A 54366-nucleotide genomic window follows, 5' to 3' on the forward strand; every position below is an offset into this window, starting at 1 on the left:
TGGCTGATGGCGTGTTCCATCAGTTCCACGAGCAGTTCGACGACGATTTCGTGCAGGCGACGGGAGTCGAAGTCGCTTACCCACGCAAGCGAGAACCCGACCGACCCGTCCTCACTGGTGTCGGCGGCGACGACCTTTTCGGGGAACTCCTCCATCACGACACCCATCAGGTGAACGGTGGTGAACTCGTCGTAGTCGTCGTTGGTCTCGATGGTCGCGTGCAGCACCTCGGTGAGAAACTCCGGCACGAAGCGTGCCAGCGGGTGCGGGTCGAGCACGACGGCGTGTGTCTTCCCGCAGTCACACGCGAACTCCCGCATGCCCAGATGGAGGTCATGCGTGTCGACAAGTTCGCCACAGGCCAGTTCGAGTTCGGACTCGCGCCCGCCGGGCACGCGCGGTTCAGCCATTACTTGAGATTGGTCGTTCGCGTGGTTAAAGGCCGCGATACGAACTACAGTGGTTCAGAGCCCGCCGATAGACGCTGTTTCCTGTGTGTAGCTGGACTCCGTTGCTTGGAGGTACGCCACGGTCGTCACAGCGATGGAGAAGACGCTGACGACACTTGAGAAGACAGTCGAGACCGTCGTCAAGACCATCGGCGGCAACGGAACCGGGAGGAAACTGAAGCCGCCTCCAAGAACGAGTCCGAGCACCGAGAGAACAACGGCCAGGACAAACGTAGCGAGGAGGTTGTCGGTGACGACACTAACACTGTTGCTGATAGACTCGATAACGCCGCTGTCGTTCAGTGCAATCTCCTGTCGGACAAAGAAAAACAGGAGTGCAAACACCAGGCCGGGGATGATGAGCAGAATAATACCGATCCCCACTGCGATAGTGGTGAGAATGCCGGCTACGATTGCGACTGCAACGGTCTTCCCGAGCCGCCGGCCCACATTGTCGGGAATCGGTTCACGGTCACCGCTGGCAAAGGCACGGATCGCGACAATATTCAGCGCCTCGTTGACAACAAGCAGCACGAGCGCACCGACGCCAGCAACTGCAAGCGGCAGGTCGAGTGCCAGTGGTGTCCCACCAGCCATTGCCGCCTGATTTACCTGTGCATCACTCGGCAATTGCCCCAGAAACAGCTCTGTGAACGCCTGCGAAAGCGACGCCCAGACAACAGAGCTGAGTAATCCGTAGACGATGAATACGCCGGCAAACGCCGCCCCGCGTTCACTGAGTAGTTCGTCGATACCGTCTTGGAAGGCACGGCCGATTTGGAGGGCCATACACAGTACCCCTGATGGGAGAGACATAAAGCTGAATAAATGTTTTTGAGCTAAACACCGCCCGGTCGACGGCCCGAAACCAGTATCAAGAGGGCACGCGAGTCCAGCTCTCAGAACTCGTCGTCCCGGTCCGCCCGCACCTGCAGGTACGCGTCCGTAATCACTGCGAGACTGAACGCCTGCACTGGTGCGTTCAACACCATTGACGCGACCTGCAGCACCGACTGGGACGGTAAGTCAAACGAGCCGGGGAGGAACACGGAAATAACTGACGCCGTAGACGGGATGCCCGGGATGATCCCGAGAAGCAACAGGAGAAACAGAAGCACGATGATCTGTGCCGGGGCATCCATGAACCGCGCGACGCAGTGCTTGAGCGTGTCGACGTAACCGCCGTCGTACAGGGCAATCGACTGCAGCAGGTAGACGAAGGCGAGACCGACGATCAGGGAGAGGAGGCCGCTAACGAGTCCGGCCAGTCCTCCCAGCAGCAGACGCCCGCTGACATTCAGCGCGGTCGAACTCATCGAGGCTGCGAACGTGACGACTGCGACGCCGCCACCGAGGACGGCGGCCATAACGGCCCGCTCGGACGTATTCTCGTCCATGATCTCCTGTGGCTCGGTGAAGAGCCTGATCCCCCAGAATTTGACGAGCTGGCCGACAACCAGAAACAGGAGGACCATCACGACGGCAACCGGCAATGCGATATCAAGACTGAACAGCCCGGTGAAATCTGACACCGAAAACCCCGGTGCACCTGCCCCGGCGGAGCCGCCCGGCCCAGCGGGACCGCCCATGTCCATCACTTCGTCGAACAGCGCCTGTGTGAACGTGGAGGATGCGACAGTGTTCCCGAGGTTGAACAGGAGGAAAACGCCGGTAACGAGGAGTCCGTCCTCACTGAGGAGGGTATCGAGACCGCTACGCAAGGCATCGCCGATCTGGAGGGCCATATCTTCAGTCGCTCTCGGGGAAAATATAAAACTAGTCGAAGCGTAGATTCCCGCCGACAGCGGGAGTGTGTCGCCTACGGCCAGTCGTCGCGCGCCTCGTCCTCGTCGGTTGTCGCGTCCGGTGTCTCCGGGTCGCCGAGGTCCCACTCGGCCGCCTCCGCGGCCTGCGTGACCGGGAGGTACTCCCAGCCCGCCGCTTCGGCGAGGTCGGCGTCCTCGTCGTCCGCACCGACGAAGACGTGCCGGTCGGTGTCGAACTGCTCTTTGACGTTTTCGAGACTCTCCTCGCGGCCGCGCGGGCCGGAGAAGAAGTCCTGTCTGATCCGGTGTTTCCGGGTGAAGTTGGTCACGACGTAGGTGGGCTGTTCGGAGATGACGCCGACGTACTCGGACCACTGGCGCGCGTCGTTGAACACGCTGTCAGGGTAGGCCAGTTGCTTGAGGGCGTCAAGGTCGAACGCGAGTGTCATATCGCCGCTGCCGCCATCCATACGCGACTCTCCGCTTTAGGGCGAAAAAAGAGCGTCGTTCTCCCGCGGGCAGTTACTCACGATTCTTGTCCGCCTGCGCGAGCCTGTCGGCCTCCTCTCGCACCGCCGCCATCTCGCCGGTAGCCTGTGGGTTGCCTTGACCGTGCCCATGATTGACCGACGCATCGAGCAACGAGCCGGCAAAGCCGCCGCTGTCGTCGCTTGGTTCGTCTGCCTCACCTGACTGGTCGCCCCGGCGGGTGAGCCAGGCAACGGCGCGGGGAACGGCGTCACGCATGTGCGTCGCTACGTCAGCAGTGCGTAAAAATATCGGTGTCGACTGGCCTTATTCGGCCGGCGCGGGCGTCTGCGCCTTCACTTCTTCGAGGTCCACTTCCTTCTCCAGTAGCAGTTCCTTCTTGTCGGCGACCTGTCGCTCCTCGCGGATGAGCTGTTTGAACGCCGACTGCTGTGAGAGGTCGCCGATCAGCACGCCGCCGATAAGCTGTCCGTCCTCGAACGCGAGCCGCCGCCACTCGCTGTCGGAGTACTTCCGTTCGGCCTCGTCGTCGCCACGGGTCGGGTGACCGAAGGAGAGGAACGGGAAGTCGAAGTGCGTGATGGAGTACGAGGAGACCCAGCGGAACTCCTTCTCCTCGGCGTCGGCGACCATGTTCGTTCCGGCGACCGAGCCCTGCTCCTTGGCCGAACCCCACGCGCCGTTTTGCGCCTGGGAGTCAAGGATGGTGTCGTAGAACTGGGTGAGGTCGCCCGCTGCGTAGATGTCCTCGACGTTGGTCTGCATGTACTCGTCGACGACGACGCCGTCGTCGAGTTCGAGTCCGGTCCCGTTGAGGAACTCGGTGTTGAAATCGAGGCCGATAGCGACGCCGGCCCACTCGCCGTCGTAGTGGTTACCGTCAGGGTCGACCGCACCGGTAACTTTGCCATCGTCATCGACTTCGAAGTGGTCGACGCCGGATTCGAAGACGGGTTCGACACCGTTCTCTTCGAGCGCCTCGTGAATGATCTCTGCGCCGTCCTCCGAGAGCGCGTAGCGCCACCAGCGGTTGCCACGCATCAGGTACTTCGCGTCGATTTCCTGTGCGGCGCACACGGCGGCGAGGTCGATGCCGAGCAGGCCCGCGCCGACGATGATACCCTGGTCGGCCTCGTCGGCGTGCTCGCGGATGCCACGCGCATCCTGGAACGTCCAGAAGTGGTGGATTCCGTCGGCGTCGCTGTTCTCGACCGGGAGCTGTGCCGGCGTCCCGCCCGTCGCGACGAGCAGTTTGTCGTACTCGTAGGTGTCGCCCTCGTGGGTCTGGATCTCGTGGGCGTCGGGGTCGATGTCCGTGACGTGGGTGTTCAGCTGCAGGTCAATGTCGCGCTCGTCGTACCACTCCGGCTCGTGAATGGAGATGGGCGCTTCCGGCAGCTTCCCCTTGGCGAACTCCTTGATGAGGATCCGGTTATACAGTGCCTCCCCCTCGTCGGTCAGGACTGTGACCGACGCGTCCGGGTCCGCTTCCCGGATTGTCTCGGCTGCGGACGCACCCGCGATGCCGTCACCGATGATTACGTGCGACGTGCTCATGTACGGCCGATACGAAATCAGGCCTAATGTGGATTGCTATCTGTGTATCGTTTCCGATAGCGCACTGAACACACCGATAGTCGGGGATTTGAAGGCGCTTGGGCCCGTATTCGATTCTGAAATGAAAATCTACCAGAACCCGCGCCACTGGGCGAGTAAGAAGGCGCTGACCACACCCGGTGTCCGGTCGGTGGCCAACTACGGGCTGGTGAAACTCCACACCAAAATCTTCCTCGGGAAGGCTGACGAGGCACACCGAGAGGAGCGGCGCGACCACCTGGACGACTTCTTCGACGCCACGATGGACACCTACGTGGCCGCACTGGAGGCGGACTACTCCGAGGCCGAGGCCCGCGAGATAACCCACATCCAGGCCAACTTCGACTTCTACAATCACGGCTGGACGGAGATGATGGAGTTCCCGGCCGAGGAACTGGAAGCCCACTACGAGCGGTACGCGGACTTCTTCGAGACCCACGGCATCACCATCGACGACCCGCTCGGCTCCTTCCGCCCGGCCGACGGCGTCGCCGACGCGCCGTCCACGCCGGAGCGGCTGGACCAGCCGGAACACCCCCATGCCGTCGGTGGCTTCGCCGACGACGTGTATGTCGAAACAGAGGACGGCGAGATGATTGTCGGTGGCGGCCGCGAGGAACCGGACGATGTGAGCGCGACCGACGCGCCGGTCATCGACGAGGACGACGTGGAGAACGCGGCCGGGGACTGAGCGACGAACGGCGTCTCGGACCGCGGAACTTTAGCGGGCGTCTCAGCGCCGGGCTTCGGAGAGCGGCGATTCTGCATCGGTCGCCGCCGAGCCGTCCGCGATTCGGTCGGCGCATTCGAAACCCGCGACGATACCGCCGTTGAGCGACCGCTCCGGGTACTGTGCCCGCGAGGCCATGCCGGCGTAGTAGAGCCCGTCCGCGACGGCGTCGCCGAGGTCGTAGGGGATGACCATATCTAGATACCCGCGCTCGTAAACCGGTGCCGTCCGTGGGTTGCGGGCCGTCCGCACCCAGTTGACGGCGTCGCGGTCGAACTCGGGGAACAGCGACTCGATGCCCGAGAGCCACGTCTCGGCGACCTCGTCGTCGCTCTGTTGCCAGATCGCCTCAGATTCGTTCTGGATGTAGCGAGCGACGTACAGCAGATGCTCGCCGCCGTACCGTTCGGGAGAGACGAAGTTCGTGTGCTCGATGAGCGCGCCGAACGGGGAGTCGTCGGCGATGTTCAGCCAGTACGTATCTAGCAGGGACTCGTCCATGCTGATGACCGAACACACCGTCCCCTGGAAGTCGATGTCGCAGGCGTAGCCGGTCAGGTCCTCAAGCACGTTCGGCATCGCCGCGACGACGACATCATCGACCGAGTGTGTCGTCGTCCCGGTGCCGTCGGAGACGGTCAGCAACGAGACGGCCCCGCCGCCCGTATCGACCGCTGTCACGCGCGTGCCCGTCTCGATGTTCTCCCGGCCCACGGCCTCGACCAGCGCGTCGAGCAGTCGGCCGAACCCGCCGTCGAAGTAGCCCAGAATCTCGCCGTTCAGGATGTCCCGTTCGCCGCGGAACTTGACCCGGCCAAGTAGCCACGCGGCGCTCACGTCGTCTTTCCGGTCGCCGAACTTCGCGTCCAGCAGCGGCTCGAAGAAGTTCTCGTAGACGCCCCGCGTGGTGTGTTCGACGACGAACTCCTCGATGGGCACGTCCTCGAAGTCCTCCAGTCGCTCGTAGGTGTCAAACGAGGGGACGCCGCCGCGAACGTCGATGTCGAGGACGAGCATCCCAAGCCGGAACGTGTCGTACAGCGAGAGATGCGGATACGTGAGGATTTCCCAGGGCTTGTCCATAGGGTGGACGACGCCGTCGACGTAGTAGGCGTTCTGTCCGATGTGCCACTCCACGGCGTCGCCCAGCCCCAGTTCCTCGGCGAGTTCGACTATCGTCTCCTCGGACTTCGAGAGGTGGTGGTAGAACTTCTCGATGTGGTCCCCGGCCGTTTCGTAAGTCGCGGCCAGGCCGCCGAGGTCCTCGCTCGCCTCGAAGACGCGGACCTCGTGGCCGCGTTGCTGGAGCCGGTACGCTGCCGAGAGGCCGGCGATACCGCCGCCGACGACGCCAATCATACCCCGACCTATCCGCGGTTGTGGGATTTAGTTTGCGCTTCGGTCGCCGCCGTCTTGGTGTCGACAGGCTGGTCAGCATCGACCGCACCGCCTGTCACCGCCTGCTGGAATTCGAGGATCGCGACGGTCCCAGTCGGATGATTGTCCTCGAACCAGAGCGTCCCGCCGTACAGGTCCATCATGACCGAGACGAAGTAGAGCCCGAACCCGCCAGCGGTCTGATCGGGCGAGAGCCCGCGTTCGAACACCGTCGTCTTCAGTTCGTCACTCATACCGGGGCCGTTGTCAGCGATGCGGACCTGCAGCCAGTCACTGGCCTGCTGGACCGACACAGTCACCTTCGGGCTGTCGGCGTCGTTGTGCTCGACTGCGTTCCGGAGGATACTCAAGAGGACCTCTTCGAGCAGTTCGTTCGCCTGCACACTGTAGTCCTCATCGAGTTCACAGGAGACAGCTACCGAATCGTACTCGTCCCGGAGCGACTCAATTGAGCGACGGAGCGTGGCGTTGAGGTCGACGGCGTCCAGCCGCTCGGCTTCGCTCGCTGTCACCGTGTTGTTGATATCCCGTATCGTCTCGCTCATCTCAGTGAGCTTCCCACACCAGTCGCTGATGCTGTCGAGATGTCGCTGTTTCGACCGCGGTACGGTTTCTCTGATGTGTTCCGCGCGGCCACGGATGACGACCATCGCGTTGTGCAGCGAGTGTCTGAGGACGCCATTGAAGAACTCGATCTGCTCGCGGCGGCGCTGGACAGAACTGCGGCTCTGGCGGAGCTCGCGCTCGCGTTCGACTTGATTGAGGGCCACCTGCGTCGTCTGTGCGAGAATCGCAGCGTACCGCCTGTCTTCCGTGGCAAGGGTGCTGTCGTGTGACGTGATCGCCATCACGCCGTGGGAACCGAGCGGCAGCATGAGGGCGTTGTCGAGCGGGTCGAGTCCATCCTGGTCCAGTGAGACAGCCTGTATCTCACCTGTCTCGTACGTCTTCCAGAGTTTGCTTTCAGGCTCGTCCGTCGGCGAACCGTACAGCAGCTCTTCCGCGACGTTCTGTTCGATCGACTCGCTGATGACGGCCGGTTCGAGAACGCGATCGTTTTCGATGAACACGCCTGCTGCGTTCTTATCGAGGACGGCCGTCGCGAACTCGACAGCCATCTCAGCGACTCCCTCGGCGGTCTCTGCTTCGATGAACTGCTGTGTTGCGGCTTGTAGCGCTTCGAGTCGGTCCTGTCGGCGCTGCTGGCCCGTTACGTCTCTGAGAACGACGAGCCGGCCGCGTTCTGTCCCGGACTGATCAGTGAGGCTCGTCGTCTGTGGGTTGTAGTACGTGAACGAATCACCGAACGAGAACACCTCGCCACGCTCGATGTGCTCGACGATTCCTGGAGCAAGATCATCAAGTGATTCTCCGTCGGGGTCCGGATGATCCAGCGCGCTGGCCGCTGCGGCGTTGTAATCGATAATTACACAGTCGTCGGTGAGAGCGATGACCGGGTCGGGAAGGTTGTCAACGAGCGTATCTCCCGACAGCGTCGTCACAGACAGCGATTCGTCTTTGAATAGTACCCACCCGACGAGCACCGCGTTGAGCGAGAACGCCACCGGTGTAAGGTCGATAGCCGGATGCGGTGTGTAGCCGAAATCATACAGCACAGCGACGAATATCGGAAGGCTGGTTCCGATAATGATGGCCGCTGTCTGTCGCCGATAGACGTTCTGCGACCGGAACAAGAACTCAATCAGGAGTGCGTATCCGAGCAGTAACAGCCCGTAACTGACGGCGAGAAGTACCGCGAACGTGGGACCGCGCTGGATGGCGACCAGCGTCGTCCCGAGCTGAGTGACAGGGACGGCTGTCACCTCGACGAGGTCATGTGCCTGGTCCGTCAGCAGTAGTAGCACGTCCGCGTTTACCACGAGAAACAGCGGTCCGAGCGACGATGGCCGAAGCCACGACTGGCGGCCAGTGTAGACGAGCGCGAAGACGATCCAGAGCCCGATGACCTGCATAGCGGCGGTTCGCGACAGCAGATACACTGTCTTGACAGCGGCAGGGTCCGAAACGACTATCTGCCATATCGAGATCGCACACCAGCAACCCCCAGCGGCCGCGAGCCAGCCGTACTGGCGAGCGCCGGGGACATCCTGGTTCCGGGCGGCGACGACAGCGATTGCGAAGCCGATGAGCGCCCCACCCGCGTTCCCGAGGATGGCGACTGTAGCGATGTCGACATCCATATCGATACCTATTCCAACGTCAGGTTTCCCTGTATTATGCCTTTGGGCCGCGTTCTCAGTACTGCGACGCGGCCACAGTGTCGGTTCGCTACCTTTTTGCCTACACTGCTGAAATTCGCAGGCATGCTGACAGTCCGGGCGCCGGCTACCAGTGCGAACCTCGGGAGCGGCTTCGACGTGTTCGGTGTCGCACTGGAGCGTCCGGCCGACGTCGTCCGTCTGGAGAAGGCCGACCGGGTCACCATCGAAATGACTGGCGCTGGCAGCCAGTACATCCCTGAAGACCCCGAGAAGAACACCGTCGGTGCGGTCGCCGAGGCGCTCGATGCGCCGGCACGCATTCAGATAGACAAGGGCGTCCGCCCCGCCTCTGGGCTGGGCTCCTCGGCGGCCAGCGCCGCCGCAGCGGCCGTCGGGCTGAATGAGCTGTACGACCGCGGCTACTCCCGCGAAGAACTGGTCCCTATCGCCGCCAAGGGCGAGGCCGTCGTTTCTGGCGACGCCCACGACGACAACGTCGCCCCCTCGATCATGGGTGGGTTCACCATCGCGACCGACAAGGGCGTCACGCAGGTCGACGCCGACATCCCGCTCGTGGCGTGTCTCCCTGATATCGTTGTGTCCACGCGGGACGCGCGCAACGTCGTCCCCGAGAGCGCCAGGGTCGAGCAGATGGTGGAAACAGTCGGAAACGCTGCAGCGCTGACGACGGGGATGCACCGCGACGACCCCGAACTCGTCGGGCAGGGGATGCACGACACCGTCGTGACGCCGGCCCGCGCGAAGCTCATCGACGGCTACGACCAGGTCCGCGAGGCCGCCCTAGCCGCCGGTGCGACCGGCGTCACCATCTCCGGGGCCGGGCCGACTGTCATCGCCGCGTGTGCCGAGGAAGACCGCCGCCGGATTGCGAGCACGATGCTCGACGCCTTCGGCGAGCGCGGCGTCGACGCTCGCGTGTATCAGACCCGAATCGGCCGCGGTGCAGAAGTGTTCTGAGACTGTCCGCAGGCCCGCATCAGTGGGCTCTGCGAGTAGCAGATAGCTCTGTTTCGAAGGCAGTAGTCGAGGATACCGAAAATCGTCTCATTAGCGCGACAGAGAGGTACTCCGACGGGTGACGAGATGTCAGTACTGCGGTATACTGCTATGTACTGCTATTAGTAACACCAAGGCGTCTCGCCCCGCTACCTGAACTATCAATGGCATCTCAGACGGGGCACGCGCTTCCAGCAGCGTACGACGCGCTCAACATCGGTATCGCACTGTACGACCCCGATAGTGGTGCTATCCTAGACGGGAACGAACGAGTGGCAGAAATATTCGGATACTCGGTTTCGGAGTTGCGCGAGCGGTCAATCGGGGAGTACACCGCAAACACGTTCGTCCACTCCGTCGCCGATTTCAGGTCCCGGCTGGAGGACAGCGCCGCGGGCGAGTCACGCCAGTTCACGTGGCGGATCAAGCGGGCGGACGGCGAGCTCATCTGGGCTCGGATACACCTCTCGAAGCGAGTCGCGTCCGAGGAGACGTACGTCTGTGCAGAGATACGTGATATCACAGACTACTTCGAGACACACCACCGCGAGGAACTCCTCTGGCGGATACTGCGACACAACCTGCGGAACGAAGCGACAGTCATCGCCGGTAACACGGCCCGTATCACAGCCGCGGCCGGGACTGAGTCCGTGCGGGACGCCAGCAAGACGATTCGGTCCCGGGTCGAAAACCTCACCAATATCGTCGAATCCGTCAAACAGATCGAACGGGCGGTCACGCGCCCCGGCACGGACTACACTCGCTGTCACGTAACGCGCAGGGTCCGTGGTATCGTGAACACAATTGTAACCGACTACCCTGCTGCGGAGATTACCGTCACCGACCGGGCGGAGATGTGGATTGACAGCACTGACGCATTCACGTACGCGCTCACCCACGCCGTCGAGAACGCAATCATCCACAGCGAGGCTGTCACCCCGACAGTCGAGGTACGCATCGGCCCGTCACCGAACACCGGGCGGGTGGAGATATGCATTCGCGATTCGAACCCGCCGATTCCCGACACGGAGGTCAGCGCGCTCTTTGATCCGACACAGGCCACGGAGACGGCACACGGGACCGGCGTCGGCTTGTTCGTGATGAAGTGGTGTATCGAGTCTCTCGGCGGTGAACTCCGATTCGAGCGGGACGGCGACGGGAACGCCGTCTTCTTCTATTTGCCTGCGCGGGAGCCGCCGGACGATAAGCGGTAGCCGCGCCCCTCGGTCGGCGACGGGACCGACCGTACGGGAAGTCGAACCGAGAGCCCACAGACAGGGTCAGCCGCCCTGCACGTACTCGTTGCGCACGTCGTGGAGCACTTCCCCGACGTGACCGTCCGGGTCCGAAAGGCTAGGGTCGTAGACGGATTTGACTTCGCCGTCAGCCAGCACGAACGTCCAGCGGTCCGTCCGGCCGCCGCTAGTATCAAGACCGAACGCGTCGGCGACGGTCCCGTCAGGATCGGCCAGCAGGTCATACAGCAGACCTTCCGCCTCAGCGAACTCGTCGTGAGTCGCCACATCGTCCATCGAGACGCCGTAGACGGTGACGCCGCCCTCGCGGAACTGCGGGAGGTGTTCCTGGAAGTCCCGTGCTTCGATGGTACAGCCGCCGGTGAAGTCCTCAGGATAAAAATACACCACCGTCGGCTCCTCGAAGTCCGGCGAGACGGTGTCGCCAAACTGGTTCTGTGCGCTGATGTCGGGCGCGGGTGCTCCGGGTTCGAGCATCACCCACTGTTGGCCCGGGTGACCTACACACCTTTGGGTGGCGGCAGCGCGCCGGCGGGATTTGGACAACCATTTAACGGACCCCTCGGAAACCCAGACCATGTCGAATCCGCGAATCCTGATTCTCGGGCCGCCGGGAGCCGGCAAAGGAACCCAGAGCGCCAACCTCGCCGAGGAGTACGGCGTCGAGCACATCACGACCGGTGACGCGCTCCGGGCGAACAAAGACATGGACATCAGCGACATGGATACCGAGTACGACACGCCCCGCGAGTACATGGAAGCTGGCGACCTCGTACCGGACGCGGTAGTCAACGCTATTGTCGACGAAGCCCTCTCACAGGCCGACGGCTTCGTGCTCGACGGCTATCCACGCAACCTCGACCAGGCCGAGGAACTCGAAGGGATGACCGACCTCGACGTCATCCTCTCGCTAGACGTGTCCCGCGAGGAACTGGTCGACCGACTCACCGGCCGCCGCGTCTGTGACGACTGTGGCGCGAACTTCCACGTCGAGTTCAACCAACCCAAGGAGGAGGGCGTCTGTGACGAGTGTGGTGGCGACCTCATCCAGCGCGACGACGACAACGAGGAGTCCGTCCGCAACCGACTGGACGTGTTCGACGACAACACCGCGCCGGTCATCGACCACTACGAGGACCACGACGGCTTCGTCGCTGTCGATGGCGAGCAGACGCCCGACGAGGTCTGGAGCGATATTCAGGACGCTGTCGACGCACAGACGGCCTGAGACCCGGCGGAACTACCGTTCGAGGGCGATGTCGTCGAGACAGTCAGAGTAAAACGTTGATATGCCGTCGCAACTCAAGCACACACAATGGCACGTACCGCGCCGAAGGTAGAACGACTCGCCGAAGACGGCGAGGCAATGACTGACGCGCTCTCGACGGTGCTCGCTGCGGCCGAAGAGAACGGGACCGTCACCTGGAGTGACGTGAGTGACGACCTCACGAGCGGTGAGTGGGGACGGCTCATCGAGTCCGGCCTGCTCATCGACGCCGATGGCGAGGGGTTCGTCATCGACGACCCCGAGGGCGTCCGCGAGGCGCTCGAAGAGTCCGACGCGGCACCGAGCGATGATGACGAGGACAGCGGCTGGTCGAAGTGGGACAAGCTCGCCGGCCTCGGAACGCTCGGCCTGTTTGCCGGCTACTCGATGACGTCTGTCCGAGACGTCATCGCGGGCGGGGTCATCGATATCGTCCTCGGACCGCTCAACGATATGCTCCCCTTTTATGTCGTCATCCTGGTGCTTGCGATTATTACCGGGACTACCTCGACGATTCTGCAGGACAACCTTATGGACATGTCGGGGATGGGCGACCATCAGGAGAAGATGGAGGACCTGAAAGAGCGCCGCAAAGCTGCAAAGGAACGCGACGACCAGGAAGCGCTAGACCGGCTCGAAGAGGAGCAGATGGAGCTGATGACCGACCAGATGGGGATGTTCAAACAGCAGTTCCGCCCGATGGTGTGGATCATGCTGGTCAACATCCCGTTGTTCCTCTGGCTCTACTGGATCGTCTTCGGAGCCGGCGTCGAGGCGAGCCCGGTGATTACGCTCCCCATCTTCGGGGAGGTTGAGGCGTGGCGCAACGGCGTCGTCGGCCCGGTACAGGCGTGGATTGTCTGGTACTTCCTGTGCTCGCTCTCGTTCACCCAGATCATCCGGAAGGCGCTCAACGTCGAGACGACGCCGACCGGGTAGGCGCGAAGAGACAGCCCTTTCTATCGGGGCCACCCGAACACCTCTATGTTGATTACCGTCTCCGGGCCGGCCGGCAGCGGCAAGAGTACGCTTGCTAAGAGTCTGGCCGACGCACTGAATTACGAGCACGTCAGCGGCGGCGACATCTTCCGCTCGCTGGCCGAGGAACGCGGGATGACGCCGCTGGAACTGAACAAGGCCGCCGAAGAGGACGACCAGATAGACCGCGACCTCGACCGGCGACTCAGGGACATCGCCGCCGAGCGCGACGACCTCGTGCTGGAATCCCGTCTGGCCGGCTGGATGGCCGGCGAGTACGCCGACATGAAACTGTGGCTGACAGCGCCCCTGGACGTGCGCGCCGACCGCATCGCGACCCGCGAGAACAAGCCCTTCGAGCAGGCCAAGACCGAGACGAAAGAGCGCGGCGAGAGCGAAGCCCAGCGCTACAGCGACTACTACGACATCGACTTCGACGACCTCTCTATCTACGACCTGTCGGTCAACACCGCCCGCTGGGACCCGCAGGGCGTCCTGAGCGTGACGCTGCACGCCGTCGAGTCGTACAGTCCCGACGGCGACGAAGGGAAGGCACCGGTCGAGAACATCCGGTACGAGTTCTGAGCCGATGACGCTCCGTGCCCCGCCCGACGAACGGGATCTGGATTCGCTTCGGTCCTTCGGTGTCGTCAACCTCGATAAGCCCCCGGGACCCTCGGCCCACCAGGTCGCGGCCTGGATTCGGGACGCCACTGGCCAGGACCGGGTCGCTCACGGCGGGACGCTCGACCCGAAGGTGACCGGCTGTCTCCCCGTGTTGCTCGGCGACGCCGCCCGGATGGCGCAGGTGTTCGACGACGCCGTCAAGGAGTACGTGACGGTGCTGGAGCTCCACGACCAGGCCCCGGCAGACATCACGGACATCGTCGCCGAGTTCGAGACGGACATCTACCAGAAGCCACCTCGGAAAAGCGCGGTGAAGCGTCAGTTGCGCTCTCGCCGGATTCACTCGCTGGACGTGCTTGAACGCGAGGAGCGCCGCCTGCTTCTCCGGGTGCGCTGTGAGTCGGGGACATACATCCGGAAACTGTGCCACGATATCGGACTGGCGGCGGGAACCGGCGCACACATGGGCGACCTCCGGCGGACGGCGACGGGGACCTTCGACGACGCGTCGCTATCGACGATGCACGACCTCGTGGACGCGATAGCCTTCGCTGAGGACGGCGACGAAGCACAACTGCGCGAGATTATCCAGCCTGCAGAACGCGCGCTGGTCCACCTGCCGCAGGTCATAATTGCGCCCAGCGCCGCCCGCGAAGTCGCCGAGGGTGCGCCGGTGTACGCGCCGGGCGTCATCGAAGCCGGCCCGGCCGAAGTAGGTGACGCGACGGCTGAGATGGGGTCGCAGGTCGTCACCATTACTCCCGGCGGCGTTGCAGTCTGTCTCGGAACGCTCGTCGGCGACCCGGACGCAGCTGATGGCCTTGTTGTCGAAATCGACCGTGTGCTGGTATGAGCGGGCGTGCTGGTGCCGGCGGCGGTCGTGCTGAGCGGGATGCGCACGTCGCGGGAAAAACTAAGACCGTCTCCAACATAGTATTAGCATGGACCGATGGGTCGACCCCGACGAGGCCGACCCGGCGCAGTGGCGTGGAACAGGACCGTACGGCGACCTGCGCCGAGGCGCTGAGACGGTGTCGGTGCTCGAACGCGCCCTCCGGACGCCGTTACCGTATCAGCACGAGGTCGACGTTCACCACGACGACGTCGCCGAACAGTTTCAGTCCAGTGATTACGAGCACGCACGCGTCGTCTACAACAGCGGTGTAGACGCCAACCGACGAATAAAGCTCCTTACCCGCGGGGTGCTGTGGGGTGGCGGTGAGACACACCAGCGGTTCCAGGCACAGTACCGCCGCCCGCCGCCGCCGACTGAGACCGTTCCGTTCGGAGAGTACACCGTCTGGAGTCGGTACCAGTACGGGACCATCGAGCGAACCGATAACGGCCTGACGTTCACCGAGAACGACGAAAACCCGGACGAATCGCTCCGAGAACTCGACTGGGGGACTCTGTTCGACCCGGTTCAGGAACGGCTCGCGGAACTGGAGCTGGTCCGGAACCCCACCTTCGGCAAGTACCGTCTCGAGGAACTCGACGAGTGGGAGGCCTACCGCACGCGGTTCCAGTACGACCCCGGGGCGTTCGCTGTCGACCCCTGATTAGTGGCTGTATAATAAACCGGGGAGAAAGCGTTGGCTACGGTCATGACGCACCTACTGACCACGGCCCCGCTCCAAGCCGGCGGCGGGTTCCTCGAACTGGCCCTGTTGTTTCTCGTTCTCGCCGTCGTCGCCGGACTGGCTGGTCTGAGCGGTATCGCGGGGCTCAGCATGCGAATCGCCAAAATACTTGTGGTCGTTTTCCTCGTCCTGATGGTCGTTAGCTTCCTCCTGTGATACCAGTGTCGGTGGACAGTGTCACCGCCAGACCGTTTCTGAATCCTTTTATTTACGTGACGACTTCTATCGGGTATGACTGAGCAGGACGCAGCCGACGACGCGGCCGCGACCGAGGAGTCGACCGCGAGCGAGGCGCAAGCGGACGGCGACGCGGATTTCGAGGACGTGCCCGAGGGCGGCAACGCGGACGAGGTTGACCTGGGCGAGTTCGATATCGACGACGAATTGGTCGACCGGGTCGCCGAATCGGATCCTGAAGACATCGCCCGGGAACTCTCCGCGCTACGGTCGCGCGTGGACAGCCTCGAATCGCAGGTCGAACAGCAGGACGACGACATCGAGGAGCTGGAGGAAAAGCTCAAACGCAAGCAAGCGGAGTTCCAGAACTACAAAAAGCGGATGGACAAGCGCCGCGAGCAGGAACAGAAGCGTGCCACCGAAGACCTCGTAACGCGCCTGCTCGACGTTCGGGACAATCTGGAGCGCGCGCTCGAACAAGACGAGGACACTGATATCAGGGGCGGGGTCGAGTCCACGCTTCGCCAGCTTGACGACGTGCTCGATGCCGAGAACGTCGAGGTTATCGACCCCGATCCCGGCGGAGACGTCGATCCGACGCAGCATCAGGTGCTTGCCCGCGTCGACAGCGACCAGCCCGACGGAGCAATCGCCGATGTCCACCGGCCGGGCTACGAGATGGCCGACAAAGTGTTGCGCGAGGCACAGGTCACAGTCAGCGAGGGCGAGGAATAGCGGGCGATATCAACGGTATAGCGGTCGTATAGCGGTACATTAAATAATCACCGGTCAGAGGGGACTATCGAGTATAAAACCGCCCGGAGGAGGTCCCTTTGTCCGTTTTTCCAATCAGTACATCTAGCAACTTTTAACCGGCCCAATCCGCTATGAGCGGGTAAGATGGCGAGCAACAAGATTCTGGGTATCGACCTTGGGACCACGAACAGCGCGTTCGCGGTCATGGAAGGTGGCGACCCTGAAATCATTGTCAACGGCGAAGGCGAGCGGACAACACCGTCCGTCGTCGCGTTCGACGACGGCGAGCGACTCGTTGGGAAACCGGCGAAGAACCAGGCGGTAAAGAACCCCGACGAGACGATCCAGTCGATCAAGCGCCACATGGGCGACGACGACTACACGGTCGAACTGGACGGAGAAGAGTACACGCCGGAACAGGTCTCGGCGATGATTCTGCAGAAGATCAAACACGACGCCGAGGAGTACCTCGGCGACGAAATCGAGAAGGCCGTCATTACGGTCCCGGCATACTTCAACGACCGACAGCGCCAGGCGACCAAGGACGCCGGCGAGATCGCCGGCTTCGAAGTCGAACGCATCGTCAACGAGCCGACCGCGGCCGCGATGGCCTACGGGCTGGACGACGAGTCCGACCAGACCGTCCTCGTGTACGACCTCGGCGGGGGGACCTTCGACGTGTCCATCCTCGACCTAGGCGGGGGCGTCTACGAGGTCGTCGCCACGAACGGCGACAACGACCTCGGTGGCGACGACTGGGACCACGCCATCATCGACTACCTCGCCGACGAGTTCGAAGACGAACACGGCATCGACCTGCGCGACGACCGGCAGGCTCTCCAGCGGCTGACTGAGGCCGCCGAAGAGGCCAAAATCGAGCTCTCCTCGCGCAAGGAGACCCGCATCAACCTCCCGTTCATCGCGACCACCGACGACGGTCCGCTGGACCTCGAACAGAAACTCACGCGCGCGAAGTTCGAGTCACTCACCGAGGACCTCATCGAGCGCACCGTCGGCCCGACGGAGCAGGCCCTGGCCGACGCCGACTACACGAAAAGCGACATCGACGAGGTCATCCTCGTCGGCGGTTCGACGCGGATGCCCCAGGTCCAGGACAAGGTCGAGGAGATGACCGGCCAGGAGCCCAAGAAGAACGTCAACCCCGACGAGGCCGTCGCGCTGGGCGCGGCCATCCAGGCCGGCGTCCTTTCGGGCGACGTGGACGACATCGTCCTGCTCGACGTGACGCCGCTGTCGCTGGGCGTCGAGGTCAAGGGCGGCCTGTTCGAGCGCCTCATCGAGAAGAACACCACTATCCCGACCGAGGAGTCCAAAATATTCACCACCGCCCAGGACAACCAGACGCAGGTCCAGATTCGCGTCTTCCAGGGCGAGCGTGAAATCGCCGAGGAGAACGAACTGCTCGGCGCGTTCGCGCTCTCGGGCATCCCGCCGGCCCCTGCGGGCACGCCCCAGATTGAAGTGTCGTTCAACATCGACGAGAACGGTATCGTCAACGTCGAAGCCGAGGACAAGGGCTCGGGCAACAAGGAGGACATTACCATCGAAGGCGGTGCCGGCCTCTCCGACGAGCAGATCGAAGAGATGCAACAGGAGGCCGAACAGCACGCCGAGGAGGACGAACAGCGCCGCGAGCGTATCGAAGCCCGCAACGAGGCCGAGGCGTCCGTCCGCCGCGCCGAGACACTCCTCGACGAAAACGAGGAGGAGATAGACGACGACCTCCGGGCCGACATCGAGGCCAAAATCGAGGACGTCGAGGAAGTCCTCGACGACGAGGACGCCACGAAAGAAGACTACGAGGAAGTCACCGAGACCCTGAGCGAGGAACTGCAGGAGATCGGGAAGCAGATGTACCAGGAGCAGGCCCAGCAGGCCGCCGGCGGCGCTGCGGGCGCTGGTCCGGGTGGCGCGGCCGGAGCCGGTCCCGGTGGGGCTGCCGGACCGGGCGGCGCGGCCGAGCAGGGCGAGGAGTACGTCGACGCCGACTTCGAAGACGTTGACGAAGACGAATAGGGCAGATCACATCGCTTGCGTCGGGACAGCGGACCGGAAGCCGACCAACTGGCAGGCCATCCCCGAACCGTGACCGACTGAACGGTCACGCCGGTTCGATGTCGTACGGTGAGTGGCCGAAACAGAGTTTAGTGGCGGCAGTGACCGTTCGTCGTCTGTCTGCACGTCGGTTGAACTGACGAGCGAGAATCGTCTGACCGGAACGCCCCCGCAGAAGTTACTGTGCTGTGGAGCCAGTCCAGTTGCGACAGGAGCACAGTTGCGTGTAGGATATCACGGTCCGTACGGCGTTGCATCGAAGCAGCCACAGCCTCGACGAGAGGGCCGATGTTCTAGTCAAGCAAACTGAATTTTCGACCCATATATAAGTAACCTGACCTGTAAATTAAGCGTAGAATTAATACGTTTGACCAACACAGTTCTAGTAATGAGTGGGTCCGACAGCCAGCCCGACCGGCCATCTGACGACCCGGACACCCTCCATGCAGAGTTCGACTGGAACGCAGTCTCGCCGTCAGTAGCAGTCGTACAAACGGTCGCGATCGCGGCTGACCGAGAGGCAACAGAGCTGTCGCCCCTCATCGAAACGCTCGATCCGGACGCACTCGATCAACTATTTGTTCAGTCGTCAGGGCCGGACAGTACCGTCTCACTCTCGTTTCAGTTGGGCAAGTACGCAGTAACCATGACCGGAACCGGGGACGTGTATGTCCGCACTGAGTCCGTCCGTCTGTGACTGCGCGGGAGAATGAACACCACCGTCGAAGCCCAAAAACGCATCTCCGAAACGCTCTGGCGACCCTCCCTGTGAGGAAGCAGTCAGCCGGTCTCGTTCCCGAGCGTTACTGTATCGAGCGTCGTTGTCCGTTCGGCCGGCGCGCCGAGCGGGCGGCCGGTCCAGCGGACCGCGACGGTGTCGCCAGCGTCGAGGTAGAAGCCGACCGAGACGTCGCCATCAAGGTAGTTACCGTCACCGTTCGAGTCCACGCGCGGGTCGTCAACGACGACCGTATCGCTAGAGTCGACGGGCAATTGGTTCGGCCCGGCCCACGTCAACGTTATCGAGCGGTTCTGGTCGGCGTCGGTAACGACAACCTCCAGCGCGTGCGTACTGGTGTCGGTGAGCCGGTCCCCGCCGGTGTGGGTGAGTGTGACCGCTCCCGCCTCGGCGTCGAACTCACCCTCAATGGTAACCGACGGCGACGCCGTCCGCAGATCAGCGCCGGGGCCGACGACGAGGGCGACCAGCCCGACGACGGCCAGCGCCGCGAGCCCCCAGACTGCGACTCGCTCGACCGTGACGAGACCCCGGTGACCGCGCGACGACTCAGGACTCATTGCCAGAATCCTCCCTCGGCACGGAAATAAGCGCCCCGGTACGGGTCGAACACTACTAGTCGGCAACCCGTTCTTTTGAAGTAGCTCAATCGTCTAAGCCTTGTACAACGAATGAGTCAGGATTTCTACGAGATACTGGGTGTCTCTCGGGACGCCTCCGAAGACGAGATCAAGGAGGCCTATCGAGAGAAAGCCCGGGAGTACCACCCGGACGTGAGCGATGACCCCGACGCCGAGGAGAAATTCAAGCAGGCCAAGAAGGCCAAAGAGGTCCTCACCGACGAGGAGAAGCGCCAGATGTACGACCAGATGGGCCACGAGCGCTTCGAGCAGGCCGAGAAGCGCGGCGGCGCTGGCGGTGGCGGCGGCCGCGGCGGGATGGGTGGAGACCCCTTCGGTGGCGGCGCTGGCGGTTTCGATATGCAGGATATCTTCGACCAGTTCTTCGGTGGCGGCGGCCGCGGCGGGCGCGGTGGCAGTCGACGGCGACAGGGACAGGACCTCCAGACGCGGCTGGAAATCGACCTTGAGGAGGCCTACAACGGCGCGACGAAGCAACTGAACGTCACTCGGCCGGAAGCCTGTGACGACTGTGGCGGGACCGGCCATCCGCCAGGGGCCGACTCGGAGACCTGTCCGGAGTGTAACGGGCAGGGCCAGACGACGCAGGTCCAGCAGACACCGATGGGTCGGGTTCAGCAGACGACGACCTGCCGCCGGTGTGAGGGCGAGGGGACGCTATACGATGAGACGTGTTCGACCTGCCGGGGTAATGGCGTGGTCCAGAACGACGCGACGCTCGAGGTCGAGATTCCGTCCGGTATCGCCGACGGACAGACGCTCCGGATGGAGCGCGAGGGCGCGCCCGGCGAGAACGGCGGCCCGAACGGCGACCTGCTCATCGAGGTGAGCGTCCGCGACCACCCGAACTTCGAGCGCGACGGCGACGACCTGCAACACCAGCAGGCCATCTCATTCCCGCAGGCCGTCTTCGGCGACACCATCACCGTCCCGACGCTGGACGGCGATGTCGAGGTCGACGTGCCAAGCGGTACCCAGAGCGGTGAGGTGTTCCGCCTAGAGGGCAAGGGAATGCCCCGCCTCCGCCGCCGCGGCCGGGGGGACCTCTACGTGCAGGTGCAAGTCGTCACGCCCGACAGCCTCAACGCCGAGCAGAAGGAGGCCCTCGAACAGTTCGCGGAGGCCGGTGGCGAGGAGGTCGACGTCGAGGAAGGTTTCTTCGAGAAGCTGAAGAACTCGCTGTAGTCAGCCGTCGCTCGCCGATGTCCCGTTTGCTCCGGATTGGCCCTCGTATTTCGCAAGCGCCGACGAGAGCGCGGCATCGGCGTCGATGTCGAGTTGCACGCACAGCGCAAGCAGTGCAAATAGAGCGTCGCCGAGTTCCGCTTCCCGTACCGACAGTGCCGCCGAATCAGTGCCGTAGCCGGTCGTCTCGTTGACTGCGGCCGCAATGTCACCGAGTTCAGTCACGACATCGAGCAGTCGGTAGGCGGGCGGCGTGTCGATGTCGCTCCGGCTGAGTACGTCAGCGATTTGTTGCTGTCGTTTCATTTACAGGCAGTGGAGGACCCTATCCACATCCGCTTTGTGGCCGCGCTGTTTTTCATCGGTGGAGCCGAACGACAACGTATGCAGGTACTCGGTGACCTTGTCGCGCAGGCCCGCGACCGCGACGGCGTCCTCTTTCGTTCGCCGGAGCGGGCGACGCCGTACAGCTACTCCGATTTCGCCACGAACGCCTGGAAAGGCGGGAATCTGCTGCGGCATTACGGCGTCCGGCACGGGACGCGGGTCGCCGTCGTCGTGGGTCCGAAAGAGCCGACAGACGGGGACCGACCGGGCTACCTTCGAGACGCCCCGGACGCACTACTTGCCTTCCTCGCGGCGGCGCTCGACGGGGCGATCGTGGATATGGACCCGCCGAATGCGGTCGACGCGACAGCGCTCGTCGCGCCGGCAGCGTGGCTCGACCGCTACACGCAGGGACCAGGAACCAAGGGACTGGCCTACGGTGGTCCGGTCGATGACCCGACAATCGCCCAATTCGAGCGAGAACTGTGGAGCGAGAACCCGCTTCAGCCACCGGGAGAGGTCGCGCCTGACGACGCGGTGCTGGCGGCCGACAGGACCTACACGCACGGCGAGCTCATGGCCGAGAGCGGCCGTGTCGTCGCCGACTACGACATCGACGCAGAGACGACTGTCGCGCTTCGGGCACCGATGACGACTGCAGGCGCGGTCGTCGCCGGATTGCTCGCGCCGATGCGGGCCGGTGCGACAGTTGTGTTCGGCGGCGACGAGGAAGCCGATATCGCTGTTGCTGACCGGAACGTACCTGAGGAGATCGTTGTTCGACCGGGCGACGCGACGCCGTCGTAGCAACCGGGCGGACGTTCGTCATTGATATCCTCAGCGGGTACGCGGCACTCGCCGTGTTGGTGTGGACAAGAGACGGAACCGCCCGGCAGTCAGTTGGAGGCCGCTGTTGCTTTCTTAAAGAATATATTTGTCCGGCCACAAGCGGGCGTATGGATTTTGACTTCGTGTCAGCGGTTGCCCCACTCGTCGTGATTGTTGCCGTCGCGGCGGTCGCGCTCACGAGGGTAATGACTTCCTCGACAGTGTTCATGATGGTGCTGCCCTCGATGATCGTCTTCTCGGTCATCGCGTTCTTCTTCGGAATGAAACACGGCGAGTTCCGCGCCAGTCCGTAACAGCCGCTCTCAGTCCGCGTGGTCACAGAACAACGGCCTGAGTTCCTCCGATTTCAACGCCACTCGGTTACCGGCAGGGCTGCGTGTTGGCTGGTGTATAGGCCTGTCTGAATACCCTCTGTCAGACGACAAAACCACATTATTTTCGGAAAGTACTTCGTCGGACGTAACACCGGGCTGTCGCTGGAGACGGGGTCGTCTACACGGTGGCTTTGCCGTCACTCAGTCGGGCGGACGAAGTCCGCGAGCGTCACCAGTAGGCCGAGCAGCCAGCCCAGTGGGATGGAGATGCCGAGCCAGATGATGACGTAGGCGATGCCTTCCCGGTCGAAGTTTTCGATGAAGAACTCCGCGACGCCGACGGCGGCCAGCACCTCATAGAGGAACCACCGGGACAGCGAGTCGCTTGCGGGAATGACGACCGAGGCGACAGTCGTCGAGTACAGCGCGGCGACGACCGGCGGCAGGAAGATAGCGGTCATAGCGAACGGATACGCCAGCGCGACGGTCGTCCCGCGGCCACCGACCCGCCGGAACGTGACAGCCAGTGCAGCCGACAGTGTCGCAACGCCGCCGGCGACAGCGACGGCGGTGAACCCACCTGACACGAGGTTGATGCTCCCCGGTTCGAGTCGCGCGAGAGCCGCCAGACCGCCCCAGGCGAGGACCGAAAGGAGAACCACACCAACAACGCCCAGACGGGTCGCCGTGCCGTCGATGCGACGGGTCTGGTAGCGCAGGACGACGCCACACAGTACTAGCGGATACACCAGCGCGATGACTGGGACCCCGAGCGCAGACCAGAGGTGATAGAGAGCCAGCCCGATAGAGGTGTCTGGCGTCCACGTGCCGAGGACGGTGTCGTTAGCGTTTCGCTGACGCGGATACACGAGTTCCATCCACGTTTCGTGTAATCTATTGAGGTCGATACGAATCCCGCCGACGACCCCGTGGCTTCCGGTAGACATACCGGTGGTTTCGTTCTACCGGCGTTAAATGTTTCACGGCACCTGTGACTGGTGTGTGATTGCTCTGCCCCGATTCGAAACCGACATATTCACGACGGGGAGTCCCAAACGGTCAGGTATGACAGACGGTAGAGCGGACGTGTCCCGTCGGGGCTTCCTGCGGACGGCGGCAGGGGCCACGGCTGCGTCGGCCGCAGCAGGCACCGCGACCGCACAGGAAGGCACCGAAGGTGGCGACGGCGGTGGCGGCGGGGGGCCGCCGGATTTCGGCGGATTCCTCGACCAGGTTGGAAACTACGATGGCTCGGTCGTCGATGCGACCGGACAGGACACGGCGACAGTGGAAGTCGGCGTGCAGGCAAACGGCGGCGCCTTCGGCTTCGGCCCGGCCGCGATCCACGTCGACAACGGCGCGACCGTCCAGTTCGAGTGGACGGGCAACGGCGGCGGCCACAACGTCGTCTCGGACGGCGAGGGCCCGCTTGACTCCGGGAGCGCTGTCTCCAGCGCCGGCGTCAACTACGAACACACCTTCGAGGAGGACGGCATCTATCCCTACGTCTGCGTACCACACGAAGGGCTTGGGATGAAAGGAGCTATCGTCGTCGGCACCGACTACCCGACGAAGTCCTCCGGTGGCGGCGGTGGTGGTAGTGGGAGCTCCGGCCCGCCGGAAGTGCCAAACAGCGCGAAAACGCTCGGTGTCGCGACCTCGTTCGTGATGGTCGCGACGCTCGGCCTCGCGTACTTCTTCATCCGGTACGGCGGCGACTACGAGACGCCCGAGTAACGCTCCGTCACCGCGTTACACCGAATCCGGGCCGGCGTGAATCTCCAAATCGACGTCCCGTTTCTGTCCTTCGAGGTCCTCCACGACACGTTCGACGATTTTGGTCGCTTCCTTGCGGATGAGCGGCTTGACTTTCTCGATAACCCAGTCCATCGAAACCAGTCGGGGGAGGTCGATGGCACTGCTCGAGGCCGACCCGGGGTCGAACGCGACGTGAAACCGCACCCGTGACGCCGACTGTACGTTCGCCGGGACGCCGTCCGGACCCGGTTCGACTGCCCAGTGTCCTTCGGCGTCGATGTCTTTGACGATCCGCCAGTCGATGCGCGTCGGCGGCGAAACGTCAGTTACCTCCGAGCGCGCAGTGTAAGAGAGCTTCCACCACGAAAACACGAGGTCGTAGTTCGTCCCCGGCGAGCCGTCGCCGTCCTGTACCACGCGGTCGAGATACTCCGAGTATTGTGCGTAGCCCGGGAAGTCCAGCAGAAACTCGTAGACTTCTTCGGGTGGGACATACACGACTGTGCTGACCTCGACTTCGTCCACGTCTGTGACACCGGATGTACTGACCGTAAACTTTCGGGCATAGAGCCGGGTCCGTGGCAGCGATTTTTGCCGTAACATTTCCACAGAGCATAATATCGAACAGAAAATATTATCATCCTGTATTGGGTACAGTGGTAGTACCATGAGTGCATCCGATATCCAATCTGCTGATACCGACAGCGAATATGAGAGTGGCGGATGGGAAGCCGTCCGCGATCTCCCGCCGAGCGCGAAACTCGTCGCAAAAGTCTTGGAGTACAACGAGACCCTGACGCAGAGCCAGCTCGCCGAGGAGACGCTACTGCCGCCACGGACGGTTCGGTACGCCCTCTCCCGTCTCGAAGATGTCGGCGTCATCGAGTCCCGGTTTTCCTTCGCCGACGCTCGCAAACGGATCTACACGCTTCAGGTCGAGTAAGCGCACCCTGTATTCTGGGTCAAGAACCGCTTTACCCTGCCTTGTCGCCCGTTCACAGTGTGAGGACAACGTTGATTAGTCAGCCTCACAAGACATCTGGTATGAAAGTCGTCCTGATTGGTGTCGGGCAGGCTGGTGGGAAAGTGACCCAGTCGCTTGCCCAGTTCGATTACGACATGGGGTTCAATGCTGTTCGGGGAGCCCTCGCCGTTAATACGGCACGAGCAGACCTCCAGAACCTCGATATAGACACGGCCCTCATTGGACAGGACCGCGTGAAAGGTCACGGCGTCGGCGGTGACAACGAACTCGGCGCCCAGATTATGCAAGAGAACGCCACTGAAGTGCTCGACGAACTCGACGGCCGCATCACGACCGAGGCCGAGGCCATCGTCGTCGTCGCCGGCCTCGGCGGTGGCACTGGTTCAGGTGGCGCACCGATGCTCGCCCGCGAACTCAAGCGTATCTACGAGAAGCCGGTGTACGTCCTCGGCATCCTCCCCGGCCGGGACGAGGGTGGCCTCTACCAGGCCAACGCCGGTCGGTCGCTCAAGACCGCTGCCCGCGAGGCAGACTCCCTCCTGCTCGTCGACAACGACGCCTGGCGGGGCAGCGGCGACAGCGTCGCCGCCGGCTTCGAACGCGTCAACGACGCTATCTCACAGCGCGTCGGCCTGCTGTTCGCCTCCGGCGAGGCAGTCGAGGGGGTCGGCGAAAGTGTCGTCGACTCCTCGGAAATCATCAACACGCTCAGAGGCGGCGGCATCGCCTCTATCGGGTACGCCAGCGCAGAGGCCAGCGAGGACGCCGGCGAGAACGTCAATACTATCACCAGCGTGACACGGAATGCCCTCCTTACGAGCATGAGCCTGCCCAACGCGGTCAAGGCCGACTCGGCCCTCCTCGTCGTCGCGGGTGACCCCGAACGCCTCTCGCGAAAGGGTATCGAACGAGCGCGCCGCTGGGTGGAAGACGAGACCGGGAGTATGGAGGTCCGGGGCGGGGATTTCCCACTCGGTTCGGATAAAGTCGCGTCGCTCATCGTTCTTTCGGGCGTTGAACGGTCCGAACGGGTTAACGAATTTATGGACCGCGCTAAAGAAGCAGCGAACTCACAGGGCGCAACGACCGATCCGGACGAGTTCACGAACGACGAGCTGGACGGCCTGTTTTGACTGCTCCGGGCCTCAGAATCACCCGACCGCAGCAGGGGCCTCAGGCGAGGCTGCTACCGTCGAACTGGGCGCGGTCGAAGTCGTGGTCGAGGAGGTCGAGAATTGTCGGCGCGATGTCGTAGAGGTCGGCGTCGTCGATGCGGACGTCCGGGTCATCGACGAGCAACGTCGCGTTGTCGAAACTGTGCATGCCGTTTCGCGGCCCGACGCCAAACACGTCCTCGGAGCCCTTGAACCCGGCTTTCAGGTCGAAGCCGTGGTTCGGAACGACGGTAAGGTCCGGCGCGATGTCGTCGTGGTCGCCGCGGAAGGCGTCCTCTTTGGTGACCACGCGGTCAGCGACCTTCTTGCCGTCCGGGCCTTCGAGTTCTTCGAGACGCTGTTTGAGGTCGGCGCGGACGGACTCGTACATGTCCCGCGGGACGCCGCCGTTCGGTTCACGGTCCTCCAGGTTGATGTAGAAGCGGCCGGGGATGAGCGAGTAGGCCTTCGTGTCCTCGCTGATATCGCCGAGTTCAGAGTGGTCGTCGTCCGCGTAGTCGAGCCACCCCTCCTGCTGGAGCCACTCGTTGAAGTGGACCTCGTAGTCAAGCGAGGTGAACCCGTGGTCCGAGGCGACGACCATTGTCACGTCGTCGGGGAGTCGGTCGCGCAGGTCGCCGAGGTAGGCGTCGACCTGTTTGTAGAACTCAAAGAAGGCCTCCTGGTTCTCGCCGTCGCGCTCGTAGTCTTTGAACAGGAAGTGGTTGACCCGGTCCGTGGTCATGAACACGCCGAAAAACAGGTCCCAGTCGTCCTGTTCGACGTAGTGTTTGAACGTCTCGTAGCGCTTTTCGAGCGTCTTGTGCGCGTCTTCGACGAAGTCGCTCTTGTCGTCGTCGTGGCCGAGTTTGGCGTTGACATCGATGCGGTAGTCGTTTTCCTGGAGGTGGTCCCGGAGTTCGTCCGGGTAAGCGGCCTTGTCGACGCCGGGCGATAGGAAGCCTGACACCATCCGCTGGACGTTGCGCTGTGGCGGGAAGGTCACAGGGACGTTGAGCACCGTCGCGTTGCGGCCGTCGTCGGTGACGCGGTCCCAGAGCCGCGTCGCCTGCACGTCACGCCCCATCGGGACGTAGGTGTCGTATGAACCAACTTCCCGGTCCTGGAAGCCGTACACGCCGGTCTGTCCGGGGTTGACGCCGGTCGTCAACGCTGGCCAGCAGGCGCTAGACTCGGGCGGAACGATGCTGTCGATGGGGCCGGCGCTTCCGTCCGACGCCATCTCCGTAAGGTTCGGAAACACGTCAGGGTGTTCATCGATGAGGCTGAACGGTACGCCGTCAATGCCGAAGAATGCAACACGCGGTGCGTCGTCGCCCTTCAACCGGTCGAATAATCCCATACGACCCGTTAGTCAGGTCAGGAACAAGAAACTTCTTTTCGGGACCGCGTCACCGAAAGCGGCAAAATCATCGTCACAGCAGCCTGGTCAGGACGACCGGTCCGCGTTCTCCGGAACCACGGTTAGATGTGCGATTCCGGGTGTAGACCGTCGCTCGATTCGCGGAACGACAGTCGTGTGGTCCAGCGCCGTGTCGGTGTCGTCAGTAGCCATACGCGTATTCATAGTGTTCACACGGGCAAAAAATTACCCATGCTCATACATAATCGGAGGCGCCTGTCGGTATTACCTCTGGAAATACACTGCCAGTGGAGCGAAACCGCGAAAGGTAGTCCCGGGAGCGTCAGTTGAACTCTTCGTCGTACAGTTCCTGCGCGTGGACGATAGCGTCCTTTGCGGCTTCTTTGTCCTCCCAGCCCAGCGTTTCAACTTCTTTGCCTTCTTCGAGGTTCTTGTAGGTCGCGAAGAATTCGTCGATCTCGTCGAGGGTCTGCTGTGGGATGTCGTCGAGGTCCTCAATGTGGTCGTAGCGCGGATCCTCGGTCGGGACTGCGATGACCTTGTCATCTTGCTCGCCGTCGTCGTCCATCTTCATCATGGCAACGGGGCGGGCCTCGATGACACAGCCGGGGAACGTCTGGTCCTCGACAAGCACGAGCACGTCGAACGGGTCCTCGTCGTCGTAGTACGACTGCGGGATGAAGCCGTAATCAGACGGGTAGTGAACGTTCGAGTGAAGAACGCGGTCGAGGACGACACCGGGGATGTCCTTCTCGTATTCGTACTTGTTACGCTCGCCTTTCAGGCACTCAACAACAGCGTAGATTTCTTCAGGTGGGTTCGGTCCAGTTTCGAGGTCTTCCCAGAGGTTCGTCATCATCGCCGACTGCGCGACGCCGTCAAAAAATCCTTTCGTAATAGCCATAGCTATTCGGTATTATGCGCTATATAACCCAATAATATCTAACTACAGATATATTCTTAGATTACACTTACCGCCTGTAAACGACAATCTGAAAGCAAATTAATCGGAAAAGCCATTCGGTCGAGATCACATAATATAACGAAAACAACACTATCGTACCTGCTAGTTGTGTGGTGGTTAATGCCCCACAGCAGGCGTTGTGCGCCAGAGTTAACAAGTGTTAAATAGCTTGCTGACATTTACCCAACTATGTCAGAGGCACAAACAGTTACTGACAGTCCGGGCATCGCAAAAGAGCTTACCGCTTTTCAGCAGAATATCCTAGTAATACTCGCTGAAGAGCCGCGGTATGGTCTCGCTATCAAGCGCGAACTCGAAGAGTACTACGACGACGAAGTCAACCACGGTCGCCTGTACCCGAATCTCGACGACCTCGTCGAGATGGGTCTCGTCGAGAAAAGCGAACTCGACAAGCGAACGAACCAGTACTCCCTGACAGAGTCGGGCAAGGACGCAGTCCTTGACCAGCTCGGCTGGGTGTTCGGAAAGTTCATCTCCGATGACGGTCGAGCCGACGAACTCCGTGACCTGATCGCGGCACAGCAGTAGACTCGCACCTGGGCACCTGCGAACTACTGTTAATCAATTCTTAACGCAGAACAAATACTGATTACCGACAGGTGTACTGAGCAGTTACGCATCGGGAACGCGGCCACCGGCTTCTTCGACAGTGAGACGGATCGACTGCTCGAGCACCGACTGTTGTTTCGCAGTTGGCCACGCATTTCGCCGGACGTACTCGTCCCGAAACTCCTGGATTTCGTCTGGCGTCGCCTCAGAGATCGGTTTCGCGTAGTGGTTACCCATGAAGTCGGCAAGCAACTCCGCGTTCGCGCCGTGTGTCTCACCGTGTGCGTCGGTCACAGCTTCGACGACAGCCCGGTTTGCAGTGTCGATCTCCGCCCACTCGTCCGGGTCACCGGGACCTGAGAGCTGTATTTCCACGCCGCGGTCGATGTCGTCGACCCGCTCTGGACGGATGACGCCGTCATCGACCCATTCGACGGGATGGCAGACGAGCACGTCACCCGTCTCATCGTTCCTGATGCGGGCAGTGTAGTCGTACCCGGCGAGGATTTCGTCGCGTTCGGTCCTGTAGGCGTCGGCCTCGGCATCGTCGACCGCCTCGCGAGCGAGTCTGGTCAGCCGTTCGGCCTGTTCAGCCACGTCTGTCGGCAGATCAGTCATCGTCGAGTGCGTCGTTCGCTAGTTCGTCCGCCCGGTAGTTTATTTCCCGCGGAACGTGCTCTATCTGCCAGTCGTCAAAGTCGGTCAGCAGTTCACGCACACGAACGCGGTTTTCGCGCAGTTCCGGGTCGTTCGTATCCCACTCACCGCGGACCTGTTTGACAATAAGCTCAGAATCGCCTCGGATATGGACATCGTCGAATCCGTAATCACGTGCGACTTCGATCGCGCGGATGAGCGCTTTGTATTCCGCCTGGTTGTTCGTCGCTGTTCCGATCGTCTCTCCACCCTCCGTGACGATCCCACTGTCGTCGACCAGCACGTAGCCGACCGAGGCCGGGCCGGGATTGCCGCGCGATGCCCCATCAAAATACGCATGGACGCGCCCGCCGTCATTGCCGCGCAGCAGGGCCTCAAGTTGTGCGGTCCCCTCACCTTGAACAACGACTTTTCCGTCATAGGCGACCGCCGTCGCGCCGCCATATTCGACGCGCCAGCGCTCGTGATCAGTGTTTCCCTGTCGGATGTCGAGCCCCGCATCCGACAGTCGCTCGCGGGCCGTCGTCTCGTCACATTCGATAACCGGCATTGTCCGAGGGTGGCTGACCCGTCGATATAGACGTTGTGGTCGGTCTATCAGTTCCCGGCTTTGCTTCTGATGCGTTCGGCACCGGTCTGTCGGCCCTCTTCACCGCCCAAGAACCGACCCAGGACACCGACCAGCCCGCCGATGGTGACAACGGCTCCGGCGGCAAACATTATCGACAGGATGGGGTCGACAGGCTCGATGAAAATGGGTGAGAGAAACAGAACGATCCCGGACAGAATGGTTATCGCCGCTGCGGTTGGGCTTACCTGTTTCCCCGACGAAACGCGGTACGTGGAATGGGCGAGCGTGAGAGCCGCAAGTTCCCCGACAAGGAGGTTGACCAGCGCCTGCTGGTACGCGACCGGAATAAGCGCCGAGACGAATACCACGACTATGCTGACCAGCGTTGCGCCGAGCAGGAACCACTTCGTTGTATTTGCCATGATTTATATCACCTGTTGTTACTCAATCCAACCCTGTAAGAGTTGCTCTCCCACGGACCCCCGGAAAGGTTCTTATCGGGGAGGGCCGAAGGCGTGACAGATGCAACTCGACGAGTTCATCGAGGGGTTCGAAGAGGACGAAGCCGCACAGCGGCGGCGGCTCGCGGCGGAGAAGTCCTACGCCATCACGGACCACCTCGAAGACGTCGAGCGCCAGTTCGAGGCCGCGGTGCAGGGCGATTCGCTGTTCGGGTCGACGGCCCCGGAGATATTCGTCGGTCGCTCGGGATACCCCAACGTTTCCACGGGCCTGCTCTCCCCGGTCGACACCGACGTCGCCGCGGCCGGGTTCGCGACCAGCGGCGAGTGGTACCAGGAGGGGCTGGGCATCGAGGACGTGCTCCAGCGCCGGACCGGGATGGTCAACTCCACGCAGACGGCGTCGGTCGACTCGGTCAGCGCCGGTAGCGGACGTGGCGGCGGCGTCCACGACGTCTGGAACGGCTTCGTCGGCGTCCAACGAGAGGTCGCCATCGCGGACCATCCCGTCGACGTGGAGGTCGGACTCGACGGCACGCCGGAACTGGACGTGGAGTTCGACGACGTGGGTACGCCGACGGGGCCGCGAGCACACGCGACAGGGGCCGACCTGGCCGAGAACCCCCACGTCCCCCGGCCCGTCGAGAAGACGCTGTCGGACGACGACTGGCGCGCGGAGGGCGCGATGGCGTACCTGTACCGTCGGGGCTTCGACGTCTACGACATCAACACTATCCTCTCGGCGGGCGCGCTCGGCCAGGCCAGCGAACGGTCGCTGGTGCCGACGCGGTGGTCGATTACGGCGGTCGACGACACGGTCGGCCAGTACGTCCGCGGGACGCTGCGCAACGCCGACACCATCGACAAGCCGGAGCTGTGGTACAACGAGTACATGGGGAACCGCTACTGGGTCGTGCTCGCGCCCGGCCGCTGGGAGTTCGAACTCGTCGGGATGAAAGCGCCCCAGAGCGTCTGGAACCCACGGCCCGAGACGGGCTACTACATGTCGAGTGCCCACGAGGGCTACGAGGGTCGGACGGCCTACGTCGAGGAGACTGCGGGGGCGTACTACGCGGCGCGGCTCGGCGTCCTCGAACATCTGCAGGAGCGCGACAGACAGGCGAAGTGTCTGGTGCTGCGGGAGATAACCGACGACTACTGGGCACCCGTCGGCGTCTGGCAGGTGCGTGAAGGCGTCCGCAACGCCTTCGACGGCGAACCCGGGACCGCCCAGTCCTTCCGGGAGACGCTGACAGCTATCGCCGACCAACTCCCCGTCAGCCTCGGGGCGTTGCGGCGCAAGTCCGAACTCGTCGCCGGACTCCAGTCGCAACTGAGCGATTTCTAGCGGCCCGCCCGTCAGGTGTCGGTGTGTGCCGGGACTTCGACGAACGCTCGGGCGTCGACCGGTTCGGCACAGACCGGACACCCGACCGCCAGCAAGCGCTCCCGAACGCCGCCGTCGACCGTCGTACACGCACCGCAGTTGGGACACGCGAAGCGGTACTCCGGCATGTGGCAGGCAGGGACGGGGACGACCGAAGGGACTGCCCCTCAATCTGAAGGGTATATAGGTTCGCCGACGTGTCACCGACCGGACGGCTCCCACTCATTGGCTCGCAGTCCTCCCGCCTGACCGGTCCAGAGCGGGCGGTGGCCGCCGACTATATAGCCCACAATAGCGGTCTTAGGAAGGGTTATTCCGCTCGCCCGGAACGCTCAGGTATGACTACGCCACTGCGATTCGGGTTCGTCTGCGTCCAGAACGCCGGCCGGAGTCAGATGTCCGCAGCGTTCGCCGAACGAGAGCGAGCCCGCCGCGGGCTCGAAGACGAGGTCGAAATCCTGACCGGGGGCACGGACCCCGCGGACGAAGTGCATCCGGAAGTCGTCGAGGCAATGGCCGAACTCGACATCGACCTATCTGACCGGGTCCCGCAAGCTGTTTCGAACGACGAACTCAACAGTTGCACCGTTGTTGCGACGATGGGGTGTTCGACGCTCGACCTCGATGCCGACGTGGCAGTCCGCGACTGGGCGCTGGACGACCCCCACGGTCAGTCCGTCGAGCGCGTGCGGGAAATCCGAGACGAGATAGCGGAGCGCGTCGCCGACCTGTTCGACGAGTACACCGACTAGCCCGGCCAGCCTGACGCCGTCACGACGCAGTCGGCTCTCTCACGGTGTCAGGACGCTTCGAGAATAGTGGGCCAACGCGGATTTGAACCGCGAACCTCCCGGTTATCAGCCGAGCGCTCAACCTGATTGAGCTATTGGCCCAACGCATTCAGTTGTACCCGAGGGGTATTGAAAAGGGTAACGTTTCGCGGCCGGTTGGGGATGTGAAACCGCGTCAGGGCTTCAGTTTTCGTCGCTGTCGTCGAAGTCGACGTCAGTAGCTTCCTCTGGGTCGAAGGAGGTACCGGGACCAGAACCAGAGCCCGGACTGGGGCCGCTATCTGGGCCGGCCGGGCCGGGGCCAGTGGGCCCGTTCTCGTCGTTGGGGAAGCCGCCGACATACACCTGGCCGCTGGCGAAGCCGCCGGTCTTGGCGTCGACGTAGGGCTGGACGACCCAGCGGCGCGTGGCGGCCCGGACGGGGTAGCGGGTGAACGGGACCGCGAGCAGCAGGCCGACGAAGTCCGTCACCAGGCCGGGCGTGAGGAAGAACGCGCCGGCGGCGATGAGGAGGCCGCCGTCGATGAGTTCGTCGGTCGGGAGTTCGCCGACCGCGAGCCGCTGCTGTATCTGCCGGAGCGTCGCACGGCCTTCGGCACGGACCAGCAGCATGCCGACCAGCGCCGTCAGGACGACGAGCGCGACCGTCACGAGCGGGCCGAGGAACGGTATCGCGACCGTCACCAGCAACACGATGTCGAACAGCGGGATGAGCAGCAACAGCCCGATGACCCGGAGCATACGACTGCTTGCAGGCCCGCCCCCAAACGCCTTTCGAGAGCGAGACCGGACTGTCGGCCGCCCGGTCAGGCGCTCACCGCTCTCGTAATCGGACTTCGACTGGCTCTGCGGGACTCAGCGTAATCTGCATCGCCAGTGAGAGCGGCGGTTCGGTGACCGCTTCGACGGCGTACCGCTGGGCGATGGTCGCCAGCGCGAGTTTGGCCTCCATCCGGGCGAAGCGCATGCCGATGCAGTGGCGCGGGCCGCCGCCGAAGGGATAGTAGGCGTAGTCCGGGAGCGACGCTTCGAGGTCGTCGTCCCACCGTTCAGGGCGGAACGCGTCGGGCGCGTCGTACCAGCGGTCGTCGCGGTGGATGAGCCACTGCGGGAGGGTGAGCTGTGCGTCCGTCGAGAGTTCGTATCCGCCGAGGGTCACCGGCTCCGTCGGCTGACGGAACACGGTAAACGCGGGCGGATACAGCCGGAGCACCTCGTTCACCACGGCGTCGAGGTACGGCAGGTCGAACAGGTCCTCGGGCGTCGGCTGTCTGTTTCCCAGTGTTGCGTCAAGTTCCTCGTGCAGGCGTTGCTGGCGCTTCGGATTATTCGCCAGCAGGAACCAGGCGTAGGTCAGCGTCAGCGCCGTCGTGTCGTGGCCGGCGACGAGAAAGGTGAGGAGCTGGTGGCCCAGTCGCTCGCGGTCCATCGTCGCCTCGTCCAGCGAGAGCAGCAGGGAGAGCACGTCGTCGCGGGCCTCGCGGGCGCGGTCGGCCTCGCGCTGGCGGGCGGCAATGACGTCGTCGAGCGTGGACTGGAACTCGGCCAGCGAATTAGTGACGGCGCGGTTCGTTCCGGTCGGAACCCACAGCGGGAGGTACGCCGACAGCGACCGCGGGTCTAGTCGCTTGCGTAACGCATCGAGTAGCGGCTCCAGCGCGTCTGCGGTCGTCGCGATGTCCACGTCCAGCAGGGTCTTACCGAGAATGTGCAGCGTCAGCGACTGCATGTGCGGGCGCACGTCGAGGCGCTGGCCGTCGCGCCATCCCGTCGCCGTCCGGTCGGCGAACGCGGTCATCGTGTCGCCGTAGGCGGCGATGCGCTCCCGGTAGAACGCCGGCTGGAGCGCCGTCCGCTGCTGTTGCCACTCCTCGCCCTCCAGCAGGAACAGCCCCTCGCCGATGAACTGACCGAGCGTGTCCTGCAGTAGTTGCCCCTTCTCGTAGGCGTCGGCGTCGGTCACCAGCACCTGCTCAACGAGGTCGGGATGGCAGACGAAACAGCCCGTCGTCCCGGCAACGCTGTACCCCACCACGTCGGCCTCGTGGGCCCCGGCACGGTCGTAAAACCCGAGCGGGTCACGTAGCATCGCGGCGGTGTTGTCGATGAACGGGACGCGGCCGAGTCGGGGCGGCCGGTCACCCGGCGTGACCGGCTCCGGTGTTTCGGGAATCGCCTGCGGGGTATCCATCGCCGACGCTTGGGTCGCCCCGACAATCGGTCTTTCGCCGAGTGAGAGAGCCTTTGTACGCTCACCGCCCAGGGCAGGTATGGACGAGTACGCACGCGACACGAAGGTCGAGTGGCGCGAGTGGGGACCGGCCCCCTTCGAGGACGCCGCCGAGTCGGGGAAGCCGGTGCTGCTGGCGCTGACGGTCCCGTGGAGTGCTGAGTGCCGGGCCATGGACCGCGGGACGTTCGGCGAGCCCCGCATCGCGGCCAACATCAACGACGGGTTCATCCCGGTCCGTGTCGATGCCGACCGCAATCCCCGCGTCCGGGAGCGGTACACGATGGGCGGGTTCCCGTCGACGGTGTTCCTGACACCTGAAGGCGAGGTCATTACCGGCGCGACGTTCCTCGGACCGGACGGGTTCCGCGGTATTCTGGACTCTGTCCGGGAATCGTGGGACGCCCAAGGCGCGGCGGCGGGGTCGGTCCCACGGCAGCTACAGGACGAATCACCCCCTGCTGGCGAGCTCCGCCCGCGCATCGAGGAGCACATGGTCGAGCAACTGCTAGGCGCGTTCGACGACGAGTTCGGCGGCTGGGGAACCGACGTGAAGTTCCCGCTGCCACGGACCGTGGAGTTCGCCCTCGTCCGGGCGCGCGACCAGGCGACCCGGACGCTGGAGGCGATTCGGACCCACCTGCTGGATACCTACGACGGCGGCTTCTTTCGGTACGCCACGGAGCGCAACTGGGGGAACCCGCGACGGGAGAAACTACTGGACGAGAACGCTGCGCTGGTCCGGGCGTTCGCCCACGGCTACCGGTACACCGGGACCGAAGCGTACCGGGACGCCGCCCAGCGGACTGTCGACTACCTCACGACGACGCTGTGGGCCGACGACGCCTTCGCCGCGAGCCAGGCCGGCTCCGACGAGTACTACCGGCTCGAACCGAGCGAGCGGGAGGGAACGGTACCTCCGAACATCGACGACACGGTGTTCGCCGACCGCAACGGCCTCGCCATCGACGCCCTGCTGTGGGTGGCGGCCTACACCGACGACGAGCGCGCCCGGCAGTACGCGACTCGCGCACGGGACGCGGTCTGTGAGTCCCTCGTCCACGGCGGCGAGGTAGCCCACTACGACGGCACGGACAGCGACACCGGCCTGTTGCTGGACCAGGCACAGCTCCTCCAGGGGCTGACGACGAGCTGGCAGGTCCTCGGTGAGCCGGGGCCAGCCGAAGCTGTCGCGGACTGGACGATCGAAAACCGCCAGCAGGACGGAGGTGCGTTCCGTGACGGGCCTGCAAGCGGGCCAGGGCTCTGTGACCGCTCGCTTCACCCACTCGACGCGACGGTGGAACTGGCCGACGCGCTGGTCGACCTCGCGGCACTCACCGGTGAGGACCGATACCGCAACGCAGCGCTTTCAGCGGTCGAGTCCTTCGCCGGCGCGGCCGAGCGCATGGGCGTCGAAGTCGCTGGTTACGCCGGTGTTGCGGCGCGTCTCCAGCAGCCCCAGACGCTCACGGTCGGGACCGAGGCAGGGACCGATCTCCACCGCGCGGCGCTTCGACTGGCTGATCACGAAATCACCGTCGTCCCGGAGCCGGACGGCGACGGCACGGCACGACTCCTCGACGGGGATGCTATCGTCGCCGAGGGGACGACCCCGGCCGAACTCGAAGCCGCACTCACTGGCGAGCACTGACACGAACAACGGCCGCAAACGTGGACAAACGGTAAACCCCCGACAAGTTTTTGCACACGTACCTTGATGTATGGGTATGTCCAGTCTCAGAGATCTCGGACTCTCCGAATATGAAGCCAGAGCATACCGATCACTGCTGGAAACAGGGCCGACAACGGCCAAGGAGCTATCGCGGGCCAGCGACGTTCCGATGGGCCGCATCTACGACGTGCTAAACAGCCTCGAAACGTACAATCTCGTCCGCAGCCAGACCGCCAGCCGACCCAAAAAATACGTCGCCGTCGAACCGGACACGGCTCTCGACCGCCTGCTCGAGGACAAGAAGCGGGAACTCCAGGAGAAAGTCGGCCAGTACGAGGAAATCGTCGACGACCTCTCGACACAGTTGGAGTCGGCAGAGCCCGTCGAGGAGCCGTTCTGGACAGCCGCCGTTGGCCCCGACAATTCGCTTGACCTATTGCTTGAGCGGCTGGCCGCCGCCGACGACGAGATTATCATGGTCGGCTCGGCACCCGCCCGGCAGGTCGACATCCTCTCCGGGACCGAGCGAATCGTGGATGAACTCGAAGCGGCGCTGGAACGGGGCGTCGAAGTGTCTCTGCTCGTTCGGCCGGATCTGTTCGAGAGCCTTCCTGAAGAAGCCAACCGCGAGTACTACGAGCGCCTCTTCCACTACGACAACTACAGTGCCCGCGCCAGCCCCAACATCAGGACCACGTTCGAGCTACTCGATGGGGTCGAGGTCTGTATCGAGGTCCCGCACCCGCTGGGCCGCGAGGAAACCTTCGGCGTCATCGACATGAAAGACTCCGATTTCACTGCCGATATCAGCCAGGCGTTCGAAGAACACTGGGCAGAAGCAAAGCCGGTCGGCCCGCCGTAACTGGGTCATCGGTGAGTGAGAAACAGAGTCACAGACAGCGACCGCGAGATTGCGCTCGCGGCTTCACCGCTCGCAATCGAGACGCGGCGCGTCTCGTGCACCTCGCTCGACGGTTCGAGGACTGCGCTTCGTTCAACAACTAAGGTAGTCTCGCGGGTCGCTACGCTCCCCGCTCGACGTTCCGAGGACTTCGCTTCGCTCAGTCCTCGCTACTCGCCGACTTCCTGCCGCAAATCGCCCAACTGCGCGACGCGCTCGGCGTGGGCGTTGTGCTGGTGGATGGACTCGTCGTTCGACTGTTTCATCGTCACGACGGCGTCGTCTGGCAGGTCCGGGAACGTCTCGACGACGCCCTCGGCGAGGGCGCGGACGCAGTCCTCGACGAACTTGGCGTCTTTGTGGGCCTCGTAGGTCATGTGGTCCTCGTCGGGCCGCTTCGCGAGGTTGTAGATGCGGGCGCTCATCGAATCCCGGGCGACTTCGATGAGTTCGTTCAGATCGACCTCAGGCGCGCCGTCGCTCTGGACGGTGAGCGTGGCGTGGCCGCGCTGTGAGTGGCCGGCCTGTGGGTTGGTTTCGAGGAACTCTTCGATGACATCGTCTTCGACGTTGAGCTGCTGGAGTGTTTCACGGGCGCGAGAGGCTGACATCCCCTGCGAACACGGGCAGACGGTCATCCCGGTGACGCGGGCACCGATTTCCTCGCTCGTCCCGTCTTCGGTCGCTGTCGCCGAGGCGATGATATCGGCCGTCGACTGGGTGGCCATCCCCGACTCCGGCGTCTTCTCGTGTGTGACGTACTCGGCTTCCATCCGAACCTCCGCTTTCGTCGTATAGTCGTGCTTCTCAAGCAGGAGTTCGGCGGCGTCGCCACAGACGTCCTCGACCCGGTAGGCCTCCTCGGAGACGGCGGTCTCCAGCGTCTCGTCGATGACCTCCATATTGCGGGACATGTCGGCACCCTTTCGCCAAGACGGCAGGTCGACGAACACTTCGAACTCCGCCATGAGTACGATGGGGTCGCGGTCACGACGCCCCAGTTTGACGAGCTTCTCGACGCCCGTCACACCGACGCGATTGAGACCGACCGTTACGTCCGGACTCGACGCCTGCACGTCCGGGAGTTGTTGACTCATTGCCCTCTCTATGGAAGAGAATCGGTTAGTGCTTTCGAAAGGGTGGGCGGGTCGCCGTGAGTCCCGAAGCGACCACTCCGAACCGGATCAAAACTGTGTGCTGTCCGGCATTGACTCGTCCGTCTCAAAGTTTCGGAACAGCAACTCGAAGTCAGTGGCGTCGAACGAACCCGTGAGTTCGTCAAGTTCCGCACGGACTTCGGTAAGCTCGGCTCTCAGTGCAGTGAACTCCTCGCTCTCATCGAGGACCGCCTGTGGTTTTGACGACTCCAGTGCAGCGTATTTCGCCGTGAGCGAGTAGCACTCACGCAGGCGTTCCTCGTAATCGGCGTACCGAAGCAACTGTTCGATTGTCCCGAAGAGGTCCTCTTTCGACACCGGTTTGATGACGTAATCATCGAAAGGCATCTCGATGATGTCGAAATCGGGGTCAACTGCGGTCACCATTGCCACACGTGTGTCGTAGCGTTTCTCACGGATCGCCGACAGTACCTCGTCGCCGGAGCGGTCCGGCATCCGCCGGTCTAACAGGACAACGTCGACTGTGGAATCCAGCTTCGAAAGGGCTGCCTCACCGCTGTACACCGTTTCGACTGCGTACCGGTCACGTAACTGGTCCGCGTACACGTCAGCCACCGCTGGCTCGTCGTCGACGACGAGGATCGTCGCTCGCCGACTATTTGTCATTAGCTAGCATATGTGCCACAGAATTGCAAAAGGATTCCGGCCATCTTTCCCGGAGACAACCTGACTGAAAATGGTTACTGGCCGACGATGTCGTCGTATCGTGCCCCAGTCTGTTTGAGCGTCTCCGTCGAGTACAGTCGGTCGTGGTCGTACGGCAGATGTTCGGTCGCAAGTTCGTCGATCTTCTGGTCGACAATGGCCGCTTCGCGCCCGTGAATCATGGTGAAGAGATTGTACTGCCAGTCCTGCTTCGGGCGGCGTGGCCGATGATAGCAGAGCGTGACGTAGGGGAGTTCCCCGACTGCCTGCCCGCGCTCGTCAAGAGCGTCGTCCGGCACGTCCCAGACGACCATACAGTTGTTGTCGAACCCGGTAACGATGTGGTTCACGACACAGCCGATGCGCTTGATACAGCCGGTCCGCTGGAGTTGCTTGATAGCCGAGAGTACGTCCGACACGTCGGCATCGAGAGCGTCTGCCACGTTGCGGTAGGGTGTTGCGACAAGCGGGAAGCCGGTCTGGATTTCGAGCAACAACTGTCGGTCCAGCTCCGAGAGGTCCGCGGCGGCATCTTCGCTTATGCGGGTCGCAGTGGCGTCGGTCGTCTCCAGACTCTCCCGGGCGAACCGGTCCCCGTTGACAACCGGGAACTCAAGATCGATGTAGTAGTCGGTCAACATCGGCAAGACGAGTACCGAACAACCGGTTCGCTCCTCAATCTCGGCTAGGATTTCGTCGCGCCGCTGTCGAGAGCCTGCAGTGACAACGAACCACATATTCCACTCGTGGTCGCGAGCGTAGTTGTGATTCACCTGTCGGTACCCGTTGATTATCTCTGCGACCTCGTCGAACCGGTCTTCCGGGGCACTGACAGCCGCCAGCGTGGAAGAGCCGATGACTGGCGGATTGAGGACTGGGCCGAACCGACGGAAGATACCGTCGTCACGGAGTGTTCTGACCCGGTCGAGTGCTTCCCCCGCCGAGACTCCCAACGCTTCACCGACAGCCTCGAAGGGACGTTCCTGAATCGGGAAATCGCTCTGGAACTCGTCGATGAGCGCAGCGTCTACCTCGTCGATCTGCTCGCGCCACTCACCCGACTTGAGACTCATTGTACACGATTAGGAGCGTAGTCGTGTATCCCTTTCGGGAAGTCGGTCAGTTCCCACAAATTGAGAACGAAACGCAGGGGCTTTTGAACTCTGGCCCGAACACGTTTCCATGGCGCAAGCGACCCGGGAGTACGGCGAATGGCCGCTCAAACGACTCATGACGGAAGTCGTCGGCTCCGGTCACAAATCTGCCGACGATATGTCCCGCACGCAAGCCCGGGAGGCGTTCCAGCGCATCCTCGGCGGCGAACCCGACCACACGACGCTTGGTGCGTTCTGGCTCGCCAACCGCTGGAAACGCAACACCCCCGAGGAACTGGGTGCGTACGTCGACGTGATGTCCGAGGAGTCGGTCGAGACAGCCACGCCGGACGCTGACCCGGTCGACTGCGGGGCCAACTACGACGGCAAGGGCCGGTCGGCGATTCTCGGCGTCGCCGCGGGTGTTGTTGCCGCTGCCGCCGGCACACCCGTCGTCGTCCACTCCGGCGACCGCGTCCCGACGCAGAAACAGGACGCCTATAAGCACGTGCTGGACGAACTCGGCGTCCGAACCGAACTCGAGCCGAGCGAGAGCGCCGACATGGTCGACGAGGTCGGTTTTGGCTTCTACTACCAGCCGGCGTTCAACCCCGGCATCGACGCCCTGTTCGAGCGCCGCGACAACATGGGCGTCCGGACCTTCGTCAACACTGTCGAGACGCTGGCGAACCCGGCCGACGCCAGCGTCCACCTCGGCAGTTTCTACCACCTGGCCTTCGCGAAGAAGATGGTCCGCACGCTTGCTCAGTCCGAGACCAGCAGCGTCGAGCGGGCGCTGTTCTTCCAGGGAATGGAGGGCTACGACGACGTCCGCCCCGGCGAGACCATCGTCGCCGAATGGCCCGTCACCGGCGACGAATCCGACGACGAGGACATCGCGGACTTCGAGATCCGCACCGGCGAGTACGGGATGGACATCGAGAGCGAGGACCTGCAGGTCGATGACGTGGCCGAAGAGTCGGCGGCGATAACCGAAGCCGTACTGACCGGCGAACGCGAGGACGGCTTCGCCGACGCTGTCGCGCTCAACGCCGCGCTCCGGATCTACGCCCGCGAGGACGCCGACAGCATTCAGGACGGGCTTGAACAGGCCCGTGGCGCGATTGCCGACGGCAGTGCAGCGGAGACACTCGACGACCTCCGGGCCTTCTAATCCGACGACGAGCAGAGCGGAACCGATTTCTACCGAGCGGGCGAAGGCATTCTGATGGGACAACACGCTAGCGCTCGTGACAGCACTGCGTGGACGGTACCCGCATCGGAGACGACCGGAGTCCACGAGCTGGCCGACACCAACGGTATCAGGCTCCATACCGTGAGCGCTGGCCCGCAGGACGGCGACCTCGTCGTCCTGTTGCACGGGTTTCCGGAGTTCTGGTACGCCTGGAAACACCAGATACCGGCGCTCGCAGACGCCGGCTACCGTGTGGTCGCGCCGGACCTTCGGGGCTACAATCACTCTAATAAGCCCGACGGCGTCGCCGCGTACCACATAGACGAGCTGGTCGCCGACGTGGCCGGACTCGTCTCGGCGCTCGGCCGGGAGCAGGCCCACATCGTTGGTCACGACTGGGGCGGCGTCATCGCCTGGCAGACCGCCATTGACCGGCCGGACGTAGTCGACCAACTGGCGGTCCTGAATGCGCCCCACCCGTCAGCATACGAGCGCGAGATCCGCCGCTCGGTCGACCAGTTACTTCGGTCCTGGTACGTGCTGTTCTTTCAGCTCCCCGTCCTTCCCGAGGCTAGCCTCCGCTGGAACGATTTCGCCATGCTGGAGCGTATCCTGACTGACGGGCCAACCCGACCCGACGCCTTCACAGAGACCGACGTGCGGCGGTACAAGCGGGCACTCGGGCAACCGGGCGCACGCACGGCCGCAGTTAATTACTACCGGGCGCTCGCCCGGCGGAACGCAAAGCTGACGCTCACTGTGGGCGGCGTCGGCGACAACCCGGTGACAGCGCCAACGCTCCTTATTTGGGGCGTGCAAGACGACGCGCTCTCGCTGGCGCTGACGCAGGACCTCAGCGAGTGGGTCCCGAACTGTCGAGTCGAGCGGCTCCCGGCGGCAAGCCACTGGGTCCAGTTCGATGCCCCCGAGCAGGTATCGGACCTGCTGCTGTCACACCTGCCGTAGCCTGGTACGACGAACAGCCGACACTCACCGGCGCGTGGCGGCGTGTCGGACACCCGCTGGACGCCACGCGGTCAGTCGTCAGGACACGGCGGGGGTGGTCCGGTGCTGGCACAAGAACCCTCGGTCAGTGGGCAGGCTTTTCTGCCGGGCTTCCTTCCGACCGAGTATGAGCGACCTGACCGCGACCCTGCACACGACAGAGGGCGACATCGAAGTCGAACTGTACGACGAGCGCGTGCCGACCACCGTCGAGAACTTCGTCGGCCTAGCCGAAGGCGCCAACGACTACGACGGGACCGAAATCGCTCCGGGGACCGGCGCGTGGGAGGACCCTGAATCCGGCGAGAAGCGGATCGATCCGCTGTACACTGACATCGACATCCACCGCATCATCGAGGACTTCATGATCCAGATGGGGGACCCGACCGGCACCGGCCGCGGCGGCCCCGGTTACTCTTTCGACGACGAGTTCCACGACGACCTCACTCACGACGGCCCGGGCGTCCTCAGCATGGCCAACAGCGGCCCGAACACCAACGGCTCGCAGTTCTTCATCACCCTCGACGCCCAGCCCCACCTGGACGGCAAACACGCCGTCTTCGGGAAGGTCGTCGACGGGATGGACGTCGTCGAGTCCATTGGCAGCGTCGACACCGACCGCAACGACGCGCCGACCCAAGAAATGCTGCTCGAATCGGTCGACATCCACCGATAAGCGCGCCGGCTGCGAGACGACTTAGTTCCAGTCGGGGCTAGACCCCTGTTTCCGGCCCGACCGCGACAGCCGCTTTCTGAGGTACCGCGTGACCGGGAACAGCCGCTCGCTCAGCCGGCCCGAGACGCCGGTCTGGCTGGCGTAGACGAGGACCGGCACATCCCGGTCGGCGGCCAGTGCGATGACCTCGTCAGGAGTGCTGCCGAACAGGGCCTGCCTGAGCCAGCGGTCCCGCGACGCGCCGATGACCAGCACGCCGCCGTTTTCCGCCGCGGTCTCGACGAGGCCGTCGGCGACGGTGCCGGCACGGACGTTGTGGACCTGGGTCGTCTCGACGCCCTCAAGCGCGTCAAGCGTCGTCCCCGACGCCTCGTTTGCCCCCTCGTCGTCGGTGCTGACGTTAATGAGGTGGAGGTCGCTCCCCAGTTGCCCGAGCGCGTTCACCAGCGGGAGCACGGCCTGATGGTGGGGGCCGCCGCCTGCGCCGATGTTAATAACGTCGAGGGCGTCCGCAGACGCAGTCTTGTCGGCGAAGAACACGTCACAGGGTGCTTCGCGCTCGACGGTCTCGGTCACGTCCTGATGGCGTTCAGGATACCCCATGAGGATGAGGTCGGCGTCGTCGTCGCGCGCCGTCTGGAGGATATCGAAGGCCACGTCCCGGCAGGTGTGGCCCTCGATGAGGAGGTCGACGCCGTAGTCATCCCCCAGTTCTGACCGGATGCGCTCGGTCCGTGCTTTCGCGGTGTCCTGGACGGATTCCCAGGGCGTCTGGTCGGGGACCTGCGTCACGTTGAGGACGTGGATGACGGGGTCCTCGTCGGACACCTTCGCCAGCGCCGCGGCGAGTTCGACGTAGCGAGCGGCCCGGCCCGGACGTGCGATTGGGACGAGGACGCGGAAGCCGCCGGTCTCGGCGGCCGCTTCAGCCCCCGCTGCACCCGACGCCGGCGTCTCCGGGACCACCTCCCGAAGCAGGTCCTCGGTCTCCGGCGCGCCGCCCCAGGCGAGGTACACAACGACCATCGCGCCCGTCAGTACGAGCCCGGTCACGACGCCTTTCGGCGGGAGGTTGTAGATGAGCCCGAGGTTCGCCAGCACGCCGATGACCGGGACCACCGGGACGCCGGGGACGCGAAAGCCCCGCGTGATATCCGGGAACCGCCGCCGGGAGTAGATGAGCGCGACGTTGACGACGGCGAGCGGCAACAGGAGGTTCAGCGTTGCGAACCCGGTCAGGGCGTTCAGCCCGAGATGGAGGCCGAGCCCGCTGAACAGGCCGCCCTCAGCCGGGAACAGCGCGATGAAGAACACGATGAGCGCGACGATGGTCGCCGTCGCGGTCGCCACACTCCAGGACGGCGTCCCGTAGTCGGGGTGGATGCGCGAGAACCGCCGGGGGGCCTGCCCGCGGGTCCCCATCAGCGAGCCGATGCTGCTCGCGGCGAGTATCGACGCGTTTGAGGCCGACACCATCGAGAAGATGGCCCCGGCGACAATGAGGCTCTCGCCGATGCTCCCGAGGAACGAAGCGGCGACCCGCCCCATCGCCGTCTCGCCCTCCTGTGCGATGACCTCTGCTGGAATCGGGGAGTTCACCATCGCGACGATGACGAGCGCGTAGAGGACAGTGACTGTGAGGATGCTCGCGGCGATGGCCCGTGGGACGGTCCGCTTCGGCTCGATTATCTCGCCCGCGCTGGCCGCGATGGCCGAGAAGCCGAAGAACGTGATGAACGCCAGCGCAGAGATAGTCAGGATATCGACGGGGCCGCCGCCGAAGTTTCCAGCGAACTTACTGACGGCCACCGACGGCCCGCGGAAGGCGAACGCACCGCCGATGAACGCGAGCAGAACGGCGACCTTCGCGCCCGTGACGAGGAGCTGGAAGCTCCCGCTTTCCTCGGTCCCGCGGGCATTGAGAACGCCGAGCAGGACCGCAGTCGCCACGCCGGCGGTCCCGTGTGGCAGGAAATGAAGCGCCTCGGGGAGGAGAAAGCGGACGACCCACTCGTCCATCGTCGCGAGGTAGAACGCCGTCGTGCCGGTGTAGCCGAGAAACAGCGACATCCCGATGCTGTAGGTCAGCAGGTCCCGGTCCTCGAAGGTCTGCGAACAGAAGAGGTAGCCGCCGCCGTTTTCTGAGTAGACCGACGCGAACTCGGAGTACGCGGCGGCGGTGACGCCCGCGATGACGGCGGCGATGACGAACGCGATGACGGCGCTCGATCCGATTGCTGCGACGGCGGTGCCGGACAGCGAGAAGATTCCGGCCGCGATCATCGTCCCCAGCCCGATTGCGAACGCGATTTTGAAATCCAGCGTTCGAGTGTGTTCGACCATTCGTCTGGCGACTGATTACCCCAGTCGATACGTAATAGTATCGTTCAGGCGCGTCCCCGGATATCCTCGTTTTCGCCCCGGTTTCGGACAGGCGGCCGCCGCGTCGGCTTCGCCTGCGGCCGAGAACGGGACACTGCTATAGGCCCGGCCGCCGAAGCTAATGGCAGTGGCACACGTCGAGCGACTCACCGTCTACCCCGTCAAGGCGCTGGACGGCATGGACTGCGAATCGGTATCGATCCGCCCGGGCGGCACACTGGCCCACGACCGCGAGTTCGCCATGTTCGACGACGCCGGAGACGTGGTCAACGGGAAGCGGACCAGCCGCGTCCACGACATCGACACCGGCTACGACCCCGAGTCGGAGACGCTGTCGGTCACGACCGACGACGACAGCGCGTCGTTCGACCTCCGGGACGAGCGCGGCCGCTCGCGGGCGGCCGACTGGCTCGGCGTGTTCTTCGGCGTGGACCTGACCGTCGAGCGCGACGAGACGCTGGGCTACGTCGACCGCCGTGAGATGGGGCCGTCGGTCATCAGCACCGCGACGCTGGAAACCGTAGCGTCGTGGTTCGACGACGTGACCGTCGACGGCCTGCGCCGGCGGCTCCGGGCGAACGTCGAAATCGGCGGGGTCCCGGCGTTCTGGGAGGACCGATTTGTCGGCGCGGACGCCCCCGCCTTCCGGGCCGGCGGCGTCCGGTTCGAGGGAGTGACCCCCTGCGGTCGCTGTGTCGTCCCCCAGCGGGACCCCGACACCGGCGAGGCAACGCCGGGGTTCCGGGAGCAGTTCGTCAAGCGCCGGCAGGCGACGTTCCCGGAGTGGGCCGACCAGGACGCCTTCGATCACTTCTATACCGTGATGCTCATCACCCACGTCCCCGAGGCCGACCGCGGCGCGGAACTGGCCGTCGGGGACCCCGTCGAAGTCGTGCCGGCGGCCGAAACGTAGTGAACCCCCGACGGCGAGACCGACAATCGAAAGACGGTCGGCCACGAACACGGAGTAATGGCAGACGCGGACGAACACGTCGACCCGAGCGAAATCGGCGAACAGGACGGCCCCCCGGTCGAGGAGAAGCCCTACAAGATAATCTTCGAGGCCAACAAATGCTTCGGGGCGGGCAAGTGCGCCGAGAAGTCGCGCAACTGGACGCTCGACCTGGATACTGGTATCGCCAAGCCCGAGACTTACTTCATCGACGAATCGGATCTCGATCATAACATCGCGGCCGCCGAGGCCTGCCCGGCGAAGAAAGACCGCGGCATCATCCACGTCGTCGACCGGCGGACCAACGAGGAGATCGCCCCGGACCCGAACGGCGACGGGACGCTCTCCGTCGACTGGTAGCGCAGTGCCTACTAGCGGCAGTTTTACCACCTCCTATCAGTCCGCGTAGACACCGATGTGCGCTGTCAATGTCACCGAGAATTCAGTGCGAGAAGGCAAGGCTCCAGAATACAGAAAACAGCCGTCGCAGTATATATCATGTAAGATTACTATAGATAATAAACTGAATTTCTTCATGCGAGCAGTTTAATATTTCAAGCTACTGTATGACATAACTTCTATTTGTGGGGGGCAATTTGGGTATCAATATGCCACGTTCAAGTAGCATGGAACGGCGATCGTTTCTGAAAGCAACGGGCAGTGCTGCGGCCGCCGCAGCGCTGGCGGGATGTTCCAGTGATAGTGACGAGACTGAGGGCGCAGCGGAGGAGACCGGCGGCGGCACGGACTCGACAGACTCCAGTGGTGGCGATGTCGGGACCGATCTGAAACAGGACGGGGACCTCTGGCGGGTCAACACGGGGACGATGACGACGATGGACCCGATCGAGGCGACCGACACCCAGTCGGGAATCGTCATCCAGCAGATGTTCGATCCGCTGATGAACTATCCCGACAGCCAGCCCGCTGTAGAGGGGCTTATGGCTGCGGACTACGAGGTATCTGATGACTTCACGACCTACACGTTCCAGTTGAAGGACGCGACTTTCCACAACGGCGACACCGTAACCGCTAGTGACTTCGTCTACGCGTTCGAGCGGTTGACTGCATCTGACAACTCTAGTCGCGCCTACTTCGTTCTGGATTCGCTGGGCGTGACACACGAGACGACGACTGAGACGGTCGACGGCGAGGAACAGGAAGTGTACAAGCCCGGGACACTCGGCGTCACGGCCGTTGACGAAACAACGCTCGAGATCCAGCTAGACGCGCCGTTTGCCTCCACGCTGGAGATGCTCGCGTACTCATCTTTCTCACCGGTTCCTGAGGGCATGGTTGGCGACATCGAAGGGTACGAGGGCGAGATGACCCAGGCCGAGTTCTCCAGTTCGAACCCGATCGGAAACGGCCCCTTCGAGTTCGATACGTGGAACTCCGGAACAGAGGCCAGAGTCAGCGCGTACGACGACTACTATGGCGAGAGTCCGAGCGTCGACGGCGTCCACTTTGCGGTTATCGAGAACGACTCGGCCAATTACAACTATGCGATGAACCGGAACGCCGATATCTTCGAACTCCCCACGGCGCAGTACGACCCCGGGAAGGTGTCCGTTGAGGAGGAAGACGACGAGGGTCGCCAGATCGGGACCTACGGCGAGTTGCGCAACGGCGACACGGCTAATTACTCCGCCGTGTCGAACATCGGGGTGTTCTACCTTGGGTTTAACATGGCCAGCGTACCCAAGCCGGTCCGTCAGGCGGTCGCGTACGCGATGAACCAGCACACCGTTGTCGAGCAGGTGTTCAAGCAGCGCGGCGAGCCTGCGTACAATTTCACGCCGAAATCCATCTTCCCCGGTGGTGCCCAGAACTACAACGACCGCGCCGAAAACGAGTACCCGTACGGCTACGACGACAGCCAGCTCGGAAAGGCCCGATCGGTGATGGAAGAGGCTGGCTACGGCGAAAACGAGCGCGTCGCCGTCGAGCTGACGATCTACGAGTCCGGTGTCTGGAGCGAAACTGCAAGCATTCTTCGAGATCAGCTGCAGAGCGTCTACATCGACCTCGAAGTCAACCAGGCGCCGTTCAACACGCTCCTCGAGCGTGGTCGCAACGGCGAACTAGAGATGTACTCGCTTGGCTGGGTCGCTGACTGGCCCGCGCCGGATAACTTCCTCCAGCTGCTGAACCCGCCACAGACCGATACGAGTCTTGACTTCCCGATTTCGTATGTCAACTGGCAGCCGGAGAACGGCGACGCTGCCCAGCAGGCCGCGGAGGCGTACCAGTCGATTGCTGACAACCCGGCACCGACGGAGGAGGATCAGGCCGCCCGGAACGACGCGTACATCCAGATGGAGAACGCGAACTGGGAAGACGTCGCAATGCTGCCGGTGTATCACGAGCTGACTGAGCTGTTCTGGTACGACCACGTCGACTTCACGCCGCCAGCCGGAATGGGGCCGAGCCGACAGAAGATGAACACCGTGTCGCTCGGAGACAGACAGTAATCGCGTCCCTGCTGGCGTGATCGTCCCCGCCACGGTTGGTGACGGGAACGACTTCGCAGCCCTCAGAGATTATGAACTCACAAGTACCCGTACAACGGAGACAAGCTAAGCCATGAGCCGCGCTACGTATCTGCTCAAGCGCTTGGTACTGTCGATCCCTGTTATCATATTCGGGACGACAGTAACGTTCGCAATTATCCGGCTGGGGCCGCTCAGTCCTGCAGCGGCGATCCTCGGCCCCCAAGGTGACGCTCGTGCGATTCGACAGATCGAGCAACGGTTGGGACTGAACGAACCGCTCTGGGAACAGTACTTCGACTTTATGCGAGACCTGTTCCTGTTCGATCTGGGCCAGTCGTGGGTCGTCAACTCCGGGACACCGGCAATCGACCTCATCATCAGCTACGCACCACGGACGATCTGGCTCGGATTCTGGGCGGTCCTGATCGCCCTCGGGATCGGCATTCCGCTCGGCTTCTACGCCGGCCTGAATCCCAATACGTTCTCGGATTACTTCGCTTCCTTCGGTGGGATTGTCTGGCGGGCGATGCCGAACTTCTGGCTCGCGGTCATTCTGGTGACAGTGCTGTCACAGACGGAACAGCTGTTCGGGTTCAGTTGGACCAGCTTTATTGTCGAGACCAACGTCGTGACCTCGCCGAACCTCGCCGTGCTCAAGAATCCCACGAGACTGATAACCGATCCGGGACAGGCATGGACCAACCTCGCGAAAGCGACAAAACAGATACTGCCGCCCGCACTGGTGCTCGGATCCGCATCGATGGGCACAGAGATGCGGATCGGCCGAACTGCCGTTCTCGAAACGATCAACTCGAAATACGTCGAAACAGCCAAGGCCAAAGGCGTCTCACCGCGGGTACTGGTCTGGAAGCACATCTTCCGGAACGCCCTGATTCCACTCGTACCGGTGATCACTGCGGAGGCGTTCATCTTGATCGGCGGGTCAGTGCTCGTCGAGACCGTCTTCTCGATCAACGGTATCGGTCTCCTGTTCTTCCGGGCAGCGGAGCAGGGTGACCTCCCACTTGTTGGGACACTAATGTATCTGTTCATCCTTCTTATCGTCGGGCTGAATATCGTACAGGACTTCGCGTACACAATCATCGACCCACGCGTGGGGTACGACGGATGAGAGAGACAGAACCCACCGAAGACATCGATCAGCCGCTGAGGGACCGACTCAAGGCACACCCTAGACCGGCACTACTGTGGGGTGTCGTGCTCTGTGCCCTGTTACTGCTTGAGGGACCGACGTACCTCGATGGGTTGTTCGGCGCGATAAGCTACGTGCTCGCGTTATTCCCGGGGTCGCCCGGCGCTGAGGCGTTCGCCAGTGCGTCAGCCTTCTGCAGCGACCTGCCGCATCTGCTGAGCCGAGAACTGATACCCAACCGAGGGTACTACGACGGGAGTGCTTGGCAGGGCACGTTCCTCGGCCTTGAGCCGAAGTACGCATGGCTCATTCGCTTCCTGCTGGTGTATGCATACGTCGCAGTCTTGTTGGCGTGGCTGTGGTACGGGTACGTGCTCTTCCGACGGCACTATCGCGCTGCTGACTGGACGCCGACTGACGACGTCATCGACCGGCTTCGAAGTCACTACTGGGGCCTGTTCGGACTCGCTGTCGTCGTCTTCTTCGTCACAATGGCCGTGTTCGCTCCCGTTGTCGGCCCAACGACGGCCGAAGAGAATATCCAGGGGCCGTACTCCCACGAGATGCAGTACTTCAACGAGGACACGGAGACGGTCGAAACGATTACCATCGGCGAGGCGAACCTCGGGTCCGCGTCGCGCGGGAGCGGGGACAGCAACGTCGGGATATGGAGTTACGACGACTTCGGGCGGTTCCACCCTGTCGGAACGCTCGTCAGCGGTAAGGACCTGTTCACCTTCCTCGCCTTCGGCGCACGGGTGTCGCTGTTCATCGGCCTCGGATCGATGGCGATTGCGGGCGTTATTGCGACGACGCTGGCGTTAGTTACCGCCTACTACAAGGGGGTAACTGACCTCATTGTGGTCCTGACCAGTGACTCCGTGCAGGCGATGCCAGCATTGCTGCTGGTGATTCTTGCGACAGTGGTGTTCAAGAACCACTGGATAGCAGAGATTTACAACGGGGCGATGCTGTTCATCCTCCTGTTTGCGCTGATACGCTGGCCGGGGCTGTGGCGGGCGGTACGTGGTCCTGCGTTACAGGTCGGCGAACAGGAATGGGTAGACGCGGCAAAGAGCTACGGCCAGCGACCCACTGTGATTATGCGGAAACACATGGCACCGTATATCCTCGGTTATCTCCTGGTTTACGCCTCCCTGACGCTCGGTGGCGTCATTATTTCCGTCTCTGCCCTGTCGTTCCTCGGACTCGGGATTACCGCCCCGACTCCCGAGTGGGGGCGGGCGATTAACATCGGGCAACAGTACATCGCCAGTCAGTCTTGGCACATCTCGCTCATTCCGGGCATCCTGATTACGCTGGTCGTCACCGGCTTCAACGCGTTGAGCGACGGGATTCGGGACGCGATTGACCCACAGAGCGAGGGTGCTGAAGGCGGTGCAACTGGCGCGGCCGCCGGAGGTGGTGGCGGATGAGCCACATCGAAGACGGCGAGCCGCTGCTGGCCGTTGACAACCTCCGGACCGTGTTCCACAGCGACAAAGAGGAAATTCGCGCTGTCGACGGCGTTTCATTCGATATTGCACGCGGCGAGACGCTCGGTATCGTCGGCGAATCCGGTTCGGGCAAGAGTGTCACCGCGCGCTCGATTATGGGACTGGTCGATAGTCCGGGCGAAATCAGCGAGGAGTCGTCCATACGGTTAGACGGGCGAGAGCTGACGACGCTTTCGGAGAAGCAATACCGATCAGTTCGTGGCGGCGACATCGCGATGGTGTTTCAGGACCCGCTGAGCTCGCTCAATCCGGTGTACACTGTCGGGAACCAGATCATCGAGGCGCTGGAGCTCCACCGCGGTATGGAAGGGGCCGAAGCCAAGTCGGAGGCCATCGAACTGCTGCGTGCAGTCGGCATCCCTGACGCGGCGCGGCGTGTCGATGAGTTCCCACACGAGTTCTCCGGTGGAATGCGCCAGCGAGCCGTCATCGCGATGGCACTGGCCTGTGACCCAGACCTGCTCATCTGTGATGAACCGACGACAGCGCTTGATGTCACCATTCAGGCCCAGATTCTGGACCTGTTACAGGAGATTCAGACGAAGCGTGACATCGGTATCATGTTCATCACGCACGACATGGGCGTCATCGCGGAGGTCGCCGACCGCGTCGCCGTGATGTACGCCGGCGAAGTCGTCGAGCAGGCACCCGTAGAGGAACTGTTCGCGAACCCACACCACCCCTACACACAGGGACTCTTGCAGAGTATTCCCGGCCGGAACCCCAGTACAGATCGGCTACCCACTATCGAAGGGGACGTGCCGACGCCACACGAATCGGCGTCGTACTGTCGGTTCGTCAGCCGGTGCCCGAAGGCCTTTGACGAGTGTGAGCGGGTCCATCCCGCCCACGTCGAAGTCAGCGAATCAGCGGACCACACGGCCGCCTGTCTCCTGTACCCCGAAGATATGCCTACCGACGACACTGTGACACAGCACGAAGCGAACGCGGACCAGACAGGCGTCGAAGCAGACGAAGCACTGTCGGCGGACGACTGGCCAGTTGAGCGCCGAGCAGCCGGTGAAGACACCGGCCCGGCCGGGTCCGAAGACAGCGACGCACGGGCTGATGGTGGCCACGGCAGCAGTGCCGTGGACACCGGCGGCCAGCGGGAGGGAGGTGACCCAGATGAGTGAATCTGTCGTCGAGACCGCGTCCCACCAGACCGGCGAGACATTGCTCGATGTGCAGGATCTGAAGACGTACTACGAAGGCGGTGGACTGCTCGGCGGGGACCCAGTGAAAGCCGTCGACGGCGTGGACTTCGAGATCTCGCGCGGCGAGACGTTCGGGCTGGTCGGTGAATCCGGCTGTGGCAAGACAACCCTCGGTCGGACGCTCATCCAACTGGAAACGGCTACCTCCGGGACAGTCTCCTTCGATGGAACGGATATAACCGAACTCAGCGGCGACGACCTCAAGGAGTGGCGCCGCAACGCCCAGATGGTGTTTCAGGACCCCGAATCGAGCCTCAACGACCGGATGACTGTCGGTGAGATTATCCGCGAACCGCTGGACGTCCACGAGCAGGGCACGGCTCGCGAGCGTCGGGAGAAGGTGCGGACACTGCTCGATCAGGTCGGACTCATGCCGGAACACTACTACCGGTACCCCCACCAGTTCTCCGGCGGCCAGCGACAGCGTATCGGCATCGCGCGGGCGCTCGCACTCGAACCGGAGTTCGTCGTCCTCGACGAACCCGTTTCGGCGCTCGACGTGTCCGTCCAAGCCCAGATACTCAATCTGCTGGAAGACCTGCAAGAAGAGTTCGGCCTCACGTACCTCTTCATCGCACACGACCTGAGTGTGGTCCGGCACATCTGTGACCGCGTCGGAGTGATGTACCTCGGGAACCTCATGGAGGTCGGGCCGACGGAGCAGTTGTTCCAGCGCCCAGAAAACCCCTACACACGCGCGTTGCTGTCGGCGATTCCGGAACCGGACCCGACGGTTCAGGCAGACCGGATTACCCTGCCCGGCTCGCCACCGAGTCCACGGGACCCACCGGAAGGGTGTCCCTTCGCAACGCGGTGCCCCGTCCGGATACGGCCCGAAGACATAGACGCTAGCGATGCGGTGTGGGACCG

Annotated in this window: 59 protein-coding genes and 1 tRNA gene (2 of these 60 cut by a window edge); 33 read left to right on the forward strand and 27 right to left on the reverse strand. The window is 63.1% G+C overall.

Translation table 11 applies throughout. From position 1 onward, the window contains the following. From D3D01_RS02855 to D3D01_RS02880, 6 genes are all read right to left on the reverse strand, one after another. A protein-coding gene (locus D3D01_RS02855; RefSeq protein WP_101349312.1) for a DUF5815 family protein crosses the window boundary here: on the reverse strand, positions 1–410 show its 5' portion. Its footprint begins 124 nt before the window's first position; the window shows 410 of its 534 coding nt (coding positions 1–410); the start codon lies at positions 408–410; its stop codon lies beyond the left edge, outside the window. A gap of 54 nt (positions 411–464) precedes the next feature. Beyond that, on the reverse strand, positions 465–1238 hold the full coding sequence (locus D3D01_RS02860) for a hypothetical protein (RefSeq protein WP_121511167.1): 774 nt from the start codon (positions 1236–1238) through the stop codon (positions 465–467). Positions 1239–1348: 110 nt separating this feature from the next. Continuing rightward, positions 1349–2194, reverse strand: coding sequence for a hypothetical protein (locus tag D3D01_RS02865; protein WP_121511168.1), 846 nt, complete (start codon positions 2192–2194; stop codon positions 1349–1351). Between the two features lie 74 nt (positions 2195–2268). Next, complete coding sequence (locus D3D01_RS02870) at positions 2269–2685, reverse strand: hypothetical protein (protein WP_101349309.1); 417 nt, start codon at positions 2683–2685, stop codon at positions 2269–2271. A gap of 52 nt (positions 2686–2737) precedes the next feature. Then, positions 2738–2962: a hypothetical protein gene (locus D3D01_RS02875; protein WP_121511169.1), complete on the reverse strand. Its 225-nt coding sequence runs from the start codon at positions 2960–2962 to the stop codon at positions 2738–2740. 48 nt (positions 2963–3010) lie between these two features. Then, positions 3011–4261, reverse strand: a complete 1251-nt coding sequence (locus tag D3D01_RS02880) for an NAD(P)/FAD-dependent oxidoreductase (RefSeq protein WP_101349307.1) — start codon at positions 4259–4261, stop codon at positions 3011–3013. A gap of 121 nt (positions 4262–4382) precedes the next feature. On the opposite strand from D3D01_RS02880, the gene D3D01_RS02885 reads away from it, so the two are divergent. Beyond that, positions 4383–4991 carry a DUF6149 family protein gene (locus D3D01_RS02885; protein ID WP_121511170.1) on the forward strand — a complete coding sequence of 203 codons (609 nt, stop codon included), beginning with the start codon at positions 4383–4385 and terminating at the stop codon, positions 4989–4991. A gap of 42 nt (positions 4992–5033) precedes the next feature. On the opposite strand, the gene D3D01_RS02890 is transcribed toward D3D01_RS02885, so the two are convergent. Both D3D01_RS02890 and D3D01_RS02895 read right to left on the reverse strand, forming a co-directional pair. Next, positions 5034–6389, reverse strand: coding sequence for an NAD(P)/FAD-dependent oxidoreductase (locus tag D3D01_RS02890; protein WP_121511171.1), 1356 nt, complete (start codon positions 6387–6389; stop codon positions 5034–5036). An 8-nt stretch (positions 6390–6397) separates the two neighbouring features. Beyond that, the gene (locus D3D01_RS02895) at positions 6398–8629 is read right to left on the reverse strand and encodes a histidine kinase N-terminal 7TM domain-containing protein (RefSeq protein ID WP_121511172.1); all 2232 of its coding nucleotides are present in this window, start codon (positions 8627–8629) and stop codon (positions 6398–6400) included. A gap of 123 nt (positions 8630–8752) precedes the next feature. On the opposite strand from D3D01_RS02895, the gene D3D01_RS02900 reads away from it, so the two are divergent. Then, positions 8753–9628 carry a homoserine kinase gene (locus D3D01_RS02900; RefSeq protein ID WP_121511173.1) on the forward strand — a complete coding sequence of 292 codons (876 nt, stop codon included), beginning with the start codon at positions 8753–8755 and terminating at the stop codon, positions 9626–9628. Positions 9629–9831: 203 nt separating this feature from the next. After that, on the forward strand, positions 9832–10881 hold the full coding sequence (locus D3D01_RS02905; protein WP_121511174.1) for a PAS domain-containing sensor histidine kinase: 1050 nt from the start codon (positions 9832–9834) through the stop codon (positions 10879–10881). 66 nt (positions 10882–10947) lie between these two features. On the opposite strand, the gene D3D01_RS02910 is transcribed toward D3D01_RS02905, so the two are convergent. Continuing rightward, positions 10948–11400, reverse strand: coding sequence for a peroxiredoxin (locus D3D01_RS02910; protein WP_121511175.1), 453 nt, complete (start codon positions 11398–11400; stop codon positions 10948–10950). Positions 11401–11500: 100 nt separating this feature from the next. On the opposite strand from D3D01_RS02910, the gene D3D01_RS02915 reads away from it, so the two are divergent. From D3D01_RS02915 to D3D01_RS02955, 9 genes are all read left to right on the forward strand, one after another. Continuing rightward, a complete protein-coding gene (locus tag D3D01_RS02915) occupies positions 11501–12151 on the forward strand; it encodes an adenylate kinase (RefSeq protein ID WP_121511176.1) in 651 nt (216 codons plus the stop codon). 87 nt (positions 12152–12238) lie between these two features. Further along, positions 12239–13129, forward strand: a complete 891-nt coding sequence (locus D3D01_RS02920; RefSeq protein WP_101349299.1) for a DUF106 domain-containing protein — start codon at positions 12239–12241, stop codon at positions 13127–13129. Between the two features lie 45 nt (positions 13130–13174). Beyond that, a complete protein-coding gene (gene cmk / locus D3D01_RS02925; protein ID WP_053966311.1) occupies positions 13175–13753 on the forward strand; it encodes a (d)CMP kinase in 579 nt (192 codons plus the stop codon). A 4-nt stretch (positions 13754–13757) separates the two neighbouring features. Then, the gene (locus D3D01_RS02930; protein ID WP_121511177.1) at positions 13758–14648 is read left to right on the forward strand and encodes an RNA-guided pseudouridylation complex pseudouridine synthase subunit Cbf5; all 891 of its coding nucleotides are present in this window, start codon (positions 13758–13760) and stop codon (positions 14646–14648) included. A gap of 88 nt (positions 14649–14736) precedes the next feature. After that, positions 14737–15354, forward strand: a complete 618-nt coding sequence (locus D3D01_RS02935; protein ID WP_121511178.1) for a hypothetical protein — start codon at positions 14737–14739, stop codon at positions 15352–15354. Positions 15355–15399: 45 nt separating this feature from the next. Beyond that, on the forward strand, positions 15400–15591 hold the full coding sequence (locus D3D01_RS02940; protein WP_121511179.1) for a DUF1328 family protein: 192 nt from the start codon (positions 15400–15402) through the stop codon (positions 15589–15591). A gap of 75 nt (positions 15592–15666) precedes the next feature. Further along, the gene (locus D3D01_RS02945; protein WP_121511180.1) at positions 15667–16347 is read left to right on the forward strand and encodes a nucleotide exchange factor GrpE; all 681 of its coding nucleotides are present in this window, start codon (positions 15667–15669) and stop codon (positions 16345–16347) included. A 165-nt stretch (positions 16348–16512) separates the two neighbouring features. Further along, on the forward strand, positions 16513–18405 hold the full coding sequence (gene dnaK / locus D3D01_RS02950; protein WP_121511181.1) for a molecular chaperone DnaK: 1893 nt from the start codon (positions 16513–16515) through the stop codon (positions 18403–18405). Positions 18406–18832: 427 nt separating this feature from the next. Next, positions 18833–19141 (forward strand): HalOD1 output domain-containing protein, encoded by a 309-nt coding sequence (locus D3D01_RS02955; protein ID WP_101349293.1) that lies wholly within the window; start codon positions 18833–18835, stop codon positions 19139–19141. 83 nt (positions 19142–19224) lie between these two features. Here D3D01_RS02955 and D3D01_RS02960 read toward each other — a convergent pair whose 3' ends face one another. Further along, on the reverse strand, positions 19225–19743 hold the full coding sequence (locus D3D01_RS02960; RefSeq protein WP_121511182.1) for a hypothetical protein: 519 nt from the start codon (positions 19741–19743) through the stop codon (positions 19225–19227). Between the two features lie 111 nt (positions 19744–19854). On the opposite strand from D3D01_RS02960, the gene dnaJ reads away from it, so the two are divergent. Next, positions 19855–21009 (forward strand): molecular chaperone DnaJ, encoded by a 1155-nt coding sequence (gene dnaJ, locus D3D01_RS02965; protein WP_121511183.1) that lies wholly within the window; start codon positions 19855–19857, stop codon positions 21007–21009. Here dnaJ and D3D01_RS02970 read toward each other — a convergent pair whose 3' ends face one another. Beyond that, a complete protein-coding gene (locus tag D3D01_RS02970; protein ID WP_101349290.1) occupies positions 21010–21315 on the reverse strand; it encodes a MazG-like family protein in 306 nt (101 codons plus the stop codon). It abuts the gene before it with no gap. A 78-nt stretch (positions 21316–21393) separates the two neighbouring features. Here D3D01_RS02970 and D3D01_RS02975 point away from each other — a divergent pair, with 78 nt between their 5' ends. Together D3D01_RS02975 and D3D01_RS02980 are read left to right on the forward strand one after the other, a co-directional pair. After that, positions 21394–22143: a hypothetical protein gene (locus tag D3D01_RS02975; RefSeq protein WP_101351399.1), complete on the forward strand. Its 750-nt coding sequence runs from the start codon at positions 21394–21396 to the stop codon at positions 22141–22143. 149 nt (positions 22144–22292) lie between these two features. Further along, positions 22293–22478, forward strand: a complete 186-nt coding sequence (locus D3D01_RS02980) for a hypothetical protein (protein WP_101349289.1) — start codon at positions 22293–22295, stop codon at positions 22476–22478. A gap of 218 nt (positions 22479–22696) precedes the next feature. Here the strand turns inward: D3D01_RS02980 and D3D01_RS02985 are convergent, their stop codons facing one another. Continuing rightward, positions 22697–23446 carry a hypothetical protein gene (locus D3D01_RS02985; RefSeq protein ID WP_101349288.1) on the reverse strand — a complete coding sequence of 250 codons (750 nt, stop codon included), beginning with the start codon at positions 23444–23446 and terminating at the stop codon, positions 22697–22699. A 118-nt stretch (positions 23447–23564) separates the two neighbouring features. On the opposite strand from D3D01_RS02985, the gene D3D01_RS02990 reads away from it, so the two are divergent. After that, on the forward strand, positions 23565–24236 hold the full coding sequence (locus tag D3D01_RS02990) for a halocyanin domain-containing protein (RefSeq protein ID WP_101349287.1): 672 nt from the start codon (positions 23565–23567) through the stop codon (positions 24234–24236). 15 nt (positions 24237–24251) lie between these two features. On the opposite strand, the gene D3D01_RS02995 is transcribed toward D3D01_RS02990, so the two are convergent. Beyond that, positions 24252–24782 carry a type II toxin-antitoxin system RatA family toxin gene (locus D3D01_RS02995; RefSeq protein WP_101351398.1) on the reverse strand — a complete coding sequence of 177 codons (531 nt, stop codon included), beginning with the start codon at positions 24780–24782 and terminating at the stop codon, positions 24252–24254. A gap of 142 nt (positions 24783–24924) precedes the next feature. Here D3D01_RS02995 and D3D01_RS03000 point away from each other — a divergent pair, with 142 nt between their 5' ends. Then, positions 24925–25200, forward strand: a complete 276-nt coding sequence (locus D3D01_RS03000; RefSeq protein ID WP_121511184.1) for a helix-turn-helix domain-containing protein — start codon at positions 24925–24927, stop codon at positions 25198–25200. A 101-nt stretch (positions 25201–25301) separates the two neighbouring features. Next, positions 25302–26375, forward strand: coding sequence for a tubulin/FtsZ family protein (locus D3D01_RS03005; protein WP_101349285.1), 1074 nt, complete (start codon positions 25302–25304; stop codon positions 26373–26375). Between the two features lie 40 nt (positions 26376–26415). Here the strand turns inward: D3D01_RS03005 and D3D01_RS03010 are convergent, their stop codons facing one another. The 3 genes from D3D01_RS03010 to D3D01_RS03015 all read right to left on the reverse strand — a co-directional run bounded on the left by D3D01_RS03010 (position 26416) and on the right by D3D01_RS03015 (position 28636). Beyond that, positions 26416–27759, reverse strand: coding sequence for an alkaline phosphatase family protein (locus D3D01_RS03010; RefSeq protein WP_121511185.1), 1344 nt, complete (start codon positions 27757–27759; stop codon positions 26416–26418). Positions 27760–27846: 87 nt separating this feature from the next. Continuing rightward, positions 27847–27972, reverse strand: coding sequence for a hypothetical protein (locus D3D01_RS24770; protein ID WP_255410212.1), 126 nt, complete (start codon positions 27970–27972; stop codon positions 27847–27849). A 130-nt stretch (positions 27973–28102) separates the two neighbouring features. Beyond that, positions 28103–28636 (reverse strand): inorganic diphosphatase, encoded by a 534-nt coding sequence (locus D3D01_RS03015; RefSeq protein ID WP_101351397.1) that lies wholly within the window; start codon positions 28634–28636, stop codon positions 28103–28105. Between the two features lie 297 nt (positions 28637–28933). On the opposite strand from D3D01_RS03015, the gene D3D01_RS03020 reads away from it, so the two are divergent. Beyond that, a complete protein-coding gene (locus D3D01_RS03020; RefSeq protein ID WP_004518536.1) occupies positions 28934–29293 on the forward strand; it encodes a PadR family transcriptional regulator in 360 nt (119 codons plus the stop codon). Between the two features lie 84 nt (positions 29294–29377). Here the strand turns inward: D3D01_RS03020 and D3D01_RS03025 are convergent, their stop codons facing one another. From D3D01_RS03025 to D3D01_RS03035, 3 genes are read right to left on the reverse strand one after another with little or no spacing between them, the layout of a single operon-like run. Further along, positions 29378–29932, reverse strand: coding sequence for a rnhA operon protein (locus D3D01_RS03025; protein WP_121511186.1), 555 nt, complete (start codon positions 29930–29932; stop codon positions 29378–29380). After that, complete coding sequence (gene rnhA / locus D3D01_RS03030) at positions 29925–30521, reverse strand: ribonuclease HI (protein WP_121511187.1); 597 nt, start codon at positions 30519–30521, stop codon at positions 29925–29927. Before rnhA ends, D3D01_RS03025 begins: the two co-directional genes overlap by 8 nt. Positions 30522–30568: 47 nt before the next feature. Continuing rightward, positions 30569–30964: a hypothetical protein gene (locus D3D01_RS03035; RefSeq protein WP_121511188.1), complete on the reverse strand. Its 396-nt coding sequence runs from the start codon at positions 30962–30964 to the stop codon at positions 30569–30571. Positions 30965–31064: 100 nt separating this feature from the next. Between D3D01_RS03035 and nreA the strand changes: the two genes are divergently transcribed. After that, on the forward strand, positions 31065–32351 hold the full coding sequence (gene nreA, locus D3D01_RS03040) for a DNA repair protein NreA (RefSeq protein ID WP_121511189.1): 1287 nt from the start codon (positions 31065–31067) through the stop codon (positions 32349–32351). Between the two features lie 11 nt (positions 32352–32362). Here nreA and D3D01_RS03045 read toward each other — a convergent pair whose 3' ends face one another. Beyond that, positions 32363–32518 carry a zinc ribbon domain-containing protein gene (locus tag D3D01_RS03045; protein WP_121511190.1) on the reverse strand — a complete coding sequence of 52 codons (156 nt, stop codon included), beginning with the start codon at positions 32516–32518 and terminating at the stop codon, positions 32363–32365. Positions 32519–32728: 210 nt separating this feature from the next. Between D3D01_RS03045 and D3D01_RS03050 the strand changes: the two genes are divergently transcribed. Continuing rightward, complete coding sequence (locus tag D3D01_RS03050; protein ID WP_101349279.1) at positions 32729–33142, forward strand: low molecular weight phosphatase family protein; 414 nt, start codon at positions 32729–32731, stop codon at positions 33140–33142. Between the two features lie 67 nt (positions 33143–33209). On the opposite strand, the gene D3D01_RS03055 is transcribed toward D3D01_RS03050, so the two are convergent. The 3 genes from D3D01_RS03055 to D3D01_RS03065 form a co-directional block, all read right to left on the reverse strand. Further along, positions 33210–33283, reverse strand: a tRNA-Ile gene (locus D3D01_RS03055). A gap of 81 nt (positions 33284–33364) precedes the next feature. Further along, positions 33365–33922, reverse strand: a complete 558-nt coding sequence (locus tag D3D01_RS03060) for an FxsA family protein (RefSeq protein ID WP_121511191.1) — start codon at positions 33920–33922, stop codon at positions 33365–33367. A gap of 73 nt (positions 33923–33995) precedes the next feature. Next, positions 33996–35372 carry a cytochrome P450 gene (locus D3D01_RS03065; protein WP_121511192.1) on the reverse strand — a complete coding sequence of 459 codons (1377 nt, stop codon included), beginning with the start codon at positions 35370–35372 and terminating at the stop codon, positions 33996–33998. A 79-nt stretch (positions 35373–35451) separates the two neighbouring features. Between D3D01_RS03065 and D3D01_RS03070 the strand changes: the two genes are divergently transcribed. Both D3D01_RS03070 and D3D01_RS03075 read left to right on the forward strand, forming a co-directional pair. After that, positions 35452–37065, forward strand: a complete 1614-nt coding sequence (locus tag D3D01_RS03070) for a DUF255 domain-containing protein (protein WP_101349276.1) — start codon at positions 35452–35454, stop codon at positions 37063–37065. 76 nt (positions 37066–37141) lie between these two features. Beyond that, positions 37142–37948 carry a TrmB family transcriptional regulator gene (locus tag D3D01_RS03075; protein ID WP_053966348.1) on the forward strand — a complete coding sequence of 269 codons (807 nt, stop codon included), beginning with the start codon at positions 37142–37144 and terminating at the stop codon, positions 37946–37948. A gap of 209 nt (positions 37949–38157) precedes the next feature. On the opposite strand, the gene mptA is transcribed toward D3D01_RS03075, so the two are convergent. The 3 genes from mptA to D3D01_RS03090 all read right to left on the reverse strand — a co-directional run bounded on the left by mptA (position 38158) and on the right by D3D01_RS03090 (position 40883). Continuing rightward, positions 38158–39084 carry a GTP cyclohydrolase MptA gene (mptA, locus tag D3D01_RS03080; protein ID WP_101349275.1) on the reverse strand — a complete coding sequence of 309 codons (927 nt, stop codon included), beginning with the start codon at positions 39082–39084 and terminating at the stop codon, positions 38158–38160. Positions 39085–39171: 87 nt separating this feature from the next. Beyond that, positions 39172–39771 (reverse strand): response regulator, encoded by a 600-nt coding sequence (locus tag D3D01_RS03085; protein WP_121511193.1) that lies wholly within the window; start codon positions 39769–39771, stop codon positions 39172–39174. A gap of 74 nt (positions 39772–39845) precedes the next feature. Further along, a complete protein-coding gene (locus tag D3D01_RS03090; protein WP_121511194.1) occupies positions 39846–40883 on the reverse strand; it encodes an AsnC family transcriptional regulator in 1038 nt (345 codons plus the stop codon). Positions 40884–40992: 109 nt separating this feature from the next. Here D3D01_RS03090 and D3D01_RS03095 point away from each other — a divergent pair, with 109 nt between their 5' ends. The 3 genes from D3D01_RS03095 to D3D01_RS03105 all read left to right on the forward strand — a co-directional run bounded on the left by D3D01_RS03095 (position 40993) and on the right by D3D01_RS03105 (position 43780). Then, positions 40993–42078: an anthranilate phosphoribosyltransferase gene (locus D3D01_RS03095; protein ID WP_121511195.1), complete on the forward strand. Its 1086-nt coding sequence runs from the start codon at positions 40993–40995 to the stop codon at positions 42076–42078. Between the two features lie 54 nt (positions 42079–42132). Further along, entirely contained in the window at positions 42133–43065 is a 933-nt protein-coding gene (locus tag D3D01_RS03100) for an alpha/beta fold hydrolase (RefSeq protein ID WP_121511196.1), read from the forward strand. A gap of 166 nt (positions 43066–43231) precedes the next feature. Further along, on the forward strand, positions 43232–43780 hold the full coding sequence (locus tag D3D01_RS03105; protein WP_101349270.1) for a peptidylprolyl isomerase: 549 nt from the start codon (positions 43232–43234) through the stop codon (positions 43778–43780). A gap of 21 nt (positions 43781–43801) precedes the next feature. Here D3D01_RS03105 and D3D01_RS03110 read toward each other — a convergent pair whose 3' ends face one another. Continuing rightward, a complete protein-coding gene (locus D3D01_RS03110; RefSeq protein WP_121511197.1) occupies positions 43802–46123 on the reverse strand; it encodes an amino acid permease in 2322 nt (773 codons plus the stop codon). A gap of 166 nt (positions 46124–46289) precedes the next feature. Between D3D01_RS03110 and D3D01_RS03115 the strand changes: the two genes are divergently transcribed. From D3D01_RS03115 to D3D01_RS03145, 7 genes are all read left to right on the forward strand, one after another. Beyond that, entirely contained in the window at positions 46290–47075 is a 786-nt protein-coding gene (locus tag D3D01_RS03115; RefSeq protein WP_121511317.1) for an MOSC domain-containing protein, read from the forward strand. A gap of 57 nt (positions 47076–47132) precedes the next feature. Further along, a complete protein-coding gene (locus D3D01_RS03120) occupies positions 47133–47474 on the forward strand; it encodes a ferredoxin (protein ID WP_101349268.1) in 342 nt (113 codons plus the stop codon). Positions 47475–47740: 266 nt separating this feature from the next. Further along, positions 47741–49588, forward strand: coding sequence for an ABC transporter substrate-binding protein (locus D3D01_RS03125; RefSeq protein WP_101349267.1), 1848 nt, complete (start codon positions 47741–47743; stop codon positions 49586–49588). Positions 49589–49700: 112 nt separating this feature from the next. Then, positions 49701–50741 (forward strand): ABC transporter permease, encoded by a 1041-nt coding sequence (locus D3D01_RS03130; protein WP_121511198.1) that lies wholly within the window; start codon positions 49701–49703, stop codon positions 50739–50741. Beyond that, on the forward strand, positions 50738–52198 hold the full coding sequence (locus D3D01_RS03135) for an ABC transporter permease (RefSeq protein WP_121511199.1): 1461 nt from the start codon (positions 50738–50740) through the stop codon (positions 52196–52198). The genes D3D01_RS03130 and D3D01_RS03135 overlap by 4 nt, the downstream gene beginning before the upstream one ends. Further along, a complete protein-coding gene (locus tag D3D01_RS03140; protein ID WP_101349264.1) occupies positions 52195–53415 on the forward strand; it encodes an ABC transporter ATP-binding protein in 1221 nt (406 codons plus the stop codon). Before D3D01_RS03135 ends, D3D01_RS03140 begins: the two co-directional genes overlap by 4 nt. Beyond that, positions 53408–54366: the 5' portion of an ABC transporter ATP-binding protein gene (locus tag D3D01_RS03145; RefSeq protein ID WP_121511200.1), read on the forward strand. Its footprint extends 379 nt past the window's final position; only the first 959 of its 1338 coding nucleotides appear in the window; its start codon is at positions 53408–53410; the stop codon falls past the right edge of the window. Before D3D01_RS03140 ends, D3D01_RS03145 begins: the two co-directional genes overlap by 8 nt.

It is taken from the genome of Haloarcula sp. Atlit-7R (assembly GCF_003666065.1).
Classification (GTDB): domain Archaea; phylum Halobacteriota; class Halobacteria; order Halobacteriales; family Haloarculaceae; genus Haloarcula; species Haloarcula taiwanensis.

Bases quoted from the DNA above. Each gene is read 5' to 3' on its own strand.
- D3D01_RS02860 (WP_121511167.1), bottom strand. From the start codon at position 1,238: ATGGCCCTCCAAATCGGCCGTGCCTTCCAAGACGGTATCGACGAACTA.
- D3D01_RS02865 (WP_121511168.1), bottom strand. From the start codon at position 2,194: ATGGCCCTCCAGATCGGCGATGCCTTGCGTAGCGGTCTCGATACCCTC.
- D3D01_RS02870 (WP_101349309.1), bottom strand. From the start codon at position 2,685: ATGGATGGCGGCAGCGGCGATATGACACTCGCGTTCGACCTTGACGCC.
- D3D01_RS02875 (WP_121511169.1), bottom strand. From the start codon at position 2,962: ATGCGTGACGCCGTTCCCCGCGCCGTTGCCTGGCTCACCCGCCGGGGC.
- D3D01_RS02880 (WP_101349307.1), bottom strand. From the start codon at position 4,261: ATGAGCACGTCGCACGTAATCATCGGTGACGGCATCGCGGGTGCGTCC.
- D3D01_RS02885 (WP_121511170.1), top strand. From the start codon at position 4,383: ATGAAAATCTACCAGAACCCGCGCCACTGGGCGAGTAAGAAGGCGCTG.
- D3D01_RS02890 (WP_121511171.1), bottom strand. From the start codon at position 6,389: ATGATTGGCGTCGTCGGCGGCGGTATCGCCGGCCTCTCGGCAGCGTAC.
- D3D01_RS02895 (WP_121511172.1), bottom strand. From the start codon at position 8,629: ATGGATGTCGACATCGCTACAGTCGCCATCCTCGGGAACGCGGGTGGG.
- D3D01_RS02900 (WP_121511173.1), top strand. From the start codon at position 8,753: ATGCTGACAGTCCGGGCGCCGGCTACCAGTGCGAACCTCGGGAGCGGC.
- D3D01_RS02905 (WP_121511174.1), top strand. From the start codon at position 9,832: ATGGCATCTCAGACGGGGCACGCGCTTCCAGCAGCGTACGACGCGCTC.
- D3D01_RS02910 (WP_121511175.1), bottom strand. From the start codon at position 11,400: ATGCTCGAACCCGGAGCACCCGCGCCCGACATCAGCGCACAGAACCAG.
- D3D01_RS02915 (WP_121511176.1), top strand. From the start codon at position 11,501: ATGTCGAATCCGCGAATCCTGATTCTCGGGCCGCCGGGAGCCGGCAAA.
- D3D01_RS02920 (WP_101349299.1), top strand. From the start codon at position 12,239: ATGGCACGTACCGCGCCGAAGGTAGAACGACTCGCCGAAGACGGCGAG.
- cmk (WP_053966311.1), top strand. From the start codon at position 13,175: ATGTTGATTACCGTCTCCGGGCCGGCCGGCAGCGGCAAGAGTACGCTT.
- D3D01_RS02930 (WP_121511177.1), top strand. From the start codon at position 13,758: ATGACGCTCCGTGCCCCGCCCGACGAACGGGATCTGGATTCGCTTCGG.
- D3D01_RS02935 (WP_121511178.1), top strand. From the start codon at position 14,737: ATGGACCGATGGGTCGACCCCGACGAGGCCGACCCGGCGCAGTGGCGT.
- D3D01_RS02940 (WP_121511179.1), top strand. From the start codon at position 15,400: ATGACGCACCTACTGACCACGGCCCCGCTCCAAGCCGGCGGCGGGTTC.
- D3D01_RS02945 (WP_121511180.1), top strand. From the start codon at position 15,667: ATGACTGAGCAGGACGCAGCCGACGACGCGGCCGCGACCGAGGAGTCG.
- dnaK (WP_121511181.1), top strand. From the start codon at position 16,513: ATGGCGAGCAACAAGATTCTGGGTATCGACCTTGGGACCACGAACAGC.
- D3D01_RS02955 (WP_101349293.1), top strand. From the start codon at position 18,833: ATGAGTGGGTCCGACAGCCAGCCCGACCGGCCATCTGACGACCCGGAC.
- D3D01_RS02960 (WP_121511182.1), bottom strand. From the start codon at position 19,743: ATGAGTCCTGAGTCGTCGCGCGGTCACCGGGGTCTCGTCACGGTCGAG.
- dnaJ (WP_121511183.1), top strand. From the start codon at position 19,855: ATGAGTCAGGATTTCTACGAGATACTGGGTGTCTCTCGGGACGCCTCC.
- D3D01_RS02970 (WP_101349290.1), bottom strand. From the start codon at position 21,315: ATGAAACGACAGCAACAAATCGCTGACGTACTCAGCCGGAGCGACATC.
- D3D01_RS02975 (WP_101351399.1), top strand. From the start codon at position 21,394: ATGCAGGTACTCGGTGACCTTGTCGCGCAGGCCCGCGACCGCGACGGC.
- D3D01_RS02980 (WP_101349289.1), top strand. From the start codon at position 22,293: ATGGATTTTGACTTCGTGTCAGCGGTTGCCCCACTCGTCGTGATTGTT.
- D3D01_RS02985 (WP_101349288.1), bottom strand. From the start codon at position 23,446: ATGTCTACCGGAAGCCACGGGGTCGTCGGCGGGATTCGTATCGACCTC.
- D3D01_RS02990 (WP_101349287.1), top strand. From the start codon at position 23,565: ATGACAGACGGTAGAGCGGACGTGTCCCGTCGGGGCTTCCTGCGGACG.
- D3D01_RS03000 (WP_121511184.1), top strand. From the start codon at position 24,925: ATGAGTGCATCCGATATCCAATCTGCTGATACCGACAGCGAATATGAG.
- D3D01_RS03005 (WP_101349285.1), top strand. From the start codon at position 25,302: ATGAAAGTCGTCCTGATTGGTGTCGGGCAGGCTGGTGGGAAAGTGACC.
- D3D01_RS03010 (WP_121511185.1), bottom strand. From the start codon at position 27,759: ATGGGATTATTCGACCGGTTGAAGGGCGACGACGCACCGCGTGTTGCA.
- D3D01_RS24770 (WP_255410212.1), bottom strand. From the start codon at position 27,972: ATGGCTACTGACGACACCGACACGGCGCTGGACCACACGACTGTCGTT.
- D3D01_RS03015 (WP_101351397.1), bottom strand. From the start codon at position 28,636: ATGACGAACCTCTGGGAAGACCTCGAAACTGGACCGAACCCACCTGAA.
- D3D01_RS03020 (WP_004518536.1), top strand. From the start codon at position 28,934: ATGTCAGAGGCACAAACAGTTACTGACAGTCCGGGCATCGCAAAAGAG.
- D3D01_RS03025 (WP_121511186.1), bottom strand. From the start codon at position 29,932: ATGACTGATCTGCCGACAGACGTGGCTGAACAGGCCGAACGGCTGACC.
- rnhA (WP_121511187.1), bottom strand. From the start codon at position 30,521: ATGCCGGTTATCGAATGTGACGAGACGACGGCCCGCGAGCGACTGTCG.
- D3D01_RS03035 (WP_121511188.1), bottom strand. From the start codon at position 30,964: ATGGCAAATACAACGAAGTGGTTCCTGCTCGGCGCAACGCTGGTCAGC.
- nreA (WP_121511189.1), top strand. From the start codon at position 31,065: ATGCAACTCGACGAGTTCATCGAGGGGTTCGAAGAGGACGAAGCCGCA.
- D3D01_RS03045 (WP_121511190.1), bottom strand. From the start codon at position 32,518: ATGCCGGAGTACCGCTTCGCGTGTCCCAACTGCGGTGCGTGTACGACG.
- D3D01_RS03050 (WP_101349279.1), top strand. From the start codon at position 32,729: ATGACTACGCCACTGCGATTCGGGTTCGTCTGCGTCCAGAACGCCGGC.
- D3D01_RS03060 (WP_121511191.1), bottom strand. From the start codon at position 33,922: ATGCTCCGGGTCATCGGGCTGTTGCTGCTCATCCCGCTGTTCGACATC.
- D3D01_RS03065 (WP_121511192.1), bottom strand. From the start codon at position 35,372: ATGGATACCCCGCAGGCGATTCCCGAAACACCGGAGCCGGTCACGCCG.
- D3D01_RS03070 (WP_101349276.1), top strand. From the start codon at position 35,452: ATGGACGAGTACGCACGCGACACGAAGGTCGAGTGGCGCGAGTGGGGA.
- D3D01_RS03075 (WP_053966348.1), top strand. From the start codon at position 37,142: ATGTCCAGTCTCAGAGATCTCGGACTCTCCGAATATGAAGCCAGAGCA.
- mptA (WP_101349275.1), bottom strand. From the start codon at position 39,084: ATGAGTCAACAACTCCCGGACGTGCAGGCGTCGAGTCCGGACGTAACG.
- D3D01_RS03085 (WP_121511193.1), bottom strand. From the start codon at position 39,771: ATGACAAATAGTCGGCGAGCGACGATCCTCGTCGTCGACGACGAGCCA.
- D3D01_RS03090 (WP_121511194.1), bottom strand. From the start codon at position 40,883: ATGAGTCTCAAGTCGGGTGAGTGGCGCGAGCAGATCGACGAGGTAGAC.
- D3D01_RS03095 (WP_121511195.1), top strand. From the start codon at position 40,993: ATGGCGCAAGCGACCCGGGAGTACGGCGAATGGCCGCTCAAACGACTC.
- D3D01_RS03100 (WP_121511196.1), top strand. From the start codon at position 42,133: ATGGGACAACACGCTAGCGCTCGTGACAGCACTGCGTGGACGGTACCC.
- D3D01_RS03105 (WP_101349270.1), top strand. From the start codon at position 43,232: ATGAGCGACCTGACCGCGACCCTGCACACGACAGAGGGCGACATCGAA.
- D3D01_RS03110 (WP_121511197.1), bottom strand. From the start codon at position 46,123: ATGGTCGAACACACTCGAACGCTGGATTTCAAAATCGCGTTCGCAATC.
- D3D01_RS03120 (WP_101349268.1), top strand. From the start codon at position 47,133: ATGGCAGACGCGGACGAACACGTCGACCCGAGCGAAATCGGCGAACAG.
- D3D01_RS03125 (WP_101349267.1), top strand. From the start codon at position 47,741: ATGGAACGGCGATCGTTTCTGAAAGCAACGGGCAGTGCTGCGGCCGCC.
- D3D01_RS03130 (WP_121511198.1), top strand. From the start codon at position 49,701: ATGAGCCGCGCTACGTATCTGCTCAAGCGCTTGGTACTGTCGATCCCT.
- D3D01_RS03135 (WP_121511199.1), top strand. From the start codon at position 50,738: ATGAGAGAGACAGAACCCACCGAAGACATCGATCAGCCGCTGAGGGAC.
- D3D01_RS03140 (WP_101349264.1), top strand. From the start codon at position 52,195: ATGAGCCACATCGAAGACGGCGAGCCGCTGCTGGCCGTTGACAACCTC.